The organism is uncultured Methanobrevibacter sp., assembly GCF_902764455.1.
GTDB lineage: Archaea > Methanobacteriota > Methanobacteria > Methanobacteriales > Methanobacteriaceae > Methanocatella.
The window spans coordinates 1-57671 of record NZ_CACWVY010000016.1 but is presented as its reverse complement, the minus strand read 5'-3'; the positions used below and the strand labels follow the sequence as shown (position 1 = coordinate 57671).

Genomic DNA, 57671 nt, shown 5'->3' with positions numbered 1-57671 from the left:
AGGCTGCATATGCCGGTGATGTAATTCATGAATTTTTTGAGCTTCCTGGAAAATATGTGGGGCCGTTAGCTAACGAGTATCCAAATGCAAGTGGTAGTGTGCCAAGAGTGGATTCATCATATCTTGCAAAGATTGGTGAAAAAATTTGTGTCGTCAACAGGGAGGATGAAAGTGGCAAGGTTAATAATGAAACTTATGAAAAAATCAATAGGTATCGGGTTAATCTGGAATATGCAACTGAATTGCCGGTAATGTCTTTTTTGACTTCAGATCAGGTTCCGTCAATAAGTTCTGATGTGATTCATAGGTCACCAACATTGATTTGTAATCCAAAAAGCATTGTCTATTCAGATTTGGGTGGTATGGAAAGATTAATTAATGTAAGGGATAGAATATTAAACAATGAGGTTTTGGATAATGTTGATGCGATGAATTTGATTATGATTCCGCGAATGTATAAGGAAAATCAAAATCAAATTCTTGAAATAGTTTGTCAATTGCTTAAATTACTCAAAATCGAAGATGAAGAATTCAAATTAGAATTGATATTTGAGATGAAATGTGTTATACATAAATATGCAAAAACTTTAAAGGATATTCAACGCTTAGAAGAGGTGATTGGATTGCAAGAAGCTAAAACTGCTATGGATTTTCAAAAACAATTGATTTTTAATGAAGGTTTCGATTCTGGGGTATTGAGCAAGGAGAGTTTGTTATGGCTCTTAAAATTAAGGAGGAACTTGGTATTGAAAAAGCTTTAGAGTTGAGTAATTTTTCAAGAAGTGAGTTGGAAAGCGGTAAATTGGATAGGTAATTTTTTTTCAAATCCCTATTCCAGAATTTCATCAATCAGTTCTTTGGCGGTCTCACCGTCTTTCCAGTCAACAATAACAACTATTGCTGTTTGTGATGAGTTGATTTCAATTATTTTTATATTGTTTTTTCTAAGCTGTTCTGTTATTGCAGCTATTATTCCCGGTTTTTCAATGATGTCAAGACTTACAATGGTAATCATTGCTGTGTCCTGACCCAATGAGAGGGAATTGAATATGTCGCTTGCTAAAACAAAATCATGCAGTATGTGATATGCTTTTTGGGCTTCCTTTTTGTCTACAAAAATGGTAATTGAATTGTCTGTGACTGATAATTTGTAGATGTTCAAATTGTTTTCGGCCAAATGATGTGTCAAATCGGAAAGTATTCCTTCTTTTGACAATAGTGAATCTCCCACAATTGCTATTATTGAAAGAGGATAGTCATACAGTGAAATTGTTTTCAGTGTTGAGTCTTCAAAAGGACCTATAATTTCTGTTCCGCTTGCTGTGAGGTCAACATGTGAACAGTTGATAATTTTTGCATACAAATCTTTGGTTTTATATTTCAATGCGTGAGGATGTATCAGTTGCACTCCTTTGGTTGAGAGATTTCTAAGTTCTTCAACGGATATTTCCTTAACCAGTTTGGCCTTTTCAATCTGTGCAGGATCACTTGACATAACTCCGTCAACATCGCTTACGATAATTATTTCATCTGCATCAAGTGAATTTCCAATTAAAAATGCAGTAATGTCACTTCCGCCACGGCCTAATGTTGTTACTTCTCCTCCAGGTCCTTTTCCTAAAAAACCGCACACAACAGGAATTATGCCCTGATTTAAAAGGATTTTCAGGGTATTGATTTTTGCCTGGCTCTGCATCAGATCAATTTTAGCCTCTAAAAAATTAGTATCAGTTACAATAGGCCATAAATCATTATATGGGTCGATAACTTCTGCTTTTGCACCCTGGGCTTCAAGGGCTGATTTTAATAGTCTTGCACTGGTTCTCTCTCCCATTGCCATAATTTCGGCTTTTTGGGAATCTGTCAAAAGCCTGCCAACAGCTTCAGTGGAAAGCTTTATGAGCTCATCAGTAGTGTTGCTTGTAGCTGAAGCTATTACTACTACTTTATTGCCTTTTTCATATTCTTTTATGACAGATGCGGCTGCATTTTTAATTTTTTCACCGTCTGCTAGTGCATTTCCATCAAACTTTGCTACTATCAAATCCATTAAATTCACCTATTATTTTAATTTCTGTTTTTTGATTTTAATAAAAGTTTTTGTAATTTTTCATATTCTGATTGTAATATTGATTTTTGCAATATATTTGATTCATTTTTTTTTAAATGGGGTGTCTTATTCTATCTTGAGCTAAATATTAAGATACGCATGTTAAATTTCATTTAAAGCACAATAATTACTTTTTAAAAAGCATAACCTTATATATGTTGGATTTTAAATGATTAATTACTTATTTGTAGGTTATAGTTTATTTATTGAAGTTTAAAAAAATTAAGGAGGTTTTTACTGTGGGTAAAAAGCAAATCCATCACATTAATGACCGGACGTTGAAATACCAGATGGCAGCTCAATGTATGAGGCAACATCAATATTTCAGCTTGCCTGGGGAATTTAAAAGCAGATTGCCTCAGGAAATAATTTTTCCTAATTTGGATTCTGGGAGGGTTGATGAGTATTATCTTACTGATGGGGGGGGGCTTTTGATTAATTTTGAAGAAGAAAGTGGTGAAATTAATGAAAAAACTTTGAAAAAATTTTCAAAGTATATTCTTTTTGCTAGTTTCATGTATTCGGGGATTGTGTATTTGGTGGTATTGTGCCATATTGATCCGAAAAAAGAATTTGAATTCTATGAGTATGCACCATCACTTTTCATTAAAATTCATTATATTTATATCAGTCAGGATGAAATATGGGAAAAATATGATAATCTTATTAATAAAGTTAAACATAGAGAAAAATTAACTGACATTGAAGCACTTGACTTGGCATTTGTTTCAAAATTTATTTCAAAAAAATTTGCTCCTCCTGTTGTGGAATCATTAGCTCGCTTATATAATGATGCAATTATTCAAGATAATCTTCTTAAAATTGACGTTGGAGTTATTCTTGGAGGGATGATATTAAAAAACATTACAAACACTAAAAAACAAAAAAGGTTGCTGGGGATGATTAACATGAGACATATTGAAAGTGAAATTGAAAAATTAGTATATGCTGAATTTGGAGATCAGCTTGACAAAAAAGATGAAGAAATTGAATTATTAACTAAAGAAAATGATTCTATGAGTGAAAAGATAGATTCTTTAAATCAGCAAAATTTGAAATATAAAAATCAAATTTCTAAATTAAAAGAAATTGGGGATATTGATTCACCTGAGGCTCGAAAAATTATCAATTCCTTGCTGTTGCTTTAATTAACTGATGTTGTAGTTATTTTTTCAATGATTCCAAAAAAAGGTTGATTTATATGATTAACGGAAAACCAGTTAAAAGTCTGCTTGAAGAATTGGTATATGATGAATTTGGAGATCAGTTCGACAAAAAAGATGAAGAAATTGAATTATTAACTAAAAAATGATTCTATGAGTGAAAAGATGGATTCTTTAAATCAGCAAAATTTGAAATATAAAAATCAGATTTCTAAATTAAAAGAAATAGGGGACTTTGATTCGTCTTAGGCCAAGAAAATTATCAGTTCATTGCTGTTGCTTTAAATCATTGATTTTTTTCTAAATTCAGCAATGTCGTAAAAAATAAAAAAAGAAAATAAGTGAATTAATCACTTATTTTTTAACTTTTACAGTTTTCTTAACAGTATCTTTCAAGTAAGTTGCCTGGTAGGTTATTTTTTTACCTACTTTGAGTTTATTCAGCACGGTTTTTGTTATGCTTATTTTTGCAACTCCTTTTTTATCGGTTACTTTTTTATAGGTTTTGCCGTTGAATTTGAAAGTAACTTTCTTTTTGGCAAGGTATTTTCCGTTAACTTTTGCTAAGTTAGCTTGCAATACAAGTTTTTTAGCTGATTTTTTAACGGTTACTGATTTAAGTGTTACAATGTGTTTTACAGTTAGTTTGGCAGAAGCGGATTTATCTAATGCCTTTGCTGTCACAGTGTATGTTTTTGGTATTTGAGTTACTTTGAATTTGGCAATACCGTTTGTGTCTGTATTTACTGTTTTAAATGTTTTTTTATCAACAACAAATGTTACGGGTGTGTTTACAGCTAATTTGCCATCTGTTCCATAAACAGTTGCCTGGAAGTATTTTCCAGCATTATACTGTACGGATGTGGCTTTTACAACAATAACTGGGTCTACTTTAACAGTTCCATTCACGGTTTTTGTAATCGGTGCGTATTTTGCATCACCTGAATAGCTAATTGTTGCAGTGTAGTCTCCTGCCGGGATATCGTCGACTGTTATACTTGCAGAACCGTCTTTGAGTTCTTTTGTATATGTTTTATCGCCGATAGTTACAGTTAAAGTACCTGTTGCATCACTAGGCATGTTTATTGTGAATGTAGGAGTGCTTTCAGAAGTTTTGTTTTCATCTGCAGATGGTGCAAACGGATCTACTTCTGGAGTTATTTGTTTTTGGCTTACTTTGTATTGTGCTGTTTTTTCGGCTTGTGTGAAGTATGCATCTCCTTCGTATTTGACTGTTATTGTGTGGTCTCCTTCAGCCGGTTTTGTGATTGTAAATGTTCCTTTTCCGTTGCTGATGGTAATTTCTGTTCCGTCAACTGTAACTTTTCCGGTTGCATCCTTGTTGATTTCAACATTTACTATGGCATCTTCGCCGATAGTGACATCTTCAACGCTCACTTTCAGTTCAGGATTTCTTAGATTGACAGTTGTGTTTACAGTTTTTGTAATCGGTGCGTATTTTGCATCACCGGAATATTTTATTGTAGCTGTGTAGTCTCCTGGAAGAATATCGTCGACGGTTATACTTGCAGAACCGTCTTTGAGTTCTTGGGTGTATGTTTTATTGGCAATTGTTACTTCGAAAGTTCCTGTTGCGTCACTTGGAAGGTTGATTGTGTATGTCGGACTTTCACTTTCTGTTTCGTTTCCGCTTTGCGGAACAATAGGGTCCTCTTCAGGAGGGAACTCTTTTTTAGAAACTTTGTATTGTGCTGTTTTTTCGTCTTGTGTGAAGTATTTGTCTCCTTCGTATTTGACTGTTATTGTGTGGTTTCCTTCAGCTGGTTTTGTGATTGTGTAAGTTCCTTTTCCTTCAGTGATGCTTATTTCTGTTCCGTCAACTGTAACTTTTCCGGTTGCATCCTTGTTGATTTCGATGTTAACTGTTGCATCATCACCAACATTGACGTCGGACACTTTTACGGTTAATTCAGGATTTGCTTTAGCATATATATTAACTTTTGTGAAGTTTGTTGCATTTTCGTATTTTTCATCTCCTTTATAGGTGACGGAGATTGTGTGTTCTCCGAGTGTTAAGTTGGATATGCTTGTTGTTGCTTTTCCATCTGTTAATGCAATTTCCGCATCATTAATGATTACATTTCCGGTTGCACCTTCAATTAGGACCTCTACACTTAAATCACTTTCTTCAACAATACTTTCATCTGCTTTGATGATTATTGTTGGGATTAGTTTGTTCACGTTAAATTTACTTGTTTTTTGAGCCTTTTTAAATATGTCGTTTCCTGCGAATATGACTTTAATGTCGTAGATTCCTGCACTTAAATCTTCAATGCTTATACTTCCTTCACCGGTAATGACATTAACAGTGTATTCTTTATTGTTGACTGTTACATTGACTGGTGCGGTGAAGTTTTCATTAGCCTGAATGCTTATGACTGCAATATCTCCGACATTTATGTCCTCTGCATTAACGGTTATTTCAGGATTGATCAATTCGGTTTCAGCACCTGATGAGTTTACGGCCATGTCTTCAAAGCCTTCATATTTTTCATCTCCTGAATATGAAATGATTATTTCATCACCGACTGCATCAATTACTGCTTCTCCATTTTCTAATTCTGCACTGAAATAATTACCATTGATTTTAACAATTACAGAACCTGTTGCATCATCGTCAAACTTGATTTTGGTGCTTTCGGTTGTGTTGAATACAGTCACGTCACTTTGCATGTTCAATACGTTGATGCGTATTTGTTTGCCTTCATAAATGGATCCGTATGAGGAAAAATCATAATTCTCGTCTACATAGTTGAATCCAAAGTAGTTTAATCCATGAGGCAGTTCTGATAGAGAAATATTTGCTTTTCCATTGATTACTTTTGTTTTAACTATGCTTTCTTCACTTTCACGGGCATTGACTAGTCCATAATATACTGTAAGGTTTCCGTTGTAGTCATCACCGAATATGAACTGTGCCTGTTTGTCTTCACCGATTGTCATGTTTTGAGGAACTATAACCTCAGGAACTAGGTATACATACGCTTCAGAATCTATGCTGTATTTGTCATTGTTGTATTTGTATTCCATTATATTGAATCCTAAATCGAGTTTGCCGGTTAAATCCACATTGACTTTGCCGTTGACTATTTTTTGTGGGGTTATCGGTTTGTCATTAATGTATACATTCAAATCTCCATTTATGTCATCTGCAAATTCCAATGGAATGATAACTTTGTCGTTAAATGTATTGATACGGCTGTATTCTCCGGTTACTGGTTCTACATATATTGACTCATATTCTGTATATACATCATAGTCATAATCCTCACTATCATATTTTGCTTCAAGCTGGTATTCTCCATATTTTAGGCCGGAAATCACTATCACTGCTTTTCCATTTACCAAATCAGCTTTTTTATACAGTAAATCGTCTATATATACATAAAGTGTACCTGTTGCATCATCAGGCAATGTTAAGCTGACGGTAGTGTTTTCACCATACTTGAGATATGTGTTGCCAACATTTATGGAGTAGTATTGCTCGCTGGCAGGTGTTACTGTAACTTCTGCAGTGTCTATGATGTATTCAGGATATTTCTCATCGCCTAGGTATTTTGCTGTGATTTCATAGTTTCCGACGTTTAAATCAGAAATGATGAATTTTGCAGATGCGTTTGTGACATCTTTGGTGTATGTTTTATTGGCTATTGTTATTTCAATTTTACCTGTTGCATCCTTAAGCATTTCTACTGTTATCTCAGCATTTTCGCCTTCATTTATATAGGAATCTTCAAGGTATACTATTCCTGAGTATATTGTGTTGAATTCACCGCTTTGAACTTTTGAGTGATGATTTTTGTCTCCGGAATAGAGTACTTCGTAGCTGTGTTTTCCATAGCTTAAATTACTTAAATCAACATATACTTCCCGAGCCATTAATTTCATCAGGACAAGTTTATTGTCAATATAAACACTTACATATCCTCCTACATTATCATCTGAACTTATTCTAAGTGAACTTCCGTCAATGCAGTAGTATTCACCGATAACTGCTTCACTTGGAGCATTCACAGTGAGGTAGGTTACATTAAATGATGCGGATCCGGTTTTGCTTGTGTAATATTCAGTACCTGGCCATCTTATCTCAATGACATGGCTTCCGTAATCTAAATCTTTGCCATATAGTGAGAACATATTCTCAGAGTATCTTCTGTAATACTCTCCATCAAGATAAACTTCAATATAGTTGATTCCATCATCTAAATTGGTATCCACAGTTAAAACATCATATTTTAGGATGTTATCTTCTGTATAGACTTTTAATTCAAAATCAGGGTTGTCTTTCATCACGATAGGTTTGTAATTGAGATTTATTGCATCTTTGCCGTCGATGTTAATCACGATTTGGTAGTAGTTAAACGTCCAGTCATAATTATCCTCATCAGTAATGCCGTCAAAAGTAGTTAATTTGACACTTCCAACTCCATTGGTAATATTTGTTCTGTTGACTTCTTTATATGTAGTTCTATAGTCTCCCCACTCATCTTCCTCTTCAACAACATCATTTATAATTAATTCTCCATTGCAGTCCTTTGGAAGTTCGACCCTTATAATGGCACCTTCCTCAATCCAGATATATTCCGGTAGACTGATGTTGAATGCATTATACATGTCGTCAAATCCATTTACATTGTAGTCTTCACTATCATATGTTGCTTCAATATAATATCTGCCGACATCCAAATCATTCAATTTCAAGGTTGCCTTGCCGTTTGTAACGGGTACTGTCTTGTATTCCGCTCCGTCAATTCTGACGACCATATTTCCTGTTGCATCAGCAGGCATGTTTAAAATCAGAGTATCATTTTCCAATATTGGCATAAGATAACCATAAATCGTATAGGTCTTGGTTTTTGCAGGGTAGATTTCATCGCCATCATATGCAAGAATGATTTCATTTAAACCATATTTGATATTGCTTATCTTAAATTCAGTGTAGTCACGTGCTTTTGCGCTGTATTTTTTACCATTGACTGTAATACTTACGGTTCCATTAACGTTTCTAGGTAATGAAGCGGTTAAATCCAAATCAAGACCAGATAATGCCTGATCGTTATTCTCTAAATGCATAATCTCAATTGGGTAGGTAACATCAACTGTGGCCTTTTTAGTTACTTTTGCATGGGTTGCATCACCTGAATAGACAACTTCAAACTCATAACTGCCATAGGCCAAATCATCAACATAGAAGTAATATTCGTCAATTTTTGAGCCGTTGATAAATTTGGATGCATATTCACTTCCATTGATGTATAATGTCAAAGTACCGGTTACGCTTTCATCAAATTCAACCTTGATAAGTTCATCAGATATTATTTCTTGCGGAATGTCGATTGTGATATATGATATATTGAAATAGTATGTTTTGTTGATTGGAATGTAATATCCGTCAGCATCTATATATCTGAATTCAATTTTGTGTTTTCCGTAATCTAAGTTATTTAATTCAATAGTTATGTAATCGTCCTCAAAGTCGTCTTCTTCATATATTCTATTGAATACGTTTTTAAGATAAATTCCGTCGATATATACCTCATATGTTCTTCCAAAGCTATCTTCAACATAGCATCTTAAAGAGTCGGATGCTTTGACTGTGGAGGGTACTTTAATGTTAAAATCACTGTCTCGAGGGTAGTATCTCATTGAGGGATAATATTTTTGTTGATATTCATATTTATCATTTTTAAATTCCAAATTGAAAATGTTAAAGTTTCCATCGTCATATTCATATGATACTCTGTGGAATTTATTTAAAATGAGGGATGCTTTGCCTCCAATTACTTCTGTAGAATTTATTTCTGTTACTCTTTCCATTTCCCAGTCATAAGGGTCAAATTCATAAATTTTAAATGTGCCTTCAATTCCTTCAGGAACTTCAACAGTAATTAAAGCACCTTCATAAAATCCGACTATTTTAGGATATGTGAATTTTGGAATGATTTTGATGTAGTCGGAAACTGATTCAACTTCATAATCCTCTCCGTCATATGACGCTTCAAGGGAATAGTCTCCCAAAGCCAAATTGCTTAAGGAAATATTAAACACTCCATTTTTTCCGAAAACGTTTGCGAAATCTTCATCATCAATTTTTACAACTAAACGACCTTTTGCATCATCAGGAAGCCTTAATGAAATGCAAGCATCTGAATATGCCATTTTCTGTTCGTATTGAATTTTTGCAATTGTATTCACTGTTGCATTGACTGTTTTTGAATAGTATTTTTCATCGCCGTTATATGTAATGGTGAAATTGTTTTCGCCCAGGTTAAAATTGGATATGTCTAAATCAAGACATATTGTGTTTCCATTAAGATATTTTTTGTCAGCTTTTGCAGTGAATTGCTTGCCGTTCACGTTAACTGTAACATTTCCTTTTGCATCTTTCGGCAAGTAAATTTCCAATGTTGCATTATTTCCATATTGAATTTCATCTTCAGTTATATAATACATTAAGGAATAATCAACATCAAATGTTTGACTAACTGTTAATGGTTTGAATTCTTTGTATCCGGAGTATATTACTTTACATGTATGATTATCAAAGGAAAGTCCAGTTAAACTAATATGTTTCACGCTTTCATCCTCACCATCATATAATTCTCCTTCAAAGTATTTTTCATCGTCAATTAAAACTGTTATTGTTCCTCTGGCATAACGGGAATATATTACTGAAATGTAATCCAGATTTCCAAAAGTCACATGTTCTGGAATTTTAATGGAAACTGGGACGATGTTTATTGTTCCGTTCATTGTAAATGGATTATATCTGCCGCTGTCATCATTTATATTAATTTTCCAGTTATACTCTCCGTAATCTAAACTGCTAAAATAAATACCGTAAGCAGTATTGTAACAATATTCAGAATAAATGGTGGTATCATTTGCTGTTACGGTTACGAAGCCGCTAAATTCAGGGGCTATACGAAAATCAACACCATCATTATCGTAGTCCAAATCTTTTACATAATTTTCAGGAATCACGTTTGAACTTAAATTAATGTCTTCCTTTTCATTTATATCATCATCACCAAGGAGGTTATCTTCAGCAATGATGCTTTCATCATCAACACTCAATCCGACAGGATCTTGTGTTTCGTTAACTGTTAGGTCTGCCGCACTAACAGCACCTACCGTTAGAATTGCAAGTAACATCAACGTTACGAGCATCACCTTTTTATATTTCATAATATCACATATTTTTTATATTATATATCCAAATAAGATTTAAGTTGAATACAATTTAATTTTTTTTGATTATGATATAAATAATTTTATAAAAAAATTCAAAAATCATGCTTTATTTTTTAAAAATAGGTTTAATTTTGCCTATTTTAAATTTTATAAGCGTTTAAAATTAGTATATTATTTTAAAAATTGTTTTAATTTAGTTTAAAAATAGTTCACTATTTAAAATTCGGATTTTTTTTATTCGTTAGGTGTGAATTTTTAATTAAAAAAATGTTTTATATTGTTTTATTTTTTTAATCTAAACTCAATTTTGCAATATATATTTAATATATGGAAGTAAATATTGTTATATGCTTAAAGAAAGCTTTAAATACTTTAAAATTAAATATTATATTGTTTGAATCATTTTTTAGGAGTTGAAAAATATGGGTAAAAAAATCACTGACACTTCTTTACCTGATGTTTGGGCCTGTGAAGATACTATTTTCAATATTTGCATGGATGAAATAAATGAATTTCCACAGTATTTAACAAATATTGATGATATTCAAGGCAGATTTCCTAAAAAACATTTATCTGAGGCTTATAACAATCTTGAAGTTGATTTTGTCAGAAAAAGAAAGGACGGAAGTCTGGTTAACATTGAACATCATTCTTATATTACAAAACCTCTGCTTGCAAGAGATTTCGGATATTTGACTCTTCTTCATAGTGCTTCAAATAGGATTGTACATCCATATATTTTTAATACTGGCAGAATACCAAATTTCACAGTTGAATATGCTAATCCCACATCATTCTATAATCCGATTTGGATTAACACTCAAGAAATTGAACTTTCAGTAAAACTTAATAATATCAAACACAAAATATCAAATCAGGAACAGTTGAATGTCTTTGATGTATGTGATTTAATATGGATGCCAAAGTTCAGAAGCGATGATGCAATAGAGAATATTATTGTGGATTTGGTTGAAATATATAATGATATTATTGTTGATGAGAGGCTATTGGGTATTCTAAGGAAATGTCTGATGCTGTGGGCAGGGAAATTTGTCAAAAGTGATGAAAATATTAAAAAAGTAATTGGAGGATTGAATATGTCTGCAATGGAAACAGATGAAATGGTTCGTAAAGTGATGAAAACAATCCGTATTGAAGGGGAATTGTTCAGATCTCATGAAAATGGTTTAAAGGAAGGTCTTGAGGAAGGTAAGGAGATTGGTCATGCTAATGGTCTTGAGGAAGGTAAGGAGATTGGTCATGCTAGTGGTCTTGAGGAAGGTAAGGAGATTGGTCATGCTAGTGGTCTTGAGGAAGGGCGCAGTGATACCGAACGTAAATTCATTTTAAAACTTCTTGAGAAATATTCGCCCCGTGAGATTTCACGTGATTATGACGTGCCTCTGGAACGTGTAATGGAGATTAAAAACGAAAATAAATAAAATTTAATTTTTGGAGATGGTTTAAAAAGAAAAAATAAAGGATGTTAATCCTTATTTTAATTATTTTTTGTTATTTTTATGAACTTACAGTTGTGGATTTTGTTGTCTGTTTTCATTTTGTATCCGTCAACATGGTCTACGGTTCCTCTATGGTCCCTTATAAGATATAATGTTTTTCCGGGGTGTTTGTCTAAATCCTTAGGAACTTTAAAGAGGGTGTCGTTAAGTCCAAGTGTTTTTACATAGGCTTCATCATGTGTTTCATTATTCAGTTCATAGTTGACGTAATATGTTGCATTGTCAAGATTGTCATGGAATCTCATGTACTTCTGCATACCGTCATAGACAATGATTGAATTGTTGTTGTTTATGCTTTCAAGATATTCCAGATCCTTGACCATGGTGTCGTGGAGCTCATGAACTTCCTGCATTTGATATGCAATGTTTGCAGCTCCGACAATAAGAACCAGTACTGTAAGTATGATTGTAAGCTTTTTAACATTTAATTTTGATATGTATATGCTTATTACAATCCACACCATTGCTGATGCCGGCATGACATATCTTACAATCATGATAGGCTTGTATACAAATGATGCGACGGCTCCGGCAATGATTGTAAGGGCAAATGCCAGAATTCCAATCAGATAATATTCATTTTCAACGTCCATATTTTTAAGGTAATCTTTAAGAATCAATATGGTAAATGCTAATAGCAGAACTGACCCTGCAATTGAAACTGCAAGTGAAGGATAAAATGTAATGTAGCTTCCAAAACAGTCCACAACCAGTTTCAGGCTGGCAGGTTCAATCCAGTAGCCGCTTTTGACACTTCTCATTTGCCTTAGGAGTGTCAGTGCCCATGGAGCGTATAGTATTATGCCAATTATTACTGAAATAAACCAGTTTTTAATTGCATCCCTGTTTCTGATTATCACATAAACGAAAAGCAGGAAATAAAGTGCAACAAATGCGACTGCAGCAAAGTAGTGTGTATACGCGCCAAGAACTGCAAAGACTGAAACTATAATCCATGATTTGAGGTCATTTTCCTCCAGAATTGGTTTGACATAAAGAAATGCCGCAAAGATAAACAGTATTGCCCAGCTGTACATTCTTGCTGTGAGATAGTGGTTGAAGTATGCACTCATTGTCAGAAGTGAAAATGCAGCAAGTCCTCCAGCCAGTGTTCCGTAATCCTTTCTTAGTTTTGTAAGACATAAAATGAAAATAATCACATATGGGATTATGGAAGCTATTTTCATTGACAAAATCAAATCAGCATTAAACACGCCCAGCACGCTTACAACAGCATTCAAAATCAGATAGTACAGCGGCGGATGCACGTCAATTGCAGTGATTGAAATTTGCTGTGTAATCGGCAGACTCAGCAAACCTTTCGTAAACCAGCCGTCAACGGTCAGGAAGGGGTATCTGACCGCTACATATAATGTATATCCCAGAACTATGAATGCAAGGACATACATCAATTTCCCTAAAAAATCTTCATTAGCCTTAAAATTCATATAACTCTCAACTCTCTTTTTTATATATTTTTTAATTTGTTGGGCGGAGTATAAATAAATTGTTCAAAAATATTTAGGCATACTAAAATTTGTTGATGGTTTTAAAAAAGAAAGGTAAATAAGGGCGGTGAATCCTTATTTTAAAACTTTAACTGTTTTTTTAATGGTGTCTTTCAGGTATGTTGCCTGGTAGGTTATTTTTTTGCCGACTTTGAGTTTGCTTAAAACAGATTTGTTGATGGTTACTTTGGCTATTCCTTTAGAGTTTGTTTTAGTTTTGTATGTTTTTTCGTTGAATTTGAAAGTTAGTGTTTTTCCTTTCAATACTTTTTTGCTTTTAAGGGTTGCCTGGAGGACTAATTTTTTAGCAGACTTTTTAACTTTAACAGATTTAACAGTCAGCACCTGTTTAACGGTTAACTTTTTGGAGATTTTAGCATTTTTATAAGTTGCAATCAGAGTGTATTTTCCGGGTGTGACCTTATCTGATATTTTAAGCTTTGCAACTCCATTTTTATCTGTTTTTACCTTAAATTTGTTTTTGCCTATTTTGAAAGTTACTGTTTGGCCTTTTTTAACTTCTTTTCCATAAATTTTAGCTACTTTTAAGCTATATGCTGTTCCGTCATTGTAGTACATATTTATTTTTTCACTTGCAGTGTCTTGTATGTTTAATTTTAGATTATAAGTATCTAAAATAGAATTGTAGTAACCTAGGTCTTCGTCATATTCATCTTGGGTATATATGAATGTGACTGGAACTCCATTTCTTACAGGCAGTGTGGATAGTGAGAATTTTGCGGTTCCGTTGATTATTTTTGAATAAATAGGTTTGAACTTACCAAACATTCCGATAACCTTATTGTCATATCCTGGGGTGTATATTGTCAAGGTTTTCTTATCGCCATAGATCATTTTTGTTGGATGTACTACTTTTGGAGACCAGTAGGTTTTGAAACTTTTATAAATGGTATTTCCACCGTTAATTTTTATAGCTAATTTAATGCTGTAGGTTTTATTAAGAATTTTTGTAGGAATGCTTATTTGCGCTTTGCCTTTGCTTAAACTAAAACTTTTATATGTTCCAATAATGGTTTCGTCAAGCTCATCACCATATCTTCCATAGAAATCGACCAATGTTTTATAAACTGTTACGGTTCCTTTAACGTTGCCATTTAAATTTATGTCCATAATCAATGTTGTATCATCACTTAGAGTGATGGTGGGAGGATAGCTATTCAAATTACTGTTGAGTTCTTGTGAATTAGTATCTTTTAACTCTATTTTCGGATAGGAATAGCTGAGAATAGTGAATGTTTTCTTGATTGATTTTAGTACTTTATTCTCGCTGTTTTTGTAATCAACACGTATGCTATGTTTGCCTGCAGCCAATTTGCTTAAATCAATTTTTCCGTATTTCAAAGATCCTGTGTATTTTTTGTTATCTATTAATACATTTACATGCTTTAAAAAAGAATCTTCATTATATTCAATATAAGCCGCTTTTGTTGTATCCTTATAGAAGTATTCCTCGCATGTTATGTCAAAGTATGGTAAATTATCAAGTTTAAATACTTTTGTTTTGCTTATATTTTTTCCTTGGTATGTTACATTAATATTCCATACTCCCTCCTTCAAATTTAATGGATATGAAAAAGAAGTTTTATTTGCAATATTTACTTTCTTTGTAGTGTTATTGATTTTTACTGTTAGAATTCCGCTTTCACCTTCAGGCAGTTCAAGTCTTACCATATCATCGTCAAGTGCTATATTGGCTCCTGAATGAATTTTTCCATCAAATGGTTTTGAAAATGTCACTGTTTTACTTTTTGCAATGTAGTCATCATTTCCAGAATGTCTAACTGTTAATGTATGTGTCCCATTAGCTAATTTGGAGTAATAATCTCCTAAATTTTTGTATGCTTCTTCCCGTGACTCCCAGTCGTAATATGCATAATCATAATGTGTGTATTGTGCACATTTTTCCCCGTCAATGTAATATGTTTCTGTTACTCCAAATTCGTAAGGGGTTGTGACAATTATGTATAAATAAGGTTCACTGAGAGTTGTATCCAGATAAAAACTGAATTCCATATCCCAATCCTTTTTTGTCACATTGATTATGCTAATGTTTTCATATGTTTCATTTTTGAAGTATTCGCCGTAGTCTCCGACATAGGTTATTTCAAAATCATGTGTTCCATTCATGACCATATTCAAAGGAACTGATGCTTTGCCATTTGACAAATCGGAAGTAAAGTAGTCTTCGTCTACTTTAACTTTTAAAGTTCCTTTAGCATTTTCAGACATTATTAATTCCACATTTGCATCGCTTTGATATTTATCAGAATCTGCATATGTAAAATGCAATGCAGGTATGACGGTAATGTTTTTGATAATTGTCTTTTCATAATACTTGTCGTCTTTATAGGTAATGTAAATGTAGTTTTGTCCTATATTAAAATTGGTTATAGTTACGCTTGCTTTACCGTTTTTTGTGGGGGTCATGTAGGTTTTATTGTTTACAATGACTGTTATGTTGGATTTTGCATCTTCTGGCAATTCAATGTTTATTATGTTTTCATCTATTGGGAGTTTTCCCTCATCGTCACTAAGATATGCATATAAACTGTAAGTTCGGTTAAATGTACCATGCTTGTGGATTGATTCGAAATTATACTTTCCAGTATAGTAAATGTCGTATGCGTGGTTGCCATAAGTCAGATTTTCTAAATCAATATATTCATAACCAGTAAATTTCTCGTCGTGTATTGTTTTATTGTCAAGCAATATTTTTAAATTTCCAGTTGCATCATATGATTCAACACAAATGCGACATGTGCTTTCATATTCATTTTCGTCTTCAGGGACATAAAACCGCATATATGTGTAGTTAAAATATCTTATTTCATCGAAATCATTGAAGAGAGAATCTCCACTGTATTTAAATTCCGCCTTATGTAATCCATATTCCAATTCTAATTCGTCTAAAAAGTAAATGTTCCATAGACAATATGAATTTTTATAGTCTGCACTTTCCCATGAATATGTATCTGAACCATAATCTATTGCAGGGTTTGTCTTAAACTTTAAATTATCATCAATATAAACTTCCAGCTGTCCATTTAAAAATTCTCTATCATACATTTCTATGTTGAATTCACCTTCAAATCGTGATCCTCTTAAATATTCGCCATCAACATAAATCATATAGCTAGCATTAAGTTTTTCACCAGATGGGGTGTTTTCAGTTATTTGAGTAGGTTCTTCTTGAATGTTATTTGTGTTTAAAGAATTGTTGTCTTCAATTGTTTGTGCAATAGGCACATCAATGTTATCTGCTTTTAGTTCATTTGATGTAGTGTTATCTGTTGCACAAGCTGCTCCTATCGTTAGCATTATTAATAAAATGCTTAAAAAAAATATTTTTTTCATATGAAAATCTCCTATAGTAATATATTTTTTATACATTAGTATATACAATTTATGGGAAATTAAAATATAATTTATTATTAGTTTTAAAAAAGAAGGTATGGGAAGTTAATCTCACTTTTAAGAAATGTTATTCAATTATTAATATGAAAACTATTGTTAATCCAGAAGCAGTAAAAATGTTTTCTCACGGTTTCTATCTTTCATATATAAGTAGATTACAATATAATGAAAAGTGATTGATGGCAATTTGCATCATATCTAAAAAAATTTATAATAAGGATGCTTAGTCCTTATTTTCTAACTTTAACAGTTTTTTTGACGATGTCTTTCAGGTATGTTGCCTGATAGGTTATTTTCTTACCTACTTTAAGTTTGCTTAGAACTGATTGGGGCACGGTTACTTTTGCTACACCTTTTGAGTTTGTTTTTGCCGGGAATGTTTTACCGTTGAATTTAAAAGTAATCTGTTTGTTTTTAAGATATTTGCCGTTGACTTTAGCCAATGCTGCCTCCAATGTTATTTTTTTGGCTGATTTTTTAACTTTAACTGCTTTTAGAATCACAATGTGTTTTACAGTTAGTGTTTTTGTCACTGTTTTACCAAGGGATGTTATACTTAACTTATATCTTCCAGGTTTTTGGTCAATTTTAAACTTTGCAATACCGTTGTCTTTGGTATATACTGTTTTAAAGGATTTGCCGTTTAGTTTAAGTATGATTTTAGTGTATTTTGCAGAAACTTTGGTATTTTTGTAAACTTTTATGGAGTATATTTCAGTATATGTAATTTTTGTATTCGCTGCACTAATTGCAGGACTATATTTGCTGTAGATTTCAGGTTTGGTATTTTTGCTAAAAGTACATTTGGAAACGCTTGCTCCGTAAACTGCACTGCCGTATTTGTCTGCAATATTGTTTTTAAAATCGGTTTCGATAATTTTTAAATTGATGTTTTTATCACTATATACTGCGCCGCCATTTACTGCATGGGATGATGTAAAATTTGAATTTTCAATTCTGCCGTTTTTACCGCTCCAATATATGGCTCCTCCAACAATCGCATTGGAATTTATAAAACTGCATCCAATCACTTTGGCGTAATATGAATCGTCACCCACATAAACTGAACCTCCATAGTTGGCCTTACAGTTTATAAAACTGCAATTTCTAATTATTGCTTTTTCAAAGGAAAAATAGCTGCACCATTTAGATTCATAATAATCATAAAAGTATATTGCACCGCCATTTTTTGCCTGACAGTTAGTAAAAATACAGTTTTCGATGATTCCATTTTCATTGCTGTCGTAAAATATGATGGCTCCTCCGTCATCACCTGAATAGCAATTTGTAAAACTGCATTTATTCACTGTACAGTTATAACATCCTTTATAATAACCATATCCTCCGTCACTTATTGAATAACCCCTAGAAAAGTAAATTGCACTATTTCTGCAATTTATAAATGTACAATTGTTAGTAAAACAATTGCTGCAGTATAAATATTCAATTCCTATTCCTTTTGAGTCTATAAAGCGGCTGTTATTAACAATACACTTGCTGCAATCATCATAGGAAATTACACTTTCTCCATTTTTTGAACATTTTATAAAGCTGGTGTTATTAATGTAGTTGTTATCTCCATTGCTGGAAACTGCACTTCCTCTGTATTTTGCCAGGCAATTTATGAAGCTGCAGTTGTTTATGATATTATCGCATGATTCGTAACTGAAATGAATTGTTCCACTTTCACTAACACAGTCAATAAAGCTGCAATTGTTGATGGTACAGTTTTTCACATCATAATTAAAATAAATTGCACCTCCTTCATCCCAGCTGTAATAGTCCTTTTCAGGATAGAGATATTGTCCATTTTTAAAAACAATATTTTTCAAAATCACGTCTGATGAGTGGATATCAAATATTCTGGATACTTTGTTTGCATTTAATGTGTGTCCCTTTCCGTCAATGGTCATGGCTTTTGAGATGCATATTCCTTCTTTTGAAATTTCTCCTTCATTTACATAATCTTCATCCAATTCTAAAGTATCATTTTCTTGTGTGTTTTTAATAAGTTCTGATAAGTCTGTGAATGTTGCGCTATGATTTTCTGTTAAGATTTCATTGGATTCATTAACTATGCAGATACTTGCATCTGCACTAACTGTCAGTTCATCAGAAGTTATATCATCACCTGCCCAGACAGCACCTATTGTTAAAATAAGCAGCAGGGATATTATTAAAATCTTTTTTTTCATAATTTTACCTTTTATTTAAAAAATAATGGTGGAGATGTTAATCCCATTATTTTTGAACTTTATCAGTTTTTTTAACTGTGTCTTTTAGGTATGTTGCCTGATATGTTACTTTTTTACCTGCCTTGAGTTTTTTTAAGACATTGGATTTGATGGTGACTTTTGCTATTCCTTTTGAGTTTGTTTTTGCTTTGTATATTTTGCCGTTGAATTTAAAAGTCACTGTCTTTCCTTTAATTGCTTTTGAATTTTTTAAAGTTGCCTGCAGGGTAAGTTTTTTTGCGGATTTTTTGAATTTAACGCTTTTAAGTGTTACAATATGATTAACAATTAATTTATCGGTCACTTTTACATTTCCATATCTGGCTGTAATTGTGTATTTTCCAGGTTTTAATTTAGGAATATTTACTTTTGCAGTACCATATGCATCTGTTTTTGCTTTAATTGTGGTAGAACCAATTTTTACAGTAATTGGAGTGTTTTTTGCAACTGGTTTTGAATTGATACCAAGAACGTCCACTTCGAGTTTTTTAGCTTCATTGTAGAACATGACTTCAACTCTTATATACAAATCTCTTCCGTCTTCAAACCTGATTTCATTACTTGCATTTTCCAATCCGTAATTGCTGTTGCAGACTGCTTCAAGGCAGTATTTGCCTTCTTTTAGTGTTATGAAGCGTATTTCTGCGCCGCCGTATGTCAAGTTAACACATTCGTATAGCTCATTATTTACATACAATGAAAAATTGCCTTTGGCATCTTCAGGAAGCAGGGTTTTTACAGTGTAGATTGAATTCAAATAATATCTTCCGTCATAGGATTCTTCAAATTCTATGGATGTTAGGCTAATTTGCTCGTAGGATTCAAAAACTCCGTAATTTGTATTAGTGATAGTTTTTATCTTAATGTCTCCTACTTTTGGTGATTTGAAATTAATTTCTGCAGTGCTTCCTGTAATGTTTACGCTATCTGCAAATTTGTATTCTTCACCGTCCAGTACATAAAGAGAAAAGTTTCCTATAGTATCTCTTGGAAGAGTTATTCCAATTATGCAGTTGGATATTTTCTGGTTTTTGTAGATGTCTAAAGTCAAATTGTACAGATTATATATTTCAGGATCAGTATTTCCATTAAAACTGCAATTTGAAATCAAACCTCCGTAAACTGCACTTCCAAATTCAGTGGCCGTATTGTTTATGAAGGTGGAGTTAGCTATTCCTAAATCAATATTTTCACAGGCATATACTGCTCCTCCGTTTTTCGCACGTGATGATGTGAATTTGGAATTTTCGATTTTTCCCTGTATGCTGTCCCAGTATATTGATCCTCCCAGATTTGAATAACAGTTCATAAAATCACAGTTACTGACGGTACTGTTGATTTCAGCACCGAAATATCTAAGAAATTCAAAATCTGATGTGATGTAATCTCTGCCGATGTAAATTGCACCCCCCTTTTTGGCATTGCAATTTAAAAAACTACAATTATTAATGACTCCCTGTGAGTTAAAATAATAATATGTAAAATCCATGTCAATATCTTCTGACATGTACGGATAAAAGTAAACTGCTCCTCCGTTGTTTTTGGCTGTACAGTTTATGAAATTACAGCTGTCAATAATTCCATTTTTTGTATAGTCATAAAAACACATTGCACCTCCGTTGTTTTTGGCTGTACAGTTTATGAAATTGCAGTTTATAATCTTTGAGTTACACACTCCATATTTAACGCCATGGCCTCCGTCGGAGTACATATAACCTCTTTCAAAATAAATTGCTCCGCTTTCATCTGCTTGACAATTTATAAAAGTACAGTTGTCTACATAGGTGGATGAATAAATATTGCTCTCATAATCTAAAGCTATTGCACCGCCATTTTTTGAATTTCCATTTTTAAAGATTATGTTTTTTAAAATTACTGTATCTGGTGTTTGTACCTTAAATATTCTTGAAGCAGAATTAGAATCTAATATATGCCCATCCCCATCAATGGTTATTGATTTTGATATGGTAATTTCTCCGCCGGATTTTGAATTTGCATAATTTTTATCTAATTTTAAAGTTCCTGCATCAGGAGTGTTTTTAATTAAATCGGATAATTCCTGAAATGTTCCCTCTTCATTTTCACTTAAAATTTCATCTGTAGAAGATTCGATTTGCAAATCTTTGCTGACAGTCAGATTATCTGATGTGATGTTTTCATCAGCTGCACTAACTGCTCCTATTGTTAGAATTAGTAATAATATACTTATTAAGATTTTTTTCATTTGCCGCCTCCTTTCATTATGATTAACAGGTTTAAAAATAAGGAGTTTTAATCCTTATTTTTGAACTTTAACAGTTTTTTTAACTGTGTCTTTTAGGTATGTTGCCTGATATGTTACTTTTTTACCTGCCTTGAGTTTTTTTAAGACATTGGATTTGATGATGACTTTTGCAATTCCTTTTGAGTTTGTTTTTGCTTTGTAGGTTTTTCCGTTGAACTTGAAGGTTACCTGCTTGTTTTTGAGTTGTGTGTTGCCTTTTTTCAATGTTGCCTGTAAAGTTAGTTTTTTAGCTGATTTTTGGACTTTAACAGTTTTAAGGATAACAAAGTGATCTACGGTTATTTTCATGCTTTTTTTACCAGATCCGTAGTTTGTTTTCCACACGGCAGTGATAGTGTTTTTTCCTGGTTTGTCAAATATGTTAGGCAGTGTTATTTTAGTGGTTTGTTTGGTAATTTTGACGCTTTTATACAATTTCTTGTTTGCATAAATGGAAAATGTTCCGGTTACCTTTTTGCCGCTTTTTAAAGTGAAAGTTTCTTTATTGTACGGGTCCACTCCTATCCATTTGTAAAATTCAACTTTTGCAGGTATTACGTTGAATGAGGTAACTGCTTTTCCATTTCCATTGTTTGTATTGTAGATTACTTTGACATATTGTTTTCCTGTTTTTGTATAGGGAATGTTGATTTTTGCATTATTATTTGCAATGTCTGCACGGGCAAAGAATTTGTAGTTCTTGCCGTCAGTACTGGTGTATGCAGTAATGTTTCCTGTTGTATTTGCAGAAAATATGAAATTGATTGGATAGTTGGAGTTTACAAAGAGGTCATTGAATTTTGCAAGTTGTGGTTTGTTTAGATAAAACACTTCCCTGATTGTTTTTGCAGGACGTGTCTTGTCGCCGGAATATTTTACTTCTAATGTGTGATATCCTTTAGACATGGATATCCTGTTCAGCCAGATTGGGGCGCAGTCAAATAGCATTCCATCATAATAATTTGGAGAGTTTGTGTATCGTGTAGCTTCGAGATCGTCATTTGGATTATAATTTATGTTTACTCCATCTATGAACACGGTAATTTTGTTTGTAACGCCAATGAAAAAGAGGAAGTCATTTTCATTGACATATTTTGTTAGATTTCCATGGTCATAGAGATAAAAACTATAATCTTTTGTGAAGTTTGCCTTTTTTGTAATATTTCCGTAATTGCCGGAATATGTTATTTCCAAATTATATGTGCCATATTTCAAATTGTCCAATTCATAAATAATGCTTTTGGTATCGTATCCTAAAATATAATCTACATTATAACGTTTTTTTGTTCCGTTAATATTGATTGAAACGGTTCCTGTTGCATCTTCAGGCATTTCAACTTTAATATTCTCGTAATCATACATTATTTCTTTAAAAACCAATGCAACATTGCTTATTTCAAATGGAAGTGTCTGATTGAAAGGTTTATAGTAGTCATCTCCGGAATAGTACAGCTTGCAGGTATGATTTCCAATGTCATAATTTCTCACATCAAAAAAAAGTGATTGAGGGTAACTGTTTGTAAGGTCTATACTTTCTAGGAATTCATCATCAATATAACAGGACAGGTTTCCTGTGATGTCCTCATAGTTTGAAGTGCTGTAGATAACCATCAAGTTCTGATTTTTGAGTATTTCATTTTGATAACAGGACAGTTGAATGTCTGGGTCGTGAGTTCCGGTTGAATTGTGTGATAGTGTTTCACCCTCTTCCAGACTTATGGCCTCACCATTATTTTCATTGATGTTAGATAATTGAATATTCGAATTTTGACTGTCGGTTAGATTATCTGATATTATATTATTATCAGCTGCACTGACAGTACTTATCGTTATAATTACTAATAATAAAGCTATTAAAATTTTTTTCATTTTAAAACTTCCAAACTTTGGTTGAATATATTTATTTTGGTGATAACTAATATATTTTACAGATTAAAAAATAAGTTAAATAAGGAGTATTCGTCCTTATTTTGATACTTTAACGGTTTTTTTGACAGTGTCTTTTAGGTATGTTGCCTGATATGTTATCTTTTTACCCACTTTGAGTTTGGACAATATTGATTTTGGAATTGTTACCTTTGCAATTCCTTTTGAGTTTGTTTTTGCTTTGTAGGTTTTTCCGTTGAACTTGAAGGTTACTGTTTTTCCTTTAATCGCTTTTGAGTTTTTAAGGGTTGCCTGCAATGTTAATTTTTTTACAGATTTTTTAACAGTAACTGTTTTAAGTGTTACAACATGTTTTACAACCAATTTAACATTAATATCAATATTTAACTCATCTATGTATACATTTAATGTATGAATTCCGGGTTTTAGGTTATTTGGAACCTTGTATGTTATTTTTCCTTTATTTTTTGTGTTTTTCCATACTCTGGTATCCCAATTGTCATCTATCATAAACCCTGTTTCATATTTTGTACCTACTGCTTTCCCGTCAGTTCCGTAAATTTTAAAATTACAAGTTAAACTATCTTTGTAATATACACTAATTGTTTTAGGGGTTACTTTAGGCTGATGCACTACAGTAAAGGTTTTATATTCACTTTGAGAAGGAGAATCAGCACTTCCTTTATAATTGATCTTTACAGTATGGTTTCCATAGGATAGGGAACCTATTTTTGCATAAAAATAAATGTATTCATAGTCAAGCACAATGCGTTTTGAATAAAATTTGACAGGTTTGCCATCAACTTCAACTGTTATTTTGGATTTAATGCTTTTTGGGATATAAATTTCCAAATCATCTCCTTTTCTAACTTCATCTGCGCAATTTAACTCATAAATTAAATTAACTATACCTGTTTTGTTAATGTTAATAGAATCGTCATTATATGTTGCGGTCAATGTTGTAGGCTTATGGATATTGAGAGGTTCACTGAAAGTATAAAATTGTCCGCTTTTATCTAATTTTATTGCATAATCGGAAATTGCATCATATCTGCCAATTGGGAAATATATTTCGTAATCGTAATCTGATAAATTCAGGATTCTTTTTACTCCATTTACATAAAGAGTTAAGTTCCCTTTTATGTCATTTAGATACTTTATGGTTACTGTGGATATTGCGGAATCTTTTGTATCTGTATAATGGTTATATTCAATGGGGACATTTGTTGGAAACTCAATAATCATTGGAGTTATGTTTATTGTTCCTGTTTTTGTTGCAGGTAAATAATTGGCATCTCCTAGATAATTCAATTCGTATTTGTACTCACCTAATGTCAGATTTGCAGCATCAAATATCCAATATTCATCATATTCGTCTTCAAGATACTGGTTTAATGAATTGATTAATGTCTGGTTTACTCCATCAATGGAAATGGAAATATTTGCCTTTGTATCAGTTGGATAATTGTAAATTTCTATAATCTGATTTTGGCATGGAAGAGCTTCAATATATTCATCAACTTGAATATCCCAAGTTTTTTTATCTACATTATCCTCAATCATGTCTGATTCAGTATCAGTTGTGTTGTCTGATGCACTAACAGCACCAATTGTTAAAATTAATAGTAATAAAAATATTAAAATTTTTTTCATTTGCATCCCTTCACAATAATATATTTTAAAGACTGATTATATACTTTGGGAACTTAAAAAAATAGATAAATGATTTAAATCTCTATTTTTGAACTTTAACTGTTTTTTTAACAGTATCTTTCAGGTAAGTTGCCTGATAAGTTACTTTTTTACCTACTTTTAGATTTTTCAAGACAGATTTCGGTATTGTTACTTTTACAATTCCTTTTGAGTTTGTTTTTGCTTTGTAGGTTTTGCTGTTGAACTTGAAGGTTACCTGTTTGTTTTTGATTGGTGATTTACCGTTTTTCAATGTTGCCTGTAAAGTTAGTTTTTTAGCTGATTTTTTGATAGTGACTGTTTTTAGAGCAATAACGTGTTTAACAGTCAATTTTTTGGTTGTTGTTTTACCTAATGATGCAATGCTTAGTTTATATGTTCCAGGAATTTGTGTCACTTTAAATCTGGCTATTCCATTTTTGGCAGTCAGCGTTTTAAATGTTTTTCCATTCACTTTTACAACGACCTTTTCGCAATTTGCCAATTCTCCTTCATGCCCGTATACTTTGATAGAATAATATGAATTTGCATTGTATACTGTATTTAAGTTTGAAGCGATTATTTCAGGGCCGGTAGTGATGTTGTATATGCTGTGCCAGTTTAATCCTTTATTTGCAGTGTTGTTTTTGAAGTAATAATCCAGTAATCTTGGATTTTTGCCTTTAAAGAAAATTGCGCCTCCGTCCCATTTGGCGATACAGTTTGTAAATGATGAGTTTTTAACACTGCAATTTGCATGAGTTGATAATATGGCACCTCCGCTAAATCCGCTTGCAATACATTTTGTAAAAAAGGAATTTTCAATATTCCAATTGTCACCATTTGAATAAATTGCACCTCCTCCGGCATATGAAGTGCACTGGATAAATGTACAGCAGTTTATATTCCAATCATTGCTTGTCACCTTTATCTCATTAATGTAGTAACTGCTGAGTGTATAGATTGCACCTCCATAATATCTTGCACTGCACTGATTAAATGTAGAATTCGATATGTTCCAGCATTTTCCTTTTGTGTAAATAGCGCCGCCAGTATTTGCACTGCATTTTATAAATGTGGAGTTTGTCACACTCCAATAATTTCCAATGCTGTTTATTGCACCCCCAATGCCTTCTTCTTCTGTGAAAATTGTATCTGTTTTACAGTTTGTAAAGGTGGAATTTATAATGTGGCAGTTATCACCTTTTGCATTAATTGCACCTCCTGAAATGCTATAATATCCATTTTTAAAATTAATATTTTTTAGAGTTACATTGGATGCCTCAATGTTGAATATTCTGGATGAGAAGTTTGCATCTAAAGTGTGTCCTTTACCATCAATAGTAATTGATTTTGTAATGCTTATTCCTTCTTCTAAAATTAATTCATCTTTTATATAATCTTTATCTAATTCCAAAGTATCCGAATCATTATTTATTAATTCAGACAGTTCAGAAAATGTTCCCTGCGGATTTTCATTTAAACTTTCTTCATTATTATCTGCTGATAAATGATTAGTTAAATATTCATCTGATGTTGTATCATCTGAGGTCATGTTTTTATCAGCTGCACTAACTGCTCCTATTGCTAAAATAAGTAATAATATAGCTATTAAAATTTTAGTTTTCACAAAAAAACTCCTGTAATTTTAATTCATATATTATGTAATATTTTGTACATGCTTAATATATTTTAAGCATTCAGTCAAAATTAATTCCGGAGATAATCAAAAATCAATTTTGACAAAAATAAAAAAAGAATCCTATTGTTTAATAGGATTTATTTATCTTGTTTTTCCATTTCGATTTCTTTTAGGATTTGATCCACCAATTCAGAAGATGTTTCTTCCTCACTGTCTGTACTTTGCAATTCTTTTTGAATTGTATTGTCCATTGGAATTTCTTCTTCCTGAATAGGCCTATCAAGCATTGAATTAATTTCATCCAGTGTTAAATCTTCAAGTTCTGATTCAATACTGTTCATGTAATCATCATCAGGTTCATATGGGCTTCCATATGGGTTAGTGATATTTTCAGGACTCTCCTGTTTTTTAGTTGTTTTATTCGTATTCAAACTAACCGGTAATGCAGTTTTGTCTGTTTTAAACCAGATGCCTATGAAAATTATTGTAAGCAGGTAAAAGACTAGCAGATTGCCATATAGGAATCTGTTTTCATTTAACGGACTTGTTATGAGCACTCCAATTATATTTAAAAGATTTGGAACATAAACTAAAAACAATTCTTTTGATCGGGTTATATAATACATGAATCCCAGCAATATGATTGCCAAATACATGTATAATGCAGGACTGTTGAATAGTGTATCTAAAACCGTATTGTTTTTAAAGGCAAGCGCATATGAATTTACTGCATTGTAATTATGTTGTCCAAGTTTTGGCGAAGTTAAACTTTCATAACTTTCTTTTGGAGTTTGGTTAATGTCTTTAAAGTATTTGTCCCGTGCCTCTTTAAGATGGGCTCCGTCTTCAAAAATGTAATAAACCTGTCCGTCCCAGTTTGCATTTCTTGTAATTCCAAATACCATCGCTTTTGTTTTTAAATCATGAGTGCCTGATTTTTGCATGTCGTCCACATCATAAATAACATTTAATGAAGCAATTAACAGTATGCAAACTATCGCTATGGCCGGCAATATTAAAAATATCTTGTTGTCTCTATTTTTTCTAAATAAGTATAATGTAATAACAATTAATGAAATAACTCCAATTAAAAGGCCATGTGGGCTTAATTGGGAAGTAATTGCAATTGTAACTGCCATAATTATTGCAAATTTTAAATCAATTTGTCCTTGCTTGTCAATCATCATCTTGATTAAAAAGCATAAAAACAGCAATCCATAACTGAATAAGATTTCTTTCCATAAAGTAATGGAATAAACTGCATTTATTGGAATTAAACAAATAATTAATGTTACTATAAATTGTGCGATGAATTGGTTACTGCTTTCGGATGAATCGTCACGATGATATTTGCAGATTACTGTCCAAATTGTGGAAAATACTAATATCTGAAAAATAGCAATATATAATGGGCTGCCAAATATTTTGAGAAATATCATTTCAATAAAAGTATGGAAAAATGGCTGACCATTGTTAAATTCACCGGTTGCAATTTGATGTAATTGATTAAATGATTCTGTAGTTAATATTCCAGGATTATATATGAACAGATACATAAAAAAGATAAGAATTGGAACTATAAAAATCATTAAATCTCTGTAATTAATTTTTTTTGGATTTGAATTGATTTCCAATTTATGCAAATAACTCATCATAAATAGTATTATTGTTTTTAAGAATATATAATAATTTTTATTGGCTGCCTTTCATGAATTGTTTAAGGTGCAAATTTAAAATTTTTTTACAATGAGAGTTTTATATTATGTGATTTTTAAAGATTTAATTTAAAAAAATAGAAATGTAGATGTGGGTACATCTACTTAATGGTTATTTTAACATTTTTAGATAATGGATTGTAGAATTTATTTCCACCATATTTAATTGTTGCAGTAAGTTTACCTTTTTTAGTTATTTTAAGGTTGAATGTTGCCTGACCTTTAGCGTTGGTAGTAGCAGAGTATGTTTTACCATTAACTTTTAAGGTAACTTTTGTTTTTGTCATAACCTTGTTCTGGTTGGTTTTTAAAGTTATGGTGTATTTTTTGGTTGCTTTAACTTTGTATGTTTTTGCAGCTGCAGTTAATTTTACATTTGCTTTTTTAATGGTAATTTTAACGGTTGCAGATGCACTTGTATATTTGTCATTGCCTGCGAAAGTAAGTTTTGCAGGATATGCTGCAGGAGCTATTGAATTTGTTGAGAATTTTGCCTGTCCGTTTGCTTTTGTAGTGGTGCTTAAAGTTTTACCTGTTAATGAAAGAACTACTTTTACAAGGCTTACAACATTTCCGTTTTCATCTTTTAAAGTAGCAACAAGATATTTGTTTCCGTTATAAACGGTAGTTACTGGAGATGCTTCAAATATTGTTTCAAGTTTTCCGCTGTCAGGGTCTGCGGTATATGTATTGCCGATAAATTGAGGATCACCGTCCCATTTAATTACTCCATCAGACCTTTTAGTACCGACAAAAGTATTTTTAGTCACTTTTGGATTGGTACCTTTACCATATATTGAAGATCCGGTTGTAGCAGTATTTTTTGAAAATTCATTGTTGATAATATTTGCATTTGCACTGTCAATAAATATTGCTCCGCCGCTCCTTCCTTTATTATTGGTTATGGTGTTGTTATTTATGGTTGCTTTAGCACCTGATACATAAATTGCACCACCGTTATCACCTGCAGTATTGTCTGCCAGTTGGTTATTTTCAATAGTGGATGAAGCTCCGTTTAAACCTATTGCACCTCCAAAAGAGGATTTTGATGTTGCTTTTTTAATTATATTGTTGGTAATTTTTGCATTGTCTCCTTTAAGGAATACTGCTCCTCCTGCATTTTTTGAAGTGGAGGTGATAATTTCATTGTCTGAAACGCTAATGTAATTACCTTTAATATTCATTGATCCGCCTGCATCATTTGTAGCTATGTTATTGGAAAATTTATTGTTTGAAATAATTGAGTTAGTTCCTTCAAGATAAAATGCTCCGCCTTGTCTGTAAGCGGTATTGTCTGTGAATGTGTTATTGATTATTTTGTTATTTTTATCTCCTATAACTCTCATAGCACCGCCGATTCCTGCTGTACTAAGTGATTTTGAATCAATTGCCTTGTTGCTTGTAAATATGTTGTTGGCAACAGTTGAATCTTTTGCATTTAAACCAACTGCCCCTCCATATACAGCAGTGTTTCCTGTAAAAATATTGTTGCTGATTTCATTTCTTTGAGCTTTTGTTTCAACGGTTGTACCTTCCATGTCAACGGCTCCGCCGTCACGGCCAGCTTTATTATTTTTAAAAGTATTGTTCCTAATAATGTTGTCATTACCTAAGGTAAGAACAGCTCCTCCTAAACTTTCTGTTGCTTCATTGTTTGTGAAAATACAATTTGTTATTAATGCATTATTTCCGCTGATAGAAATTGCACCTCCAACACCTTTTGCTTTATTCCCACTGAATGTACTGTCTTTTATAACAATATTATTGGCATTGTTACTGGCTATTGCACCGCCTGTACTTCCAACAATTTTGTTGTTTATAAATGTACAGTTTTGTATAAAGAGTTCTGCACCGGCATTTTGTATTGCACCGCCAGCACCGTCAGTATATCCGTTAACAAAATTAATATTCATTAATGTTACTTTTTTTGCATCTGCACTGATGTAAAATATTTTTGAAGCCTGTTTTCCGTCTAAAGTATGACCGGTACCGTCAACAGTTATCTGGTTGTTGATACTCATTACTTTACGCTCAGCTCCATTGTAGGAATAATTTTTATCTAAAACTACTGTATCTCCATCAGAGCATTTCCAAAATGTATTCTGTAATTCTACAAATGTTCCTTCTTCATTTTCATTAGTTCCATCATCAGATAATATATTATTATCCACGCTATCAATTGTATCATCTATTTCACTAATAATTTGAATATCAGAATTTTCTGCTGAAACCGCAGAAATAGAAATGATGAATGCTAATGAAAACAATATAAATATTTTATAATTCATCTTTTATCACCATTTATATAGTTAATAATTAGTTTTTTTTAAGATATAAAGATTTATATGATTATTCAATAATGGTGGGGATAATTGTATGTTATATGCGATGATGGCTGTTATATTTTAGGTGTCTGAGAGTTTAAAATTAATTATTTTTGTAATTTTTTAAGGATTAAATCTACTTTATGTTCCATTAAGTCCATTCTGTTGTTCAGCTCATCTGTGGTTGTATTTAATGGTTTTTTGGCTACTAAAAAGCTGTCATACCATGGATCTGAGATTTTATCAAAATTGGTTCCAAATTCAATAACCTGAAAATTGATGTATTTTGCCATTGCCTTCATTGCAGTATCGTTAAATCTGTAGCAGTCATAGGGATTTTTATGAACAGGGCCGGTACTTGGAACAATAATGAAGAATAACCCTCCCGGTTTTAAAACTCTTTTTACTTCTTCAAGGGTTAACCAGAAATATTCAATGTGTTCAAATGCCTGGCCTGTAATGACTAAATCATAGCTTCCATCTTCAATTTCTTTCCAGTTATATGGACTTTTAACAACAATATCAATATTGTTTCCCTCTCTTAAATCAAGGCCATGATATGTCCATTTTTTTTCATTTAAGATTAAACCGTAATTATAATTTCCATCCTTATCAAATGATCCGATATCAAGTATTTTCAACTCATCATCTGGATTAAGATAAGTCTCTTTAAAGTATTGCATTTTTAAATATGAGCTTTTGTGCATGTTATCACTAAAATATATTTTTTAATTTCCATAATATTGATGATTTTACTTTATCATTTTCTTTTTTAAGTATGTCACATTTTTCGTATATTTTAACATTGTCCTTTTTTAAATAAATATTTTCATCATTTATTATGTTCATATTAAATTTAACATCTTTTAATTCTTCTTCCAGTTTTGATTTGTCATTGGTTAATTTTGAATTTGCGCTACTTGCATATTCATATTTTTTCTTTAATTCAATATTTTCCTCATTCAAGTTTTCATTATTTTTTTCAAGCACTATATTTTCACGGTATAACGATTTGTATTTGTCATTTAAAGTTAAATTTGCAGAATAAAGTTTTTCATTTAATATTTTTAAGTTGCTTTCATCTTCTTTTAAAAAATTGTTTGAAATGATGGTGAGTAATTTAAAATTATCATATTTTCCTTTAGACATATTCTCAAAGTACTGTTTATAATATTTATTATTTTTAAAAACTTCTTTATCTGCTAAATTTTTAAATAAATCTGAATTAAATAAGTCATGAAGCATAGTTTTGTTACTTGCAACATTTGTTCTTATTGTTTGTGAAGTAAAAAATCTGATGTGCTGATAAATTACTTTTTCCTGAACCTGTAACGGCACCTCAAATTTATCGTATAAGTCACAAACTAATGTGTAGGCTTTTACAAGTCCTTTCAAATATTTTTCGCTGATGTCAAAAGTAACAGAATTGTTTGAGAGAATCCTGTAATAAACATAGAAATTATTGAGGGTAATTATTTTTTTTGAATTGAGCAGTGTTTCCATTAGAAAAACCAGATCCTCACCTGAAATTCCTTCGGGGAATCTGATGTCATTGTCAATTAGTAATTTCCTTTTAAACAATTTTGCAGATATTGCAGGTTGGATATCAAGAACTTCCGAAGTTTTCATATCTTTTAACAGTCTGCCTTCACCATAATTCAATGGAGGATTGTGCTGATGGATTCCGTCAAAAACATTAATCTGACCTCCAATGGCGATATCTATGTCTGTTGAAGCTATTGAATCGTATAATCTTTCACAGGCATTGCGCAGTAATTTATCATCACCGTCCAGGAATAAAACATAGTCTGCTGTGGCATGTTCTAAACCAATATTTCGGGGTTTTCCAGCATATCCTGTGTTTGAATCTGTTTTAAAGACTGAAACATTTTTATATTTTTCTGATAATTCAGTGATGATATCAAATGTATGGTCAGTTGAATTGTCATCTACAAATATTATTTCAATGTTATCAAAACTTAATGTCTGGTTTTTCATTGATTCAAACGCACATTCAATTTTGTCCTCCAGATTAAATGTAGGAACTATAATGGATATTTTATATCGGTTCAAAAAAATCACCCTTTAATGTCTTCATAAACTCTCTTACAATTGTTTTTATCATGATATTTGAAAAAGTTATTTATTCTGTCTGTATATTTGCTTTTGTTTTTACAGTTGTCTTTTATATTCTCCTCGATTTTTCCTATTAAATCATCCAGTTCATATACTACATCTCCAAAACCCATTTCATCGATTTTGAAATAACCTATTTCATGTGGAATGTCGTCATTAGGTTGGTAATAAAGAATTGGTTTATCTAAATATGCAAAATCAAATGCTATGGATGAGTAATCTGTTATCATTAAATCACAGCTATTTAAGAGAGAATTATATGTTTCATCATCTGCAATTTCAATATGCTCTCCAAATTCAAAAAAGTCCAGATACTTTTCACCACTTTCAGTTATGACGTCATTTAAACGGGGATGTGGTTTGAAAATTAATTTATATCCGTATTTTTCAAATATGTTGTTCAGTTCCTGACTCTTAAATAAATTGTTTAAATCGTTATAATAATCTGAGCTTAAAAACATGTTTTTGTGATTTAAGCTATTTCCAATTAAATTAAATCTCCAAGTGGGGCATAATAGTATCCTCTTTGAAGAAGTGCTTTTCAAATTATCGAATCTTGGAAAACCTAATGTATGGTATATCTCATTTTCATATGCTAAAACATCAGTCAAGTACTCTTCTTCCAAATCAGACACGGTTAGGAAATATCTTATGTTTTTATCAAATTTAGTCAGCCATGGTGATAGATTATTTTGTGTCACTCCATGCTGCAGGAAAATTTTATCAAGAGTGCATAAACCGCAAATCATACGCCTTAAATCATGGCCGTATTGTTTTGAGAAATATGGATTGATTGTATCATCTTCGGGATGTGATGAAATCAGTTTATCTGCAAATAAATAATATAATTTATGTTTGAATGATCCGAAGTCCATAACTTTACCTTTCTTGGATAGTCTTTTGAAATCATCGCAATTTTTATCAACAACAAAATATTTCCTTATATTGTCATTTTGACTTAAAGCATAATCCCATAATGCCTCGGCGTTGTCCTGACCGCTGTCTTTTCTATCCACAAACAGGTATATTGGTTTGTTTTTAGTTCTAAATTTCATGATTGGATATATTAAATTATAAATTAATCTTAAATGGATGATGTGTTTGTATTCCGGTAATTTAAACTCATTAATCTTTTTAAGACAGTGATATTCATGTTTCAATCGGTTTTTCAAGGAATATTTCTTAATTTTAAATTGATTGTTGTTAAATAATAGGATATTTGAATCCACTACTGCATAATTGCTGAATTTGTATAAATCTCCCCAATTCTGGAATTCCATTTCCAATGTTATTGGGATAACATTGTCTTCACTGAAATTAGTGTTGTCTCCATCTTTATGGAAATTAATGCGAATATCTATGGTATTTTCCAGATTTCTATTGATAGGAATGTTTACATCAAAATTAAATGCATATTGCCATCTGCAGGATAAATATGTAATTCCATCTCTTGAAGGGTAATATTTTCTCTCAGCTATTGTATGAGTTACGCTACCATCGGAAAGCTTATTAATAGCTTCAATTGACAAATATTTATTGTCAATCAATCCCATGTATGACCCGACGATGTTTAATTTATCTCCGTTAATTTTAGCAATATCCAACCAAAGTTTGTGGTAATTGATTCTATCGATTTCCTTTTCTCCGGTCATTAGTGAAACTAAGCCGTCATGAATTTCAATATGTTTTTCACCATTTTTCAGATATAAAAAATATTTTTTAATATTTTCTTCAATGTATAACTTTTCAATGGTTTCTTTTGAAAGAAAACTGATTATTTTATGTAAATAATAATAAAATTCTTCCATTTCCTTTTTATCTTGTGAAAATGCTTCCGGTTGATTGAATAGCCAGTATAAATCATGAGCTATTGTAAATTCTAAAAATTTAGGAATTTCGCCATATTTGTCTAATGAATAATTAATTAATCTTAAAAAGTACTTTTTAAGCCGTGGGGTGAAAAATGTAATTTGGTCATGAGTCAAATCCAGTGTAGAAGTTTCATCGTTTCTTTTTCGGTAATAATAACATCCGTCTTTTACAACGCCCAAAGCTTTTTTCTCTAAAAGTATTTTATTGATTAAAATAGCGTCTTCGGATGGAAGCACATCAGTTGGAAAGCGAATATCTTTCAAAGCATCTCTTTTAAAAAATGCGCTGTTCGAATGATATTGTGGATTGTATGGTTCTTTGGTTAAGTCAAGTACTTTATTGTCATAAAACTTAAAGTTCAATTGATGATTCCAGTTGATTCTTCCAAAAAATTTAATTGGAACAGAAACAATGTCTGTTTCTTTGTCATGGTATATGAAAAATCGGTATACATTTTCAAATGTTTCTTCAGAAAAATAATCATCGCTGTCCATGAAATTAACATATCTTGCATTGACATATTCTAAACCGTTATTTCTGGCTGTTGCCTGCCCGCTGTTTTCCTGTGAGATTACAACAAAGTTATCTGGATATTTCTCTTTATATTCTTCACATATTCTTAAAGAATCATCAACGCTTCCGTCATCAACAAGAATCATTTGGATATTTTCTTCAAAATCCAAAGTTTGATTAATAACAGAATCGATTGCCTCTTCTAAAAAGTCTTCTGTATTATATATTGCCATCACAACAGCAAATTTAAAAACTTTATTTTTCCAATTTTCATTCATATTATCATTAAATCTAATTTTTAGGCCTACATTGTACAATTGTATCGACTACAAATGACCATGGTTGTTCTTTAACAATTTTAAAGTCATAATCTAAATTTAAATTCGCAATCCATGGAATTATATCGAAGAAATCTGAAATTTTATGATAGATACTTATTTCTAAGATAGGTTTTTGGGTTTTGAGAGTATTTACTGCACCTTCAAGTAAATCCATTTCCGCTCCTTCAATATCAACAGTAATCAAACCAACATTCAAACTATTCTCTTCAACAAATTTATCAACAGTTATTTCCTGAACTTTAATTTCGTTATCATAATTTCGGATATTCGGATCACTTGTAATTCCTTGAACATTAACGCCCGATAAAAACAGTGTTCTTTCTCCATTAATGTTTCCTAAGGATTTATTCACTGGAATAATGTTTTCAATGTTATTTGCAGATATATTTTTTTTAAGCAATTCAAATGATTCTTCGAATGGTTCAAATGCATAGACATTCTTATCTGTAATCTTTGATAATGGAAGTGAGGTATCTCCGGTAAATGCTCCTGCATCGATTATGTCTTTATTTTTGAGAAATTCTCTGTCCTGATTATTCAAATTCAAATTGATAAATGGGTGTAGATTGTAATCTCCTTCAAATTTATATCCTGCAATTTCACCGGGTTTTGAATTGTTAATTTTAAATTCAGTGAATTTTTTCTGATCCTTTTCTTCCTGTTCAAAATAAAGGGAATCCCAGCATATCATTGCTGAAGCCATTGCCCTTAAAAAATATAATTTAAAATCTTTTTTATTTTGATAACTCATGTGTTCAGTAGTTTTTTTAAGCTCATCTTCAAAATTGTCATCCAAATATTTTTCAATGTAAGACCAGTTGCAGAAACTTCCTGCATTACCGTAAATGTCGTAGTAATTCTCTTTTAGGCCTGATTTTTTAGCATTTCTCAAATCTGAAATTTCTTTTTTAAGTGATTCAATTTCCTTGCTTAATCTCTCATTTACATCATTCAATCTTTCAGTTTCTTCCTTGTAATAAGAATACGAATTACTGTTCGATAAAATTTTTTCTTTAAAACTCATAAAATACCCGGTTTAATATTCCATATTTAAAATGTAATCATAAATTCGCTTACAATTATTTTTGTCATTATATTTATAAAAAGTATCTACTCTATTTTTGTAGATCTCTTTCATTTCGCAATCATTTTCAATATATTCCTTGATTAATTGTATCAAGTTGTTTTCTTTTTCAATAACTTCTCCAAAACCCATGGTTTTGTATTTGAAATAACCCTCTTCAAAGTTGTAATCCTTCGCATATTGATAGTAAATTATTGGCTTTTTCATATAAGAAAAATCAAAAGCCACTGATGAGAAATCGGTAATTAACAAGTCAGAATTTCTAAACAGCTCCTGATATGTACTTGATTTATCAATTTCGACATAATCATTTGTGTCAAACAAATCAATAAATTCGTAAACTAATGGGTGTGGTTTGAATATAATTTTATAGTTGTGTTTTTTGCATATTCTAATTAATTCTTTGTTGTTTATTAACGAATTTATGTGTTTGAAGTATTTTGACTCTTTAATGTAATTCGGAGTCATATCATATAAATCGTCTCTCCATGATGGCATGATTATGATTTGTTTGGATATTTTGTCTTTTTTAGGAAGATTATCAAATCTGGCAAAACCTAATGTCTGGATTGTATTTTCATCATAATTATAACCAAAATCAAGAAAAGACTCCTTTTCAGCATCTGAAACTGTTGTAATCAGACTTACATTTTTATCATACTTATGAAGCCATGATGAAACATTGTCTTTAGTAACACCATGCTGTAAAAATATTTTATCCGAGTTAATTAATCCGGCATAAGAAGTTTCATTTTTATTGAAAAACGGGTTTAATATGTTTTCGTCAGGATGTGATGATATGATTTTTTCTGCAAACAGATATTTTATTCTTTGTTTAAATGAATAGAATGGAATGAGATTTTTTAATCCTTGCAATCTTTTAAAATCATTTGAATCTTCATTAACGGTGAAATATTTCTCGATATTGTCATTTTGAGCTATTGCATATTTGTATAAATGCTCGGCATTATCATCAGCATTTTCTCTTCTGTCCATAAACATCCAGATTTTTTTATTCTTATAAAATGGATATAATGCCAAATAGATTAATCTAAATCCTATAATTGATGTATAAAATGATTCTTTTCTTTTAAATATTCTAAGTAAAATTGGAATTTCAGATTTAATCATTTTCAGATAATTATATTTTAAGATATGGAATTTGTTATCTTTAAATTTGAGAAAGTGACTCTTATTTATGCTGTAATTGCTTAACTGTGATAATCTTGCATGATTTGAAAAATCGATTGGTAATTTTTCAGCGGTGAATTCTGATGAATTTTCCCCTGTAAATCGAGCATATATTTTAATAGTTGAATTTTCATTGTTTTCAAGAGGAATTTCAAAATCAAAATTATACTGTGATTCCAATGAACAGCCTAAAAAACATTTGGAAGTGTTTTTATAGTAGACTCTTTTAGCAACGAAAGTTTTTGTTTTTATTGTTTTTTTGTTGGTTTTAAGTATTTCAATTTCAATGTCTTTGTCTTCAAAAAAAGACATTAAAAATCCTGAAATAAACAATTTATCATGTTTTATTTCAACAATATCCAACCAAATTTTATGATTATTTAGTTTGTCTACAATTATATCTCCTGAGTATACTCCTGCAAATTCACCATTAAATTTTGAATGAATATTTTCGTAAGTTACAACTCCATTAATACCAACATTAACGACTGCATATTTTGTAGCTAACATGTGATGTTTAATGTTTAATTTGTCGTTTCTTAAAGATAAAATAATGTTGTCATCTAAATGGGACAAAACTTCTTGAATAGATATATAAACTTCTTCAATTTCATCATTTGTTAGGATTTCTGAAATATTTTCCACACTGAACATCCATTGTATATCATAAACAATGAGATATTGTATGAATTTGACAACTTTACCATATTTCTCAATTGATGCATCAATCAGCGCTTTAAAATAATTTTCTAAACGATTTATGTAAAATTCTTTTTTTGTTGAGGATGAGTCTATTGTTGATGACTCGTCACTTCTTCTTCGATACCAGTAGATTGCTTCTGTTACAACGCCATACTTTGGGTTTTCCAAAAGCATTTTATTAAGCATTAATGTATCTTCTGAATTAACTAAACTTTCCGGGAATCTGTAGTTGTCAAACAGTTCTCTTTTAAAAAATGCTGAAGATGCTGAAAGTTGCGGAAAGTCCCAATTTTCAGTTAAATCAATGATTTTTTCTTCTTCAAATTTATAATTTAGGGGGTGTTGGCCTTCGTATTTGTCAAAGAAAAACATTCTGGTTGAAACAAAATCTATTTCATTGTAATGTAGTTCAAAAAACTCATAAATCTTATAAAATGTGTTTCCACTGAATTTGTCATCGCTGTCAAGGAAATTGATGTATTTTCCATTCGCATGCTCTAAACCAAGGTTTCTTGCAGATCCTTGACCTTGATTTTCCTGATATAAATAAATAATATTGTCAGGATATAAATTTAGATATTTTTCACAGATTTCTCGGGTATTGTCTGTGCTGCCGTCATCCACTAAAATTAATTGAATATTGCTTCCGAATGAAAAACTCTGTCCAATTAATGAGTTTATGCATTCTTCTAAATATTTTCCAGTATTGTAACATGCAATAACGACTGAAAATAGTTTATTTTGGTCTAATTTTTTAAATTCTTCATAATTTTTGGATTTAATGATTTTTTCAACTCTGAATTTTACATCACTTTCCAGGTTATCTTCAATTTCTTTATCTTTTAAAACTTCAGTTAAATCCTCTTTCATTAATTTAAAGAATTTTTCTTTGTATTTTGGTGAAGTTTGGGTAAATCTTGCCAGTTGCAAGTGTATTAAACGATTATTCAGTAAGTGTTTGTAGTTTTCGTAATTGTTAGTTTGTTTGAATGTATCTCTGATTTGTTTAGATATTGGCAGGAGGTCTGTGTAGTCGTTTTCCTTTGCAATATCGACAGTAGATCCTTTTCTGTTAACTCTATAATAATATAAGAATTCATCAACTATTGAAACTCTCTTGGCTCTTAAGTAAACATCAAAAAAGAACTTTTCATCTTCAAAAATAAGTCCTTCCGGAAATAAAATGTTATTGTCCTTAATCCGTGATGTTTTATAAATCTTATTATAAGGAGTAACTGCAATATTGCAGGTAAACTCTTTGGTGTCTTCATGGTTGAATATATCTTTTTCAAAGTCTCTAAAAACGCCAAGCATATAATACCAGACATTATCTTTAATTTCGCCAGTCTGATTGTCATATGTAGCTATTTTACACATGGCAATATCTAAATTATTCTCTTTTGCTTTTGAGTATAGTTTTTCAAGCATATCTGGTTCAATAAAATCATCCGAATCAATAAAACTAATGTAGTCTCCTTGAGCTTCAAGGATTCCTAAATTACGTGCAGTTGCTTGGCCTCCATTTTCTTTTGTGATGATTTTAACTCTTGAATCATTTTGTGAGTATTCCTCAAGGATTTTTAAAGAATTGTCAGTGGATCCGTCATTAATACATAAAATTTCAATATCAGTTAATGTCTGATTACATATACTATCTAAACATTCTCTAAGATAATCTTCAACGTTATAAACAGGGATGATAACCGATATTTTATACATTTAAAAAACCTAAATTGATTTAAAACTATTATAAACTATAAAAAAAATAATATAAAAAATTATTGAAAAAAAAGAATTATTTTAAGGATTGCACTACTTTTAATGCCTCATCAATAACTTGCCACATATCAAAGTATCTGTACATTCCCAAACGTCCACCAAAGATGACTTTATCCTCTTTTTTGGAAAGTTCAACATATTTGTTGAATAATTCAGAGTTTTTATCATCATTCATAGGATAATATGCTTCCTCACCTTTTACCCAATTTTTAGGATATTCTCGTGTAATAATTGTTTTTGGAGATTCAGAATCTTCAAAATGTTTGTGCTCGATTATTCGGGTGTATGGAGTTTCAGCATCAGTATAGTTGATTACAGCATTTCCCTGATAGTTTTCTATGTCTAAAGTTTCAAATTCAAAGTTCAGTCCTCTGTATTCAAGTTCTCCATAGCAATAATCATAATACTCGTCAATCATACCTGTAAATATTACTTTGCCTGCAATGTCCAACCAGTGTTGTTTGTCATCAAAGAAATCTGTATTGAGTTTAACTTCAATACCTTCAAGCATCTTTTCAACAATTTTAGTGTATCCTCCGATAGGAATTCCCTGGTATAAATCATTGAAATAATTATTGTCATAAGTAAATCTTACTGGAAGTCTTTTAATAATAAATGCAGGTAGTTCCGAACATTTTCTACCCCATTGCTTTTCTGTATATCCTTTAACAAGCTTTTCATAGATGTCTTTACCAATCAATGAGATTGCCTGTTCTTCAAGGTTTTTTGGATTATCAACTTTTGCTTCAGCCTTTTGTTCTTCAATTTTTGCTTTTGCCTCAGCAGGAGTTTTAACGCCCCACATCTGATAAAAAGTGTTCATGTTGAATGGCAAATTGTACAGTTCTCCATTATAGTTAGCAACTGGAGAGTTTGTAAATCTGTTAAAGTCTGCAAACTGGTTTATATATTCCCAAACCTCTTTATTGTTTGTATGAAAGATATGGGCTCCATATTTGTGGACATTGATGTTTTCTGTTAATTCAGTATATGCATTTCCTGCAATGTGGTCTCTTTTTTCAATTACTAAACATTTTTTTCCTGATTTTGTCATTTCATGTGCAAAAACTGCACCGAAAAGACCTGCACCAACAATTAAATAATCATATTTCATTTAAAACACTCATTATTTTTTTTAGTTAATTGTGAATCTATTTTTACGTTTATTTCTGACAAATAATTTTTGGATAAATTCTAGTCTAGAATTAATATCCAATTCTTTTAAAATTTTATCAATCTGATTCATATTTAATGTTTCTTTATTAACAAATTCATATATGAAAACGTCACTTTTATACTCATGGGTATTTAGGGAATCTTCCGCTCGATGATATCCTAAAAATTCTTTTGTATAAAAAACATTTTGTTTTTCGATTTTAGCTGGATTTCCAACAACCAATGAATTTGAACGAATTTTTGCATTATGGGGAATAAATGAATTATTCTCTACAATTGCACCTGAACCTATTTTAACTCCTCTAGAAATGTAAGCTAAATGTCCAATCCAAACATGGTCTCCAATAAAAACACTTTGAGCAAAGTTAATTCTTTGTTTTGTTTGGTTGTCATAAATTGGATGGATGTCTGCAGTTCTGATATTTACTCCACTTGAAAGACTACAATCCGCACCAATAATTACATTTTGATTTTCTTGGATGTTAATATTGACTGGAGAAGACATATTTCCTTCTCTTCCAATGAAAAATGTAGAATCATTGTATATTACTAAAGTAAATGAATACTGTGAGTTCATTGATGATGAAAGATAAACAATTGAATTGCTTCCTTCAAATGCAAATTTTGCATTATTAAGTTTTACATTACCTTCACAGTATAATATGTTATTATTACCTTTAAATGTGATGGTGGAATTAGTAATTATAGGATTTCCTTCAATTCTATTTTTATCTAAATTTTCAATATCTTTTTGAGAGTTTACAGTTTCCATATAATCATCTTATTTATTAATGGCATCCAAAATAGTGTCTAATTTTTTTTCTAAATTGTTCATTCGATTTTCAAGTTCTTTAGTGTCATTATTCGCATAAGTCCCTGCTTTTTGTGCTACTAAACACGCATCATTCCAAGGTGCTGCTTCTTCCCTCTCATCTACAGATGCATGAAGAACATTCAAATCAACATATTTTGCAAGTGCTTTCATTCCGTCTTCATAGAAAAGGTAACAATTAGGTGTGTTTCCCCCATGTCTTGGACCTGCTGATGGTACAATAATACAAACATATCCTCCAGGTTTTAAAACTCTTTCAATTTGAGACATTGTAAGCCAGAAAAATTCTAGGTGTTCAAATAATTGTCCTGAAATGATTACATCATAACTGTTGTCTTCTATTTCAAACCAGTTATAAATATCAGTTACAACAATGTCTACATTGTTACCATCTTTAAAATCTAAACCGGTATATGTCCAATTTTCTTCATCAAAAATATCCGAATAATTGTAGTTTCCTTTACCATCTAATGACCCTACATCAAGGATGTCTAATTTATTTGTAATGTTTAAATAAGTATTTTTAAACCATTCCATTTTTGAATGTGAATTTTTATGCATAAATATTTCTCCAAATCCATTTAATAATAATTTTAATATTATATTATATTTTATATATTTTAAAAATATTTAAATCATTTTATTATATGGTTTGTTATAGTATTAATTTAATAATTTTACTTATTTTTTCTATATGGCAATAAAATTAGTATTTATTTTTATTTTGTTCTGGAAAAAATATTGAGAATTTTCTTTAATTAGGACTATTTTTTCCATTTAAAACTCTTTAAATTAAAAACAAGCCCATATATTTTAATTATTTTTATTTAATTTAATATATTAAGTTTAAATGATAGAAATAAATATAATTATCTAAGTTAAAATTCATTTGTTTAGGGGTTATTTTCTTTTATTACTGATATAATTTCAATAATTCTATTATCAAATGTATGATTCTCTAAAACTATTTTCTGACCTTTTTTAGCAATTTTAATTCTTTCATCTTCATGTTCTAGATAATAATTAATTTTATTATTTAAATCATTTACATTGTCATAAGTTACAATTCCTCCTTCAAATAAAGTCTTAGCGGATGGAATATTATCTGATATAACAAATGTTCCACATGATAATGCATCAAATAGTCTATTAGATGGGAAATCTTCATCACGCATATCGTCCCAATGGTCATTTAAAAGTATTTTGCAAGAAGAGTAATATTTATGCAATTCATCATTTGGAATAAAATAACCTTTAACATATTTTTCATCAATGAATTCTTCCCATCCCATTCCATAAATGGAAACATCATGTTTTGTTTTTAAGATATCTTTAACGATTTCTCTATAAACCCCTCTTGTAACTCCTACAAATAATATTTCATCTGAAAAATATTTATCTTTTTCAGGATAAAATACATCTGGATCAGTACATTGCAATAATGCATGCACATTAGTATTTACTTTATTTTTAAGTTTATCAACATATTTATTTGAAGAAATAAATACATAATCATATTTTTCATATTCTTCTTTTAAAATTGATTTGGGGTGGGAAATATTCCACATAATATTGAGATTAGAATAATCTGGTTCATATTCTAATTCGCCTCTTAAAACTAATGCAATATCAATATCTTTTTCATCATACCAATGTTCTCTTTCTTGGATGATAACATTAAATCCAAACTTTTCAAATGATTTTTTAATAGCATTTGAGAAAAATAATTCTCCCCAGTGGGTTGTTCCTTCGGGATGGGGGGATTTAATAGCAATTGTTAAATTAGTATAATCATTATTTTTAATTTTATTGAAAATTTCAGGTTTTGTGAATTTAGCTAATTTTTTTTGTATTTTTGTTTTGTCATCTTTTATTTTTTGAATATTTGTTTTGTAATGTTCTATTTCATTTTTATGTTTTAAGTTAGGGGTCTCTTTTCTAAAATTTGAAATTTTATTAGATGAATTTTTTTCTATAATGTGTTCGGATTCCTGTGAAAGTAAATCTAATGTATTAAAACTTAACCATTCATTAGCATTTAAAAAGATTACATTTTCTCCTTTTGAAGTTTCTAATCCTTTATTTTTACAATATTCTTCACCTTTTCTTGTTTTATTTTTATAAATTTTTATTCTTGAATCTTTTTTTGAGAAATACTCTAAAATTTTTACTGTATTGTCTGTGGATGCATCATCAATGCATATTACTTCAAAATTTTTATAGGATTGTTTTATTAAACTATTTAAACAAATATTAATGCAATTTTCTTGGTTAAACATTGGTATAATAATTGAAATCATAAAAATCATTTATCACAATTTAATAGATAGTCTAATAACTCTTTTTTAGAATTTCTATTGAAATATTTTTTATTAAATGTTCTATCTTCTTCAAACCCATTACAAATATAATGTAGTTCTGGTGAAAAGTATTTGCACCATTTACTATTGATTAAATCTTTATTATTATGTAAGTAAAATCCAACATCAAAACATTTACTATTTTTTAAAGTTTGATATAGGTTAATATTCAGTGAAATCTCTTTAGGTTTTGATTTAATAATTAAATATAAATATCCTATTGGACTTAAAATCTTTTTAGTAAGGCTATTGTTTTTAAGATATTCAATTTCTGTTTTATTATTGCTTATTTCTTCTTTTAAACAATTTATGCAGTATCTTTCATTATCTAATTTAGATAAATTTTTTCTATATGAACGTTTTAATGTGCTTAACTGCTTTTTTTCAGCATCCAATTCTTGTTGTTTAGCTTTTATTTGATCATTACTAATGTTTATTTGATTTGTAAGGTCATTATCTTTTTTTGTTAAATAATTTTTTAATTCATTAATTTCATTATCTTTAGTTTTAATCTGTTTATTTAATTCATTTTCAGTATTTTTAAAATCTATTTTATTTTGTTTAATTTCATTATTTAATGAGTTGATTTTATCATTATAATATGACTTTCTTTCTAAAAATTCATCTGCGGTTTCATTAATTTTTTGAGTTAAAAAATCAAAGTCGGAATTTGCTGTTTTTAGTTGATTTTCAAGTGTGTTGATTTTGTTGTGTGATTCTTGTTCTAGTGAGTCTAAGTTGGAATTTGCTGTTTTTTTTGTTGTGTGATTCTTGTTCTAGTGAGTCTAAGTTGGAATTTGCTGTTTTTAGTTGATTTTCAAGTGTGTTGATTTTGTTGTGTGATTCTTGTTCTATTGTGTTTAAGTCGGATTTTGTTGTTTTTAGTTGATTTTGTAAATCCTGAATTTTTTTATCTTTATTAACTAATTTTGATTCAATATTTTTTATTTGTGATTCTTTTAAACTTAAATTGCTTTCAAATCCACTAATTTTGGAATCATTTAAATTTATTTGATTAGTTTGATGTCTAATTTTTGTTTCATAATCTTTTATAATACTATCTTTTTTTGATATTTCAGAGTCCATATCAATTAAATTGTCATCAAATAGTTCATATTTGTTAATATATGAAATTAGTATTTCGTTTTCAATTAATTTATCGGAGATATTGATGTCATTATTTTTATAGGTTTGGATGTTTTTTTCAATAATTTTAATTCTTTTTTGATTAATTTGTGATTTAGGGTATAAAATACATATTTCTTTAATAAAATTAATTTTCATAGTTCCAATATGTGAATTTTCATCTAAAAAATCTTCTATTGCAGTTGATACTCCATTTTTAGATGTATTTTCATCACAGGCATGATAAAATCCGTCACTAATGGTAATTTTTTCATTATTAAAACTAATTGTTAACTTATTAGTATATTCCTGCCTAAAATTAGCAGGGATGTTATCTGGATTTAAATATGAATCTCGTCTCTTGTTGGGGAAGTTATTATTACAAATAAATACTAATGGAAATTCATGGTTTGTATTTTTAATGATTTTTAATTCGTTAATGAGAGTATACCAATTAGGATCATCATCAATAAATATTGCATCATAATTTTCAAATTTTTGAAGTGCATTGAGTGGGGTGTCAGAAATACAATTAGGATTTCTGGTGTTAATCTGTGTAAATGATGCATCATACTTAAGAATATTATTAATTAGATTTTCATCTTTTATTCCTGAAATAATTGCATTATCGACTTTAAATACTTTTAATATTTTAGAAATTGCATCGATATTATAAAAATTATTCATTTAATCACCAATTTTAAATGAGTCAATAGTTTTATCTTGCTCTTCAATAGTTGAATTTAAAATTTTAATTTCTTCTTTTAGAGATTTAATCTGTTTATTTTTTTCTTCAAGACTTAATTTAATTATATTTATTTCATTATTTAAATCTTTATTTTGACTTTCTTTTTGTTTTAATTTTGATTTTAAGTTATTCAAATCATTATTTATAGTTTTTATATGTGTTTCATGTTCTTCTACAATTTTGTTTATTTCTGTGTCTTTTGTTGTTGTGATGTTGGTTATTTGTTCGTTTTGTGTTTGGATTTGGTTTTTTTGTTCGTTTATGGTGTTTTTTAGGTTGTTTATTTCATTGTTTTTTTCTGTGGATATTTTGTTTATTTCTGTGTCTTTTGTTGTTGTGATGTTGGTTATTTGTTCGTTTTGTGTTTGGATTTGGTTTTTTTGTTTGTTTATGGTGTTTTTTAGGTTGTTTATTTCATTGTTTTTTTCTGCGGTTATTTTGTTTATTTCTGTGTCTTTTGTTGTTGTGATGTTGGTTATTTGTTCGGTTAGGGAATTGATTTGGTTTTCACGTTCAACTAAAATATTATTTAAATCATCATTTTTATTTTTCATATTTTTAATATATTCATTATTTTTACTTAATTCGTGTTTATATTTCCCTATGTCTTCACTTAATGATAAAATTTTATCAGTCTCGTCATTTTTTAGAAAAACAATTAAATCAGAATACTTTTGCTCATTTTCGATTTGGATTTGCTTATTTTTATCAGTACTAGTTTCAAGTTCTAATAATAAATATTCTTTATTTTTTTCAATAATGTCTTTAAGGTTATTTATTTCAATATTTGTGGAATTTATTTTATTTTCATAATCCTCTAATTTATCAAAAACTTCTGAATATTCATTTTTCGAATTCTCTTCAAATTTTTTCATTTGTTTAGTAATTTTTTCAATTTTTTCTAACAAAATATTAATGTTATTAGTTTCTGTAGACATGGGAAAACCTATACTTTTTAATTAATAATTATATTTATTTTAAAATATATAAAATTATTATTAAAATTGTGTGTTAATTAAGAATTTGCTTATTTTAGGAAATGTTTAAATTTCAAGTGATTATTAAATCCTATATAAATCATATTCGAATTTTATGTACAATTTATATTATATTAAATACATATAAATTTATAATAAAAAGGATAAACCTTAAAATTAATTATTAATTAGATATTTTATGTTTAAATATTTTCGGTGCTTTTCATGAAATATGGTGATTATGAGAAAGAAAAAAAGAAAACCTATGATAAAGTAACAATACATCAATTGATAAATTTTGAAGAGAATGTGGGCAATATAAAAATTTCTGTTGTAGTGCCTATTTTTAATGTTGAAGATTATATTGGAGCATGTTTAGATAGTATTCTTAATCAAACATTTAAAGAATTTGAAGTTATATGTGTGAATGATGGTTCTACGGATTCTTCATTAGATATACTAAAAGAATATGCAACTAAAGATAAGAGGATAAAAATTATCAATAAAGATAATGCAGGATATGGCCATACTATGAATTTGGGGATGGACATGGCATCAGGTGAATATTTTGCAATAGTTGAAAGTGATGATTTTATTTTACCAAAAATGTTTGAAACTTTATATGCAGTTGCTAAAAAAAATGATTTAGATTTTGTTAAAAGTGATTTTTATCAGTTTTATGGTGAAGATAATACTAATATACTTAAAGAGTATCAAAAAATAGATTGTAGTGGAGAATTTTATAATAAAATTTTTTCCACACGTGAAAATCATAAAATGTATACTCTTCTTATGAATACTTGGACTGGTTTATATAATATTGATTTCTTGAGAAAAAACAATATTCGCCATTCCGAAACACCCGGGGCATCTTATCAGGATAATGGTTTTTGGTTTAAAACATTTTTCCATGGGGAAAAGGTTATGTTTATACCAGAAGCTTTTTATATGTACAGACAAGACAACCCTAATTCTTCTATAAGTAATAAGACTAAAATTTATGCTATGGATGTTGAATATGATTTAATCAATAATTTTTTAGATGATGAAGGCATAAAAAAAGATTTTTTAGATGCATTTGTTTATGCTAAATATCACAATTTTCATTTCACAATGGATAGAATTGGTTTGGAATTTAAAAAAGAGTTTTTGTTAAGCACGTCTGAACAGTTTAATTTAATGAAAAACAATAATGAGTTAGATACTTCTTTACTTAATGAATATGATTTGAATATATTAAATTGGATTATTGAAAGGCCTAATGAATATTATGACTTCAAATATAATATTGATTCTAAACATTATGAATTTTTAAAGAAATATTTGCAATGTCGCATAGATATTAAAAATTTAGGTTCGAATGACAATGATATTATTTTAATAGAGACTACTGACCCTTTACAGAATTTTTATGCTCCTGATTGGTTTAACAATGATATTGGAGTAGGTCATGTGCTGGAAAGTAATACTGGTAGTTTGGAATTATCTTTCAAATGTGTAAATGATGGAACAATAAACTTTGATTTTAGAGGAATAGATTATGCAGATCGGAAGGGTTATAGAATTCCAATTTATATTGATTATACAGAAATAATTATTGATGATGAAATTTTAGTTTCTGGAAGTAGAGTATCTTGGCACGACAATCCATTTAATTTCCAAAAAAAGGTTCTAAATGGACAAATTATTAATGTTCAAGTCAAATGGAAACCACTCAATGTTAATAGCATGTTTAAATTCATTACAGATTATGAAAGGCTTTTAAACATATTGACAAATTGCCGCATAGATATTAAAAATGAAGGAGAATCTAATAATGATATAAGGTTCCTTAAATCTAGTGGTTTATATGATGTTTCTAAACCAGAATGGTTTAATGATAATTTGGGAGTAGGTTCAATTTTAACAAGTAACAAGGGGATTTTAGATTTATCATTTGAATGCATAAACGATGGACATTTAAAACTTAATTTTAGATCAACCGATTTAAGGAATAAAACTTGTGATAGAATTCCTATTTTTATTGAGTATCAAGATATAAAAATTGATGGTGAATCTATTATTGATGATAATGTTGTTGTATGGCATGATAGGCCATTATTTTATGATAAAATGGTAAAAAATGGGCAAATTATTAATATTAAATTAAAATGGGCGCATTTAAGTAACACTCTTGAGTTTAAAGACATTGAAGTAAAAAAATTAAAAAAAGAAATTGAAGATTTGACTATTAAAAATAATGAACTAAAAGAATTTAATGATAAATTATTAAAGAATATTTCTTAACATGTTCTAAAAATTGTTTAATAAAGGTGATTTGATGGTTGAAATATCTATATTATTATATGTTCATAATTGTGAAAATTTTCTAAAAGAATCATTACATAGTCTCATTAATCAAACTTTTTCTGATTTTGAAATATTTTGTATTGATGATGAATCTGATGATGATTCTTTGGAAATATTAGATTCATATTCGAAAAAAGATGCACGTATTAGATTCGTATCTATTAAATATATGGGATTTTCTAAAGCAATGAATAAAGCAATGAGTTTTGTTGATGGAAAATATATTTATATCATGAAACCTTCAACCTTTTTAAAATTTAATGCCCTGGATATTCTTTATAATCACGCTGAAAAAACTGAATCAGATATTATTTTTACAGATGTAAATTATCAATATGAAAATATGTATTATAATAAATCAGATTCAATATATCAAATTCAACAAAATATCAGTAATCAAGTTTTTAATTATAAAGAGTTAAATAATTTAATATTCTCAATTGATCCCTCTTTAGAAAATAAATTTTACAGATTAAAGTTTATAAAAAATGGGGAATTAAAGTTTTCTGAAGATTTAAAATACCCGGAATATTTGTTTTTTTATAACTCATTATTGTCTGCTGATAAAATTTCATATGTGCAAGAATTTTTATTTGATTATAAAAAACCATTTGAATTTTTAAAAAGAGATGAAATCAAAATTGGAAATATTTTTAAAGAATATGACTTAATATTAAAAAAGTTTAGTGAAATTAATGAATTTGCTGTTTATAAACATTATTTTTTAGAATTGAAACTTAGTTTTTTTATGAGGGAATACAGTAGAATTAAAGAAGATTATAAAGAAAATTTCTTTAATATTTTTAGAAATGATTTAATAGATACATTTTTAAGTGGGGAATTTGAAGATGAATCAATTGAATTTTTGTCAGATTTTAATAGAAAAATTTTTGAACAAATATTGATTAGTGAAAATATTTATGAATTTTATTTACTTAGGAAAAATTTATTTATTACAACTGAATTTAATAATATTATTAATCGAAAAGCTTTTTTAAAATCAGTACATAATTAATAAATATTGGTTAAATTTATAGAAATTTTAATTACAAAGTGATATAAATGGAAAAACCTAAAATTTCAGTCATAATGCCTTCTTTAAATGTTGGAGACTATATGGAACAATGTCTTTCTAGTGTTTTGAACCAATCATTAAAAGAAATTGAAGTAATTTGTGTGGATGCCGGATCTACTGACCAAACTTTAGATATAATTAAAAAACATCAAGAAAGTGATAAACGGATTAAAATTATAACTTCTGATAAAAAAAGTTATGGGCATCAGGTTAATTTGGGATTAAAAGAAGCTAAAGGAATTTACATTAGTATTGTTGAAACTGATGATTATATTGATGAAAATATGTTAAATGATTTATATGAGTTTTCACAAAATAATACAGTTGATATTATTAAAGCTAATTTTTATTATTTAAATGATTATGGTGATGAAGTAGAACTAGTGAAAGATACTGCTAAAAATTTTTTAATTCCAAATGAAGTATTTATATTAAAAGAACAACCTTTATTCATTGAAGGCCATCCTTCTATTTGGGCGGGAATTTATTTAAGAGAATTTTTAGAAAAAAATAATATCACTTTTTTAGAAGTACCTAAAGGAGGATGGGTTGATAATCCTTTCTTTTATGAAACTGCTTTAAAAGCTCAAAAGATAATTTATTTAGATAAACAGGTTTATTATTATAGGATAACAAATCCTAATTCCTCCACAAATGATTTTAATGATAATACTTTACCCATGAAAAGAATTTTAGATATATATGATGTTTTAGAAGAAAATAAAGTTAAGGATGAGAATATTATTTTGTTTTTTTATAAAAGATTATTCAGATATATTGAAATAATTCTTGAAAGTAATGATAATGATTTATATTCATTAGATTATGAAACTTGTTGTTATATTCAAAAGGTATTAAAAAAAGTTGATAGTAATTTGGTTAGATGTGAATTAATAAGTAATTTTAAAGTTTTATATTATAAATTCATGTCTCCATTATTGCTCCAACATTTTGAGGAGAATAAGTAAAGTAATAAAGTACTTTGTAAACTTTATCAATGTTTAAGAAATTAAAAGTAGGTTTAGGGATTTCAATGGTTGCTGTATCAATAATAATGCCAGTTTATAATAGTTCTAATTTTTTAAATAAATCTATTGAGAGTATTCAAAAACAAACATTAAAAGACATTGAAATTATTTGTGTCGATGATGGATCAACTGATGATTCAATAGATGTTTTAAATGATTTAAATAAGAAATATGGAAATATTAAGATTATCTGTCAAGAAAATTCGGGTCCTGGAATGGCTAGAAATATGGGAATAAAAAATGCTCAAGGGGAATATATTGCATTTTTAGATAGTGATGATATTTTTTTGGATGCTGATGCATTAGAAACAATGTATAATTTAGGTAAAGTAAAAGATTTTAATCTAGTTTGTGCTAATCTAAAATGGATTAACCAAGATTATACAATTGATACTCATTATGATTTTCTTAATTCAAGATTTAAATATTTTTATAAAAAAGAAATTTTTAAATCTGAAGAATATGGTATTCCTTTTGCATTTTATAGAAATTTATTTAAAAGAAGTTTTCTTGAAGAAAATAACATTATTTTTCCGGATTTACGATTTGGTGAAGATCCGGTTTTTATGGTTAATGTTTTAGTAAATCTTAATGAATTCTTTGCTACATCTCTTGATTTATATGGGTATAATCATTCCATGGGAGGGGGTGTTAATGAAAAAATCAATAATTATGAAAAAAAATTTGCTTACCTAAAACATTTTAAAGATATTTTTGATATTTTAAAAATGCATAATTTTAATTCAATTTTTTCTATCTATAAAATAGAATTCATAGATTATTTAGTTTATTCAAATAATATTCACGATAAAGAAATTAAGAAAATTATAAAAAATTTATTTGAAAATTATAAAGATTATTTCGATGAAGAAGAATATGGTTTCTTTATAATGGATTATCTGATTAAATATTAATGAATGTTTATAAATTATAATTGTGATAAATATATATGTATTATGTAAATTAATTTTTTTAATAATATCATGGATTGAAAAATTTTTTCATGTTTAATAGATTATATTATGGTACAAAATACAGTAATTGTGAGGAATCAAATGAAGATTAAAATAGGAATATTGGGTTCTTGTGTTACAAGGGATATTTTTCGTTCAGTGTTTAATAATTATGATGAATATTTTGAAATTATTTCCTCATTAGAAAGGGTTTCATTAATAAGTTTAATGGATATTGACCATTCTATAGAATTTAATGAGAAAGATATTCAAATTTATCCTTTAAATGATAATAATAAATTTAGATCTGAGAGATTGAGGCATGATTTATCTAAAGATTTTATTAGGAGTATCGGTGAAAATATTGATTATTTAATTATTGATGAATTTTTTGAAGCTTACTTTGGTGTAATAAAAATAAATGACACTTATATCACTAACAATTTTTGGGATTATCCTGATACTGCATTTTATGAAACAATTGATGAAAAAAATAAATTAACTTTATACCATAATTTCTTAGAGTATTATATTTTATGGAGAAATAGTTGTGATGTTTTTTTTGATTATTTTCATGAAAATTTTCCAAATGTTAAAATTATTCTAAATAAAGTTAAGTTATCTTCTAAAGTATTAAAAGACGATGGTTCTTATTATATCGATGAAATTTTTCAAAGAGAATTAGAAAACTATAATCCTTTAATAAGGGTACTGGAAAATTATTTAGAAAAAAATCATGATGTGCTTGTTGTTGATTGTACAAAAGATGTTAGGGTAAATGAAAATCATATATGGGGCAAAGGTTTTGTCAATTATTGTGATGAATTTTATATTAATGCTTTTGAAAAAATATTGGAGATAATTAATGAAAATCAATTAAACAATAAAATGTTGAATGATGACTCTAATTCTGAATTGAATCAGGAAGATTATAGTTATATTAACGTAGCACAGGACTCTAAACTAAATGAATATTTAGAAATAAAAAAATACCTTTTTGAAGAATCATCTGTGGATAGTAATTTTGTAGATATTAATCGATTAAGAGATTATCTCAAGTATCTTTCTAAAAACAATTTTATGAATCTAAGTACTGACCTTCAAGAGTCATCATTCAACGAATTAATAAAAATTAATAGATTCATAGTTGATAATAAAGTATCTTTCGATGAAGAAACTAAAAATATTGAGAATGAAATAAATTCACAATATTTCAATGAAAATGCTGAATTTTTAATTAAATATCTAGAATCAAGAATCGATATTAAAAATTATGGCAATGAAACAAATGATATTGTTCTGTTAAAATCCAATGATTCTAGTTTGAAATTCACACAACCCTCTTGGTTTAAGAATGAAAATGGTATTGGGGCTGTGATTAGTAGTGTCAAAGGTGATTTAAATTTATCTTTCAAATGTGTGAATGATGGCAGGTTAGTTATTGGATTCAAATCTATAGATTATAAAGATAAAACTGGAAACAGAATACCAATTTATATTGATTATAATGAAATATTGGTAAATAATAATGTTATTGTTGGGGAAAGCCAAGTGTCTTGGCATGATTCTCCTTTCATTTTCGAAAAAGATGTTAAAGATGGGGAAATAATAAATATTAAAGTTAGATGGGGTCCAATTAACTATAAGAGTAATCTTTTTTTAGAAACGGATTATGAAAAATTAATAAATAATTTTTATGAAGCCCGCATTGATGTTAAAAATGTTGGAAAGGAAAATAATGATTTAATTTTAGTTGATTGTGATGATTCTTTAAGCCATATTTATAAACCTATTTGGTTTAAAGATGAATTTGGTGTTGGGACTGTCGTTAATAGTAGTTCTGGAAATATTAATATTTCTTTTAAATGTATAAATGATGGTAATTTAAATATTGATTTTAGAGCTATAGATTTTAAGGATAGGAATAATAAAAGAATCCCAATTTTCATTGATTATACTAAAATACGAGTTAATGATGTTGATATCATTGAAGATAATATCAGTGTTTGGCATGATGCTCCTTTTGTTTATAATATGGAAGTTGAAAATAATCAAATTATCAACATTCAAGCAGAATGGAAACCATTAAGTGAAAATAGTAATTTACCGTTAATTCAGGAGGATAACATGAGGATTAATTCAAAGGATGGTGAAATAAATAAATTAAAAAATGAACTCGACAAGTTAAATAGTGAAAATAAAGAATTGAACAATCTTAAAGTTAAACTCTTAAGTTCCATAGGTTAAAGTTGATTTTTCACGCAATATTAAACATCAAATAAAAAAATAATAACTTTAATATAGATAAAAAGTTATATATTTAAAGATATGGATTAATGGGTGATTATTTGAATGATAATATGATTATGTTAAGTGAATTTGAAAGACAAATTGATGAATTATTGTTGCTTTCTTCTAAGGGATATGATTTTAATGAAATCGTTAACTTAATTAATTATCAAAAGGATTGTTGGCAATTATGCAGATTTGATTTAAAAAACAGAGGAAACACTTTTAATAGAGTTAACATATTCGAAAATCCCAATAATTTGCATATTCGTTTTCCATCATGGTTTAAAGATGATTATGGTCAAGGTTGTCATATTGAGGGTTCTGATAAAAAATTGAATTTAAAAGTTCAATGTGTAAATAAGGGTACATTAAAAATCTATTTGAGGGGGGTAGATTATAGGGATGTAGACAATATCAGATATCCTGTTTATGTAAATTTCACTACTTTTAAAATTAATGATAACTTAATTTTTCAGGAAAATAAATTAATTTATCATGACCAACCTTATGAATTTGAAATTGTATCTGATGACAAAGACATGTTTGAGATATATTTGGAATTTAAAACCATTTTTGATTATTATCCATTTTTTTTAAATTATTTTAATAATGTAAAAGATATGGATGAATTAAATGAAGAATATGTTTTATTTAAAAAACAGGTAAAATTCATCCGATTTTTAGAGCATTTTGATGAGATTAATGAGTCTTCATTGGAAATGTATGATTTTATGAATAAATCAAATGAAGTAAGTTTATGCGAGAATGAAGAAAATTTATTATCTTATGATTCTTTTTTAAATCATTATGCCATTCATTTATACTATTTTGAATTAAAAAATCACATCGATCAATTAAATGAAAGAATAGAATTTTTGGAAAATAAATTGAACGACTATGAAACTAACTAATTTATTATAAGATTACTTGATTTGATTTATTATACTATCTTTTGGATTAAATTTCAATAGGGTGCTATTGGGTTCTTTCAAAAACTTGTGTGATTTTTTTTCTTTTTCATTATTTATGTTTCAATGATTTAATTTTAGCATAAATCTGCTTGAAAGTCCTTGTTCTATTTTCATTGTTCTTTTTATATGTTCTGGAAATACTTTTTGAAAGATATTTTCAATTTTATTGTTTGTGGATGAAATATTTTTATTTTTCAACTGTGTCGTTAATTTTTTAAAGTAAGGAATGGTGAATTTCCACACGATTTTGTGTGTAAACTTATTTTTTGGATAATTTTTATCAATAAGTTTATCACGTAATTTTTTTGCTTCATCAAAGTTATTTGCATTCAATATTTTAAAAATGTGTTGTTTTAAATCAATTAATTTTTCCATTTCTTCTTCATTTATTTGGTTTTTGTCAAAATAATCTTTAAATCTTTTGTTTATTGCTTGTTTTACGTGAAATTTACAGAAATGATGTTTTACTTTTAATTTGTCTATTGCTTATCGATATTCCTGTTTTAAATCCGTTCCAATTGATATTTTCTTCTGATTACGTAGTGATTCGTTTAAAAAAGTATAAATGATCTTGGAATCCTCTGATTTGACCAATTTGGTCGAAACGAAAGTATTTAATTTAACATCGAATAATTCCAAAATATGTTGCCATACTTCATTAATTCTAGCCCGAAGGCTGTAAAATAAGTAATATCCAGAATAGTACCAATTATCATAGTCAAATTCATATTTGGAGTTCAAAATGATATTTTCTATGCTTTGATGTGAGATTTCAACGTTATGTTGTTGTTTTAAGTCAAAACGTATTTTATGAAGTCCGGCACCATAGATTTGATATAAATTTTCAATACAATCAATAACTGGCAAGGTAATGTTAGAATTATGGTAAACAAGTAAAGATAAATCAGAATAAAAGACTTTGCCACATTTCTTACCTTTATACTTTTGAATAGTGCAAATTTGCTCCCCTATTCTTAAGAAAATTAATTTTCTTTCATAAGTTCCATTTTTAACGGTGTGATGCGATTTACATGATGGGCAGGCCGCAATTCTATTTTCAAAATGAATTTACCTCTTTTTTCCAATCTGATAAGATTATCCTCAATATTTTCACAACCAAATCGAGAAAGATCATCAAATTGACGGAATTCAGAAAACTCAGGTACAAAATCGGAAAGTTTATATTCTTTTAACTCCATACATTCATATGGAGCTTTAATATTTTTACTAGACATATTAATATTTAAGTTCCACATTATATATTAATTTCACTGCTTTTAAATTAAAAATAAAGAAAAATTAGAACGAAAAAATTTCGTGACTCAAAAACTAGTGAAAATTCAAATCACGCAAGTTTTTGAAAGTGACTGCTATTGGTTAGTCAATGCCGTCAATTTAAGAATTTCATAATTTTTTTATCTTTTTGATTTTTTATATATCTCTTTTTTCATGTTAATCTGTAGTTCATATTGAATTTTCT

At 29.3% G+C, this 57671-nt stretch carries 34 protein-coding genes (1 of these 34 running past the window's edge); 9 read left to right on the top strand and 25 right to left on the bottom strand.

From position 1 onward, the window contains the following. On the top strand, positions 1–761 hold the 3' portion of the coding sequence (locus QZU75_RS06565; protein WP_296882448.1) for a hypothetical protein. 61 nt of this gene lie to the left of the window's left edge; only the last 761 of its 822 coding nucleotides appear in the window; its start codon lies beyond the left edge, outside the window; the stop codon is at positions 759–761. Positions 762–829: 68 nt separating this feature from the next. On the opposite strand, the gene QZU75_RS06560 is transcribed toward QZU75_RS06565, so the two are convergent. Then, entirely contained in the window at positions 830–2050 is a 1221-nt protein-coding gene (locus QZU75_RS06560) for an aspartate kinase (RefSeq protein ID WP_296882446.1), read from the bottom strand. Between the two features lie 299 nt (positions 2051–2349). On the opposite strand from QZU75_RS06560, the gene QZU75_RS06555 reads away from it, so the two are divergent. Further along, the gene (locus QZU75_RS06555; protein ID WP_296882445.1) at positions 2350–3258 is read left to right on the top strand and encodes a hypothetical protein; all 909 of its coding nucleotides are present in this window, start codon (positions 2350–2352) and stop codon (positions 3256–3258) included. 369 nt (positions 3259–3627) lie between these two features. On the opposite strand, the gene QZU75_RS06550 is transcribed toward QZU75_RS06555, so the two are convergent. Next, the gene (locus QZU75_RS06550; RefSeq protein WP_296882443.1) at positions 3628–10482 is read right to left on the bottom strand and encodes an Ig-like domain repeat protein; all 6855 of its coding nucleotides are present in this window, start codon (positions 10480–10482) and stop codon (positions 3628–3630) included. Positions 10483–10910: 428 nt separating this feature from the next. Between QZU75_RS06550 and QZU75_RS06545 the strand changes: the two genes are divergently transcribed. Next, positions 10911–11930 (top strand): hypothetical protein, encoded by a 1020-nt coding sequence (locus QZU75_RS06545; RefSeq protein ID WP_296882442.1) that lies wholly within the window; start codon positions 10911–10913, stop codon positions 11928–11930. A 56-nt stretch (positions 11931–11986) separates the two neighbouring features. Here QZU75_RS06545 and QZU75_RS06540 read toward each other — a convergent pair whose 3' ends face one another. The 21 genes from QZU75_RS06540 to QZU75_RS06440 form a co-directional block, all read right to left on the bottom strand. Continuing rightward, positions 11987–13456, bottom strand: a complete 1470-nt coding sequence (locus tag QZU75_RS06540) for a glycosyltransferase family 39 protein (protein WP_296882440.1) — start codon at positions 13454–13456, stop codon at positions 11987–11989. A gap of 135 nt (positions 13457–13591) precedes the next feature. Next, the gene (locus QZU75_RS06535) at positions 13592–16891 is read right to left on the bottom strand and encodes a hypothetical protein (RefSeq protein ID WP_296882439.1); all 3300 of its coding nucleotides are present in this window, start codon (positions 16889–16891) and stop codon (positions 13592–13594) included. Between the two features lie 290 nt (positions 16892–17181). Further along, positions 17182–19146 carry a right-handed parallel beta-helix repeat-containing protein gene (locus QZU75_RS06530; RefSeq protein ID WP_296882437.1) on the bottom strand — a complete coding sequence of 655 codons (1965 nt, stop codon included), beginning with the start codon at positions 19144–19146 and terminating at the stop codon, positions 17182–17184. A 46-nt stretch (positions 19147–19192) separates the two neighbouring features. Continuing rightward, positions 19193–21409: a hypothetical protein gene (locus QZU75_RS06525; RefSeq protein WP_296882436.1), complete on the bottom strand. Its 2217-nt coding sequence runs from the start codon at positions 21407–21409 to the stop codon at positions 19193–19195. Positions 21410–21463: 54 nt separating this feature from the next. Next, a complete protein-coding gene (locus QZU75_RS06520; protein ID WP_296882435.1) occupies positions 21464–23317 on the bottom strand; it encodes a hypothetical protein in 1854 nt (617 codons plus the stop codon). Between the two features lie 96 nt (positions 23318–23413). Further along, positions 23414–24988, bottom strand: coding sequence for a hypothetical protein (locus QZU75_RS06515; RefSeq protein WP_296882433.1), 1575 nt, complete (start codon positions 24986–24988; stop codon positions 23414–23416). Positions 24989–25070: 82 nt separating this feature from the next. After that, on the bottom strand, positions 25071–26636 hold the full coding sequence (locus QZU75_RS06510; protein WP_296882432.1) for a hypothetical protein: 1566 nt from the start codon (positions 26634–26636) through the stop codon (positions 25071–25073). Between the two features lie 149 nt (positions 26637–26785). After that, positions 26786–28237, bottom strand: coding sequence for a hypothetical protein (locus QZU75_RS06505; protein WP_296882431.1), 1452 nt, complete (start codon positions 28235–28237; stop codon positions 26786–26788). A gap of 227 nt (positions 28238–28464) precedes the next feature. Next, entirely contained in the window at positions 28465–30651 is a 2187-nt protein-coding gene (locus tag QZU75_RS06500; RefSeq protein ID WP_296882430.1) for a right-handed parallel beta-helix repeat-containing protein, read from the bottom strand. A 143-nt stretch (positions 30652–30794) separates the two neighbouring features. Next, entirely contained in the window at positions 30795–31394 is a 600-nt protein-coding gene (locus QZU75_RS06495) for a class I SAM-dependent methyltransferase (RefSeq protein ID WP_296882428.1), read from the bottom strand. A gap of 7 nt (positions 31395–31401) precedes the next feature. Beyond that, positions 31402–32760, bottom strand: coding sequence for a glycosyltransferase family 2 protein (locus QZU75_RS06490; protein WP_296882426.1), 1359 nt, complete (start codon positions 32758–32760; stop codon positions 31402–31404). Between the two features lie 5 nt (positions 32761–32765). After that, positions 32766–35441, bottom strand: coding sequence for a CDP-glycerol glycerophosphotransferase family protein (locus tag QZU75_RS06485; protein WP_296882425.1), 2676 nt, complete (start codon positions 35439–35441; stop codon positions 32766–32768). Between the two features lie 58 nt (positions 35442–35499). Beyond that, positions 35500–36573: an FkbM family methyltransferase gene (locus QZU75_RS06480; RefSeq protein ID WP_296882424.1), complete on the bottom strand. Its 1074-nt coding sequence runs from the start codon at positions 36571–36573 to the stop codon at positions 35500–35502. Positions 36574–36585: 12 nt separating this feature from the next. Then, positions 36586–40245, bottom strand: coding sequence for a glycosyltransferase (locus QZU75_RS06475; protein WP_296882423.1), 3660 nt, complete (start codon positions 40243–40245; stop codon positions 36586–36588). 76 nt (positions 40246–40321) lie between these two features. After that, the gene (glf, locus tag QZU75_RS06470; protein ID WP_296882421.1) at positions 40322–41419 is read right to left on the bottom strand and encodes a UDP-galactopyranose mutase; all 1098 of its coding nucleotides are present in this window, start codon (positions 41417–41419) and stop codon (positions 40322–40324) included. A 21-nt stretch (positions 41420–41440) separates the two neighbouring features. Next, a complete protein-coding gene (locus QZU75_RS06465; protein ID WP_296882420.1) occupies positions 41441–42253 on the bottom strand; it encodes a DapH/DapD/GlmU-related protein in 813 nt (270 codons plus the stop codon). Positions 42254–42262: 9 nt separating this feature from the next. Then, positions 42263–42874: a bifunctional 2-polyprenyl-6-hydroxyphenol methylase/3-demethylubiquinol 3-O-methyltransferase UbiG gene (locus QZU75_RS06460; RefSeq protein ID WP_296882418.1), complete on the bottom strand. Its 612-nt coding sequence runs from the start codon at positions 42872–42874 to the stop codon at positions 42263–42265. Between the two features lie 332 nt (positions 42875–43206). Beyond that, the gene (locus QZU75_RS06455) at positions 43207–44622 is read right to left on the bottom strand and encodes a glycosyltransferase (RefSeq protein WP_296882417.1); all 1416 of its coding nucleotides are present in this window, start codon (positions 44620–44622) and stop codon (positions 43207–43209) included. Then, positions 44619–45068: a hypothetical protein gene (locus QZU75_RS06450; RefSeq protein WP_296882416.1), complete on the bottom strand. Its 450-nt coding sequence runs from the start codon at positions 45066–45068 to the stop codon at positions 44619–44621. Before QZU75_RS06450 ends, QZU75_RS06455 begins: the two co-directional genes overlap by 4 nt. 295 nt (positions 45069–45363) lie before the next feature. Continuing rightward, a complete protein-coding gene (locus tag QZU75_RS06445) occupies positions 45364–46485 on the bottom strand; it encodes a hypothetical protein (RefSeq protein WP_296882415.1) in 1122 nt (373 codons plus the stop codon). Next, positions 46486–47484 (bottom strand): hypothetical protein, encoded by a 999-nt coding sequence (locus QZU75_RS06440; RefSeq protein ID WP_296882414.1) that lies wholly within the window; start codon positions 47482–47484, stop codon positions 46486–46488. Positions 47485–47748: 264 nt separating this feature from the next. Between QZU75_RS06440 and QZU75_RS06435 the strand changes: the two genes are divergently transcribed. The 6 genes from QZU75_RS06435 (at position 47749) to QZU75_RS06410 (ending at position 56131) form a co-directional block, all read left to right on the top strand. Then, the gene (locus tag QZU75_RS06435; protein ID WP_296882413.1) at positions 47749–49809 is read left to right on the top strand and encodes a glycosyltransferase; all 2061 of its coding nucleotides are present in this window, start codon (positions 47749–47751) and stop codon (positions 49807–49809) included. 34 nt (positions 49810–49843) lie between these two features. Next, a complete protein-coding gene (locus QZU75_RS06430; protein ID WP_296882411.1) occupies positions 49844–50887 on the top strand; it encodes a glycosyltransferase in 1044 nt (347 codons plus the stop codon). Between the two features lie 47 nt (positions 50888–50934). Further along, the gene (locus QZU75_RS06425) at positions 50935–51915 is read left to right on the top strand and encodes a glycosyltransferase (protein ID WP_296882409.1); all 981 of its coding nucleotides are present in this window, start codon (positions 50935–50937) and stop codon (positions 51913–51915) included. Between the two features lie 29 nt (positions 51916–51944). Beyond that, on the top strand, positions 51945–52889 hold the full coding sequence (locus QZU75_RS06420) for a glycosyltransferase family 2 protein (RefSeq protein WP_296882407.1): 945 nt from the start codon (positions 51945–51947) through the stop codon (positions 52887–52889). 141 nt (positions 52890–53030) lie between these two features. After that, positions 53031–55175 (top strand): DUF6270 domain-containing protein, encoded by a 2145-nt coding sequence (locus QZU75_RS06415; protein ID WP_296882405.1) that lies wholly within the window; start codon positions 53031–53033, stop codon positions 55173–55175. 101 nt (positions 55176–55276) lie between these two features. Next, on the top strand, positions 55277–56131 hold the full coding sequence (locus QZU75_RS06410; protein ID WP_296882404.1) for a hypothetical protein: 855 nt from the start codon (positions 55277–55279) through the stop codon (positions 56129–56131). 120 nt (positions 56132–56251) lie between these two features. Here the strand turns inward: QZU75_RS06410 and QZU75_RS06405 are convergent, their stop codons facing one another. Continuing rightward, complete coding sequence (locus QZU75_RS06405) at positions 56252–56566, bottom strand: hypothetical protein (RefSeq protein WP_296882402.1); 315 nt, start codon at positions 56564–56566, stop codon at positions 56252–56254. A 608-nt stretch (positions 56567–57174) separates the two neighbouring features. After that, the gene (locus QZU75_RS06400; RefSeq protein ID WP_296882401.1) at positions 57175–57426 is read right to left on the bottom strand and encodes a hypothetical protein; all 252 of its coding nucleotides are present in this window, start codon (positions 57424–57426) and stop codon (positions 57175–57177) included. Positions 57427–57671 lie beyond the last annotated feature (245 nt).

What these genes read in the sequence shown, in the direction of transcription:
- QZU75_RS06560 (WP_296882446.1), bottom strand. Translation starts at nt 2,050, where the DNA reads ATGGATTTGATAGTAGCAAAGTTTGATGGAAATGCACTAGCAGACGGT.
- QZU75_RS06550 (WP_296882443.1), bottom strand. Translation starts at nt 10,482, where the DNA reads ATGAAATATAAAAAGGTGATGCTCGTAACGTTGATGTTACTTGCAATT.
- QZU75_RS06545 (WP_296882442.1), top strand. Translation starts at nt 10,911, where the DNA reads ATGGGTAAAAAAATCACTGACACTTCTTTACCTGATGTTTGGGCCTGT.
- QZU75_RS06540 (WP_296882440.1), bottom strand. Translation starts at nt 13,456, where the DNA reads ATGAATTTTAAGGCTAATGAAGATTTTTTAGGGAAATTGATGTATGTC.
- QZU75_RS06535 (WP_296882439.1), bottom strand. Translation starts at nt 16,891, where the DNA reads ATGAAAAAAATATTTTTTTTAAGCATTTTATTAATAATGCTAACGATA.
- QZU75_RS06530 (WP_296882437.1), bottom strand. Translation starts at nt 19,146, where the DNA reads ATGAAAAAAAAGATTTTAATAATATCCCTGCTGCTTATTTTAACAATA.
- QZU75_RS06525 (WP_296882436.1), bottom strand. Translation starts at nt 21,409, where the DNA reads ATGAAAAAAATCTTAATAAGTATATTATTACTAATTCTAACAATAGGA.
- QZU75_RS06520 (WP_296882435.1), bottom strand. Translation starts at nt 23,317, where the DNA reads ATGAAAAAAATTTTAATAGCTTTATTATTAGTAATTATAACGATAAGT.
- QZU75_RS06515 (WP_296882433.1), bottom strand. Translation starts at nt 24,988, where the DNA reads ATGAAAAAAATTTTAATATTTTTATTACTATTAATTTTAACAATTGGT.
- QZU75_RS06505 (WP_296882431.1), bottom strand. Translation starts at nt 28,237, where the DNA reads ATGATTTTTATAGTTCCAATTCTTATCTTTTTTATGTATCTGTTCATA.
- QZU75_RS06500 (WP_296882430.1), bottom strand. Translation starts at nt 30,651, where the DNA reads ATGAATTATAAAATATTTATATTGTTTTCATTAGCATTCATCATTTCT.
- QZU75_RS06495 (WP_296882428.1), bottom strand. Translation starts at nt 31,394, where the DNA reads ATGCACAAAAGCTCATATTTAAAAATGCAATACTTTAAAGAGACTTAT.
- QZU75_RS06485 (WP_296882425.1), bottom strand. Translation starts at nt 35,441, where the DNA reads ATGGCAATATATAATACAGAAGACTTTTTAGAAGAGGCAATCGATTCT.
- QZU75_RS06480 (WP_296882424.1), bottom strand. Translation starts at nt 36,573, where the DNA reads ATGAGTTTTAAAGAAAAAATTTTATCGAACAGTAATTCGTATTCTTAT.
- QZU75_RS06475 (WP_296882423.1), bottom strand. Translation starts at nt 40,245, where the DNA reads ATGTATAAAATATCGGTTATCATCCCTGTTTATAACGTTGAAGATTAT.
- glf (WP_296882421.1), bottom strand. Translation starts at nt 41,419, where the DNA reads ATGAAATATGATTATTTAATTGTTGGTGCAGGTCTTTTCGGTGCAGTT.
- QZU75_RS06465 (WP_296882420.1), bottom strand. Translation starts at nt 42,253, where the DNA reads ATGGAAACTGTAAACTCTCAAAAAGATATTGAAAATTTAGATAAAAAT.
- QZU75_RS06460 (WP_296882418.1), bottom strand. Translation starts at nt 42,874, where the DNA reads ATGCATAAAAATTCACATTCAAAAATGGAATGGTTTAAAAATACTTAT.
- QZU75_RS06455 (WP_296882417.1), bottom strand. Translation starts at nt 44,622, where the DNA reads ATGATTTTTATGATTTCAATTATTATACCAATGTTTAACCAAGAAAAT.
- QZU75_RS06445 (WP_296882415.1), bottom strand. Translation starts at nt 46,485, where the DNA reads ATGAATAATTTTTATAATATCGATGCAATTTCTAAAATATTAAAAGTA.
- QZU75_RS06440 (WP_296882414.1), bottom strand. Translation starts at nt 47,484, where the DNA reads ATGTCTACAGAAACTAATAACATTAATATTTTGTTAGAAAAAATTGAA.
- QZU75_RS06435 (WP_296882413.1), top strand. Translation starts at nt 47,749, where the DNA reads ATGAAATATGGTGATTATGAGAAAGAAAAAAAGAAAACCTATGATAAA.
- QZU75_RS06430 (WP_296882411.1), top strand. Translation starts at nt 49,844, where the DNA reads ATGGTTGAAATATCTATATTATTATATGTTCATAATTGTGAAAATTTT.
- QZU75_RS06425 (WP_296882409.1), top strand. Translation starts at nt 50,935, where the DNA reads ATGGAAAAACCTAAAATTTCAGTCATAATGCCTTCTTTAAATGTTGGA.
- QZU75_RS06420 (WP_296882407.1), top strand. Translation starts at nt 51,945, where the DNA reads ATGTTTAAGAAATTAAAAGTAGGTTTAGGGATTTCAATGGTTGCTGTA.
- QZU75_RS06415 (WP_296882405.1), top strand. Translation starts at nt 53,031, where the DNA reads ATGAAGATTAAAATAGGAATATTGGGTTCTTGTGTTACAAGGGATATT.
- QZU75_RS06405 (WP_296882402.1), bottom strand. Translation starts at nt 56,566, where the DNA reads ATGGAAAAATTAATTGATTTAAAACAACACATTTTTAAAATATTGAAT.
- QZU75_RS06400 (WP_296882401.1), bottom strand. Translation starts at nt 57,426, where the DNA reads ATGTCTAGTAAAAATATTAAAGCTCCATATGAATGTATGGAGTTAAAA.